This window comes from Variovorax sp. PEI5, from assembly GCF_056679935.1.
In genome coordinates, this window is sequence record NZ_JBWXPH010000002.1 from 337740 (window position 1) to 393223 (window position 55484).

General features: G+C 68.1%; 53 protein-coding genes and 2 pseudogenes (2 of these 55 cut by a window edge). 25 read left to right on the forward strand and 30 right to left on the reverse strand.

All coding sequences use genetic code 11. The features are described 5' to 3' along the window. On the forward strand, positions 1 to 700 hold the 3' portion of the coding sequence (locus tag AC1MLT_RS18020) for a Tn3 family transposase (protein ID WP_274923531.1). 2003 nt of this gene lie to the left of the window's left edge; the window shows 700 of its 2703 coding nt (coding positions 2004–2703); the start codon falls outside the window, past its left edge; the stop codon is at positions 698 to 700. 143 nt (positions 701 to 843) lie between these two features. Beyond that, positions 844 to 1083, forward strand: a pseudogene (locus AC1MLT_RS18025) (Tn3 family transposase); the annotation flags it as partial. A gap of 35 nt (positions 1084 to 1118) precedes the next feature. Here the strand turns inward: AC1MLT_RS18025 and AC1MLT_RS18030 are convergent. Beyond that, positions 1119 to 1307: pseudogene (locus tag AC1MLT_RS18030) on the reverse strand (MFS transporter); the annotation flags it as partial. Positions 1308 to 1383: 76 nt separating this feature from the next. Further along, positions 1384 to 2196 carry a class II aldolase/adducin family protein gene (locus AC1MLT_RS18035; protein ID WP_481035455.1) on the reverse strand — a complete coding sequence of 271 codons (813 nt, stop codon included), beginning with the start codon at positions 2194 to 2196 and terminating at the stop codon, positions 1384 to 1386. Between the two features lie 120 nt (positions 2197 to 2316). Here AC1MLT_RS18035 and AC1MLT_RS18040 point away from each other — a divergent pair, with 120 nt between their 5' ends. Further along, positions 2317 to 3210, forward strand: coding sequence for a LysR substrate-binding domain-containing protein (locus AC1MLT_RS18040; protein WP_481035456.1), 894 nt, complete (start codon positions 2317 to 2319; stop codon positions 3208 to 3210). Positions 3211 to 3383: 173 nt separating this feature from the next. Here AC1MLT_RS18040 and AC1MLT_RS18045 read toward each other — a convergent pair whose 3' ends face one another. Then, a complete protein-coding gene (locus tag AC1MLT_RS18045; RefSeq protein ID WP_481035458.1) occupies positions 3384 to 3866 on the reverse strand; it encodes a DUF1810 domain-containing protein in 483 nt (160 codons plus the stop codon). 81 nt (positions 3867 to 3947) lie between these two features. On the opposite strand from AC1MLT_RS18045, the gene AC1MLT_RS18050 reads away from it, so the two are divergent. Next, positions 3948 to 5177, forward strand: coding sequence for an ATP-binding protein (locus AC1MLT_RS18050; RefSeq protein ID WP_481035459.1), 1230 nt, complete (start codon positions 3948 to 3950; stop codon positions 5175 to 5177). An 18-nt stretch (positions 5178 to 5195) separates the two neighbouring features. On the opposite strand, the gene AC1MLT_RS18055 is transcribed toward AC1MLT_RS18050, so the two are convergent. From AC1MLT_RS18055 to AC1MLT_RS18095, 9 genes are all read right to left on the reverse strand, one after another. Next, positions 5196 to 6506, reverse strand: a complete 1311-nt coding sequence (locus AC1MLT_RS18055) for a M20/M25/M40 family metallo-hydrolase (RefSeq protein WP_481035846.1) — start codon at positions 6504 to 6506, stop codon at positions 5196 to 5198. A 187-nt stretch (positions 6507 to 6693) separates the two neighbouring features. Beyond that, a complete protein-coding gene (locus tag AC1MLT_RS18060; RefSeq protein ID WP_481035461.1) occupies positions 6694 to 8025 on the reverse strand; it encodes a CynX/NimT family MFS transporter in 1332 nt (443 codons plus the stop codon). A gap of 139 nt (positions 8026 to 8164) precedes the next feature. Continuing rightward, positions 8165 to 9112 (reverse strand): dihydrodipicolinate synthase family protein, encoded by a 948-nt coding sequence (locus AC1MLT_RS18065; RefSeq protein ID WP_481035463.1) that lies wholly within the window; start codon positions 9110 to 9112, stop codon positions 8165 to 8167. A gap of 72 nt (positions 9113 to 9184) precedes the next feature. Continuing rightward, positions 9185 to 9856, reverse strand: coding sequence for an amino acid ABC transporter permease (locus AC1MLT_RS18070; RefSeq protein WP_481035464.1), 672 nt, complete (start codon positions 9854 to 9856; stop codon positions 9185 to 9187). 3 nt (positions 9857 to 9859) lie between these two features. Further along, complete coding sequence (locus AC1MLT_RS18075) at positions 9860 to 10540, reverse strand: amino acid ABC transporter permease (protein WP_481035465.1); 681 nt, start codon at positions 10538 to 10540, stop codon at positions 9860 to 9862. Next, a complete protein-coding gene (locus AC1MLT_RS18080; RefSeq protein ID WP_481035467.1) occupies positions 10537 to 11277 on the reverse strand; it encodes an amino acid ABC transporter ATP-binding protein in 741 nt (246 codons plus the stop codon). Before AC1MLT_RS18080 ends, AC1MLT_RS18075 begins: the two co-directional genes overlap by 4 nt. 1 nt (position 11278) lies before the next feature. After that, positions 11279 to 12130 carry a transporter substrate-binding domain-containing protein gene (locus tag AC1MLT_RS18085; protein WP_481035468.1) on the reverse strand — a complete coding sequence of 284 codons (852 nt, stop codon included), beginning with the start codon at positions 12128 to 12130 and terminating at the stop codon, positions 11279 to 11281. A gap of 137 nt (positions 12131 to 12267) precedes the next feature. Beyond that, positions 12268 to 13743 carry a dihydropyrimidinase gene (hydA, locus tag AC1MLT_RS18090; RefSeq protein WP_481035470.1) on the reverse strand — a complete coding sequence of 492 codons (1476 nt, stop codon included), beginning with the start codon at positions 13741 to 13743 and terminating at the stop codon, positions 12268 to 12270. 67 nt (positions 13744 to 13810) lie between these two features. After that, on the reverse strand, positions 13811 to 14728 hold the full coding sequence (locus AC1MLT_RS18095; RefSeq protein WP_481035471.1) for a LysR family transcriptional regulator: 918 nt from the start codon (positions 14726 to 14728) through the stop codon (positions 13811 to 13813). 159 nt (positions 14729 to 14887) lie between these two features. Here AC1MLT_RS18095 and AC1MLT_RS18100 point away from each other — a divergent pair, with 159 nt between their 5' ends. From AC1MLT_RS18100 to AC1MLT_RS18110, 3 genes are all read left to right on the forward strand, one after another. Continuing rightward, positions 14888 to 15547, forward strand: a complete 660-nt coding sequence (locus AC1MLT_RS18100; protein ID WP_481035472.1) for an aspartate/glutamate racemase family protein — start codon at positions 14888 to 14890, stop codon at positions 15545 to 15547. Between the two features lie 68 nt (positions 15548 to 15615). Next, positions 15616 to 17031, forward strand: a complete 1416-nt coding sequence (locus tag AC1MLT_RS18105) for an FAD-binding oxidoreductase (RefSeq protein ID WP_481035474.1) — start codon at positions 15616 to 15618, stop codon at positions 17029 to 17031. Positions 17032 to 17054: 23 nt separating this feature from the next. After that, the gene (locus tag AC1MLT_RS18110) at positions 17055 to 17840 is read left to right on the forward strand and encodes an SDR family oxidoreductase (RefSeq protein WP_481035475.1); all 786 of its coding nucleotides are present in this window, start codon (positions 17055 to 17057) and stop codon (positions 17838 to 17840) included. A gap of 37 nt (positions 17841 to 17877) precedes the next feature. On the opposite strand, the gene AC1MLT_RS18115 is transcribed toward AC1MLT_RS18110, so the two are convergent. From AC1MLT_RS18115 to AC1MLT_RS18125, 3 genes are all read right to left on the reverse strand, one after another. Continuing rightward, positions 17878 to 18702 carry a MetQ/NlpA family ABC transporter substrate-binding protein gene (locus AC1MLT_RS18115; RefSeq protein ID WP_481035476.1) on the reverse strand — a complete coding sequence of 275 codons (825 nt, stop codon included), beginning with the start codon at positions 18700 to 18702 and terminating at the stop codon, positions 17878 to 17880. Positions 18703 to 18788: 86 nt separating this feature from the next. Then, positions 18789 to 19451, reverse strand: a complete 663-nt coding sequence (locus AC1MLT_RS18120) for a methionine ABC transporter permease (RefSeq protein ID WP_481035477.1) — start codon at positions 19449 to 19451, stop codon at positions 18789 to 18791. Then, positions 19444 to 20328: a methionine ABC transporter ATP-binding protein gene (locus AC1MLT_RS18125; protein ID WP_481035478.1), complete on the reverse strand. Its 885-nt coding sequence runs from the start codon at positions 20326 to 20328 to the stop codon at positions 19444 to 19446. Before AC1MLT_RS18125 ends, AC1MLT_RS18120 begins: the two co-directional genes overlap by 8 nt. Positions 20329 to 20553: 225 nt before the next feature. Between AC1MLT_RS18125 and AC1MLT_RS18130 the strand changes: the two genes are divergently transcribed. The 7 genes from AC1MLT_RS18130 (at position 20554) to AC1MLT_RS18160 (ending at position 27422) form a co-directional block, all read left to right on the forward strand. Further along, positions 20554 to 21708 carry an ATP-binding protein gene (locus AC1MLT_RS18130; protein WP_481035480.1) on the forward strand — a complete coding sequence of 385 codons (1155 nt, stop codon included), beginning with the start codon at positions 20554 to 20556 and terminating at the stop codon, positions 21706 to 21708. 99 nt (positions 21709 to 21807) lie between these two features. After that, positions 21808 to 22629 carry a MetQ/NlpA family ABC transporter substrate-binding protein gene (locus tag AC1MLT_RS18135; protein WP_481035481.1) on the forward strand — a complete coding sequence of 274 codons (822 nt, stop codon included), beginning with the start codon at positions 21808 to 21810 and terminating at the stop codon, positions 22627 to 22629. Positions 22630 to 22725: 96 nt separating this feature from the next. Further along, positions 22726 to 23133 (forward strand): RidA family protein, encoded by a 408-nt coding sequence (locus tag AC1MLT_RS18140; protein ID WP_481035483.1) that lies wholly within the window; start codon positions 22726 to 22728, stop codon positions 23131 to 23133. Positions 23134 to 23144: 11 nt separating this feature from the next. Continuing rightward, complete coding sequence (locus AC1MLT_RS18145; RefSeq protein ID WP_481035484.1) at positions 23145 to 24188, forward strand: threonine ammonia-lyase; 1044 nt, start codon at positions 23145 to 23147, stop codon at positions 24186 to 24188. A 117-nt stretch (positions 24189 to 24305) separates the two neighbouring features. Continuing rightward, complete coding sequence (locus tag AC1MLT_RS18150; RefSeq protein WP_481035485.1) at positions 24306 to 25295, forward strand: tripartite tricarboxylate transporter substrate-binding protein; 990 nt, start codon at positions 24306 to 24308, stop codon at positions 25293 to 25295. A 1-nt stretch (position 25296) separates the two neighbouring features. Then, positions 25297 to 26382, forward strand: a complete 1086-nt coding sequence (locus AC1MLT_RS18155; protein WP_481035486.1) for a DUF2817 domain-containing protein — start codon at positions 25297 to 25299, stop codon at positions 26380 to 26382. Between the two features lie 56 nt (positions 26383 to 26438). After that, positions 26439 to 27422 carry a helix-turn-helix transcriptional regulator gene (locus AC1MLT_RS18160; protein ID WP_481035488.1) on the forward strand — a complete coding sequence of 328 codons (984 nt, stop codon included), beginning with the start codon at positions 26439 to 26441 and terminating at the stop codon, positions 27420 to 27422. Positions 27423 to 27472: 50 nt separating this feature from the next. Here AC1MLT_RS18160 and AC1MLT_RS18165 read toward each other — a convergent pair whose 3' ends face one another. Together AC1MLT_RS18165 and AC1MLT_RS18170 are read right to left on the reverse strand one after the other, a co-directional pair. Next, positions 27473 to 28054, reverse strand: coding sequence for a hypothetical protein (locus tag AC1MLT_RS18165; RefSeq protein ID WP_481035489.1), 582 nt, complete (start codon positions 28052 to 28054; stop codon positions 27473 to 27475). After that, complete coding sequence (locus tag AC1MLT_RS18170) at positions 28051 to 28266, reverse strand: DUF3606 domain-containing protein (RefSeq protein ID WP_481035490.1); 216 nt, start codon at positions 28264 to 28266, stop codon at positions 28051 to 28053. Before AC1MLT_RS18170 ends, AC1MLT_RS18165 begins: the two co-directional genes overlap by 4 nt. A gap of 269 nt (positions 28267 to 28535) precedes the next feature. Here AC1MLT_RS18170 and AC1MLT_RS18175 point away from each other — a divergent pair, with 269 nt between their 5' ends. The 7 genes from AC1MLT_RS18175 to AC1MLT_RS18205 all read left to right on the forward strand — a co-directional run bounded on the left by AC1MLT_RS18175 (position 28536) and on the right by AC1MLT_RS18205 (position 34880). Next, positions 28536 to 29312: an amino acid ABC transporter ATP-binding protein gene (locus AC1MLT_RS18175; protein WP_481035491.1), complete on the forward strand. Its 777-nt coding sequence runs from the start codon at positions 28536 to 28538 to the stop codon at positions 29310 to 29312. Between the two features lie 22 nt (positions 29313 to 29334). Beyond that, positions 29335 to 30288: an aminotransferase class IV gene (locus AC1MLT_RS18180; protein WP_481035492.1), complete on the forward strand. Its 954-nt coding sequence runs from the start codon at positions 29335 to 29337 to the stop codon at positions 30286 to 30288. A 57-nt stretch (positions 30289 to 30345) separates the two neighbouring features. Next, positions 30346 to 31185 carry a transporter substrate-binding domain-containing protein gene (locus AC1MLT_RS18185; RefSeq protein WP_481035493.1) on the forward strand — a complete coding sequence of 280 codons (840 nt, stop codon included), beginning with the start codon at positions 30346 to 30348 and terminating at the stop codon, positions 31183 to 31185. Positions 31186 to 31192: 7 nt separating this feature from the next. Next, complete coding sequence (locus AC1MLT_RS18190; protein WP_481035494.1) at positions 31193 to 31873, forward strand: amino acid ABC transporter permease; 681 nt, start codon at positions 31193 to 31195, stop codon at positions 31871 to 31873. A 7-nt stretch (positions 31874 to 31880) separates the two neighbouring features. After that, a complete protein-coding gene (locus tag AC1MLT_RS18195) occupies positions 31881 to 32549 on the forward strand; it encodes an amino acid ABC transporter permease (protein WP_481035495.1) in 669 nt (222 codons plus the stop codon). Between the two features lie 35 nt (positions 32550 to 32584). Then, on the forward strand, positions 32585 to 33274 hold the full coding sequence (locus tag AC1MLT_RS18200; RefSeq protein WP_481035496.1) for a GntR family transcriptional regulator: 690 nt from the start codon (positions 32585 to 32587) through the stop codon (positions 33272 to 33274). Between the two features lie 232 nt (positions 33275 to 33506). After that, entirely contained in the window at positions 33507 to 34880 is a 1374-nt protein-coding gene (locus tag AC1MLT_RS18205; RefSeq protein ID WP_481035498.1) for an NAD(P)H-dependent oxidoreductase, read from the forward strand. Positions 34881 to 34953: 73 nt separating this feature from the next. On the opposite strand, the gene AC1MLT_RS18210 is transcribed toward AC1MLT_RS18205, so the two are convergent. Next, the gene (locus tag AC1MLT_RS18210) at positions 34954 to 35709 is read right to left on the reverse strand and encodes a Fic/DOC family protein (protein ID WP_481035499.1); all 756 of its coding nucleotides are present in this window, start codon (positions 35707 to 35709) and stop codon (positions 34954 to 34956) included. Continuing rightward, entirely contained in the window at positions 35687 to 36343 is a 657-nt protein-coding gene (locus tag AC1MLT_RS18215) for a hypothetical protein (RefSeq protein WP_481035501.1), read from the reverse strand. Before AC1MLT_RS18215 ends, AC1MLT_RS18210 begins: the two co-directional genes overlap by 23 nt. Positions 36344 to 36551: 208 nt before the next feature. Here AC1MLT_RS18215 and AC1MLT_RS18220 point away from each other — a divergent pair, with 208 nt between their 5' ends. Beyond that, the gene (locus AC1MLT_RS18220; RefSeq protein ID WP_481035502.1) at positions 36552 to 37343 is read left to right on the forward strand and encodes a DUF3750 domain-containing protein; all 792 of its coding nucleotides are present in this window, start codon (positions 36552 to 36554) and stop codon (positions 37341 to 37343) included. 2 nt (positions 37344 to 37345) lie between these two features. Here AC1MLT_RS18220 and AC1MLT_RS18225 read toward each other — a convergent pair whose 3' ends face one another. Together AC1MLT_RS18225 and AC1MLT_RS18230 are read right to left on the reverse strand one after the other, a co-directional pair. Continuing rightward, complete coding sequence (locus tag AC1MLT_RS18225; protein WP_481035504.1) at positions 37346 to 38932, reverse strand: gamma-glutamyltransferase family protein; 1587 nt, start codon at positions 38930 to 38932, stop codon at positions 37346 to 37348. A gap of 80 nt (positions 38933 to 39012) precedes the next feature. Then, the gene (locus tag AC1MLT_RS18230; RefSeq protein ID WP_481035505.1) at positions 39013 to 40035 is read right to left on the reverse strand and encodes a Bug family tripartite tricarboxylate transporter substrate binding protein; all 1023 of its coding nucleotides are present in this window, start codon (positions 40033 to 40035) and stop codon (positions 39013 to 39015) included. 134 nt (positions 40036 to 40169) lie between these two features. Here AC1MLT_RS18230 and AC1MLT_RS18235 point away from each other — a divergent pair, with 134 nt between their 5' ends. Continuing rightward, positions 40170 to 40673, forward strand: a complete 504-nt coding sequence (locus tag AC1MLT_RS18235; RefSeq protein ID WP_481035506.1) for a PH domain-containing protein — start codon at positions 40170 to 40172, stop codon at positions 40671 to 40673. Positions 40674 to 40741: 68 nt separating this feature from the next. Continuing rightward, positions 40742 to 41428 (forward strand): class I SAM-dependent methyltransferase, encoded by a 687-nt coding sequence (locus tag AC1MLT_RS18240; protein WP_481035508.1) that lies wholly within the window; start codon positions 40742 to 40744, stop codon positions 41426 to 41428. Positions 41429 to 42484: 1056 nt separating this feature from the next. Here AC1MLT_RS18240 and AC1MLT_RS18245 read toward each other — a convergent pair. After that, the gene (locus AC1MLT_RS18245; protein ID WP_481035509.1) at positions 42485 to 43207 is read right to left on the reverse strand and encodes a hypothetical protein; all 723 of its coding nucleotides are present in this window, start codon (positions 43205 to 43207) and stop codon (positions 42485 to 42487) included. Further along, entirely contained in the window at positions 43185 to 44537 is a 1353-nt protein-coding gene (locus tag AC1MLT_RS18250) for a hypothetical protein (RefSeq protein ID WP_481035511.1), read from the reverse strand. Before AC1MLT_RS18250 ends, AC1MLT_RS18245 begins: the two co-directional genes overlap by 23 nt. A 207-nt stretch (positions 44538 to 44744) precedes the next feature. On the opposite strand from AC1MLT_RS18250, the gene AC1MLT_RS18255 reads away from it, so the two are divergent. Further along, positions 44745 to 45988 (forward strand): IS3 family transposase gene (locus AC1MLT_RS18255; protein WP_481033218.1). Its coding sequence is split into 2 segments (ribosomal slippage): positions 44745 to 45042 and positions 45042 to 45988, totalling 1245 coding nucleotides; the frame shifts between segments, so codons are not numbered across the junction. On the opposite strand, the gene AC1MLT_RS18260 is transcribed toward AC1MLT_RS18255, so the two are convergent. The 7 genes from AC1MLT_RS18260 to AC1MLT_RS18290 form a co-directional block, all read right to left on the reverse strand. Beyond that, complete coding sequence (locus AC1MLT_RS18260) at positions 45958 to 47643, reverse strand: hypothetical protein (RefSeq protein WP_481035513.1); 1686 nt, start codon at positions 47641 to 47643, stop codon at positions 45958 to 45960. The genes AC1MLT_RS18255 and AC1MLT_RS18260 overlap by 31 nt on opposite strands. Positions 47644 to 47724: 81 nt before the next feature. Next, positions 47725 to 50802, reverse strand: coding sequence for an NACHT domain-containing protein (locus AC1MLT_RS18265; protein WP_481035514.1), 3078 nt, complete (start codon positions 50800 to 50802; stop codon positions 47725 to 47727). 456 nt (positions 50803 to 51258) lie between these two features. Further along, the gene (locus AC1MLT_RS18270; protein ID WP_481035515.1) at positions 51259 to 51441 is read right to left on the reverse strand and encodes a hypothetical protein; all 183 of its coding nucleotides are present in this window, start codon (positions 51439 to 51441) and stop codon (positions 51259 to 51261) included. A 66-nt stretch (positions 51442 to 51507) separates the two neighbouring features. Then, complete coding sequence (locus AC1MLT_RS18275; RefSeq protein ID WP_481035516.1) at positions 51508 to 52806, reverse strand: amidase; 1299 nt, start codon at positions 52804 to 52806, stop codon at positions 51508 to 51510. A 99-nt stretch (positions 52807 to 52905) separates the two neighbouring features. Then, the gene (locus AC1MLT_RS18280) at positions 52906 to 53613 is read right to left on the reverse strand and encodes a DUF1028 domain-containing protein (protein WP_481035518.1); all 708 of its coding nucleotides are present in this window, start codon (positions 53611 to 53613) and stop codon (positions 52906 to 52908) included. Then, complete coding sequence (locus AC1MLT_RS18285; RefSeq protein WP_481035520.1) at positions 53610 to 54311, reverse strand: ABC transporter ATP-binding protein; 702 nt, start codon at positions 54309 to 54311, stop codon at positions 53610 to 53612. Before AC1MLT_RS18285 ends, AC1MLT_RS18280 begins: the two co-directional genes overlap by 4 nt. Beyond that, positions 54308 to 55484, reverse strand: the 3' portion of a protein-coding gene (locus AC1MLT_RS18290) for a branched-chain amino acid ABC transporter ATP-binding protein/permease (RefSeq protein WP_481035521.1). 626 nt of this gene lie beyond the right edge of the window; 1177 of the gene's 1803 nt are visible here — the last part of the coding sequence; the start codon falls outside the window, past its right edge; the stop codon is at positions 54308 to 54310. Before AC1MLT_RS18290 ends, AC1MLT_RS18285 begins: the two co-directional genes overlap by 4 nt.

Here is a 55484-nt window from a genome sequence, read left to right on the forward strand (position 1 = left end):
CTTTGCCATGTCACATGCCCGTTTGCTTGGTTTTGATCTTTGCCCGCGGTTGAAGGAACTCAAACAGCGCCACCTCTTTGTGCCACGCGGCACCAAAGTGCCCGCAGAAATCGCTGCGGTGTGCGAAGCCAATGTCGACGTCGCTTTGATCGAAAAGCATTGGGATAGTCTGGTGCACCTGGCAGCCTCGGTCATGAGCGGACATGCCAGTGCGGTGGCAGCTCTTGCGCGGTTCGGTTCTGCCGCCCAGGGCGATCCAATCTATGAGGCTGGCGTGCAATTGGGGCGGTTGCTGCGTACGGCGTTTTTGGCTGACTACTTTGTCAAGGACGCTTTCAGGAACGAGTTGCGCCGGGTGCTCAATCGGGGCGAGGCTGTTAACGCCCTCAAGCGCGCCATTTATACCGGCCGGATCAGCCCGGCGCAGGCCAAACGTGTCGATGAAATGCAGGCTGTGGCCGATGCGTTGAGCCTGATGGCCAACATCGTGATGGCGTGGAATACCTCACAGATGCAGGCGGTCCTGGATCGCTGGTCGAACCGCCGCCAGGTCATTCCACCGGAACTGATCGGGAAGATTGCGCCCACCAGGCTGGAGAGCATCAACTTGCGGGGTGTGTTTCGCTTCCCGGTTGACCGCTATGCTGACCAAATCCTGCCTTCGCGGCCAAATGCATCGATAACTGGCACCAATGGATGAAACCGACCACGGTTTGACGCCACGAATCGCAGATTTGAAAGTGAACAGGAAAGTCAATGAAATCAACGATCTACCAACACCACCTCCGCGCCAGTGCTAGCTTTTCGTACCGTCACTTATTGCACTGAAAACGAGGAGACCCCTACCGGGCTAGCGGCCTCAATCTGGTAACGGCTGCCGTCGTGTTGTGGAACACGGTCTATCTGGAACGGGCTGCGCACGCGCTGCGTGGCAACGGCCATGCCGTTGATGACGCGCTGTTGCAGTACCTGTCGCCGCTCGGTTGGGAGCACATCAACCTCACCGGCGATTACCTCTGGCGCAGCAGCGCCAAGATCGGCGCGGGCAAGTTCAGGCCGCTACGACCGCTGCAACCGGCTTAGCGTGCTTTATTTTCCGTTTTCTGAGGCGACCCCTAGATGGCCTCGCTGAACTTCAGGTCGTTGAGCATCTGCAGCTTGGCGAAGCCGACGTTCACGCGGTCCAGGTAGGCGGCAACGTAGCAGATGAAGAGCAGCGGGATCAGGCGCCAGGTGACGCGGGCGTAGACCGCGTCCTCGGCGCGCGTCTCGACCGCCGCCCCGGGCGTCAGGGTGGTGGTGTTCATGGGGTTCGTCTCCGTCGTTATGAATGCGGTGCGGTGCGGTGCGGGGGGCATGGCGCGGCGGGCCGCGCCGCCCGCCTCACTCGAACATGTCGGGCTGGCTCTGGGCGAGCTGGCCGTAGATCGTCTGGAAGTGCAGCCAGCCGATGTACTCGCTGCCCACGTGCTCGCGGCTGTAGCGCGAGCGCTCCGGCGACACCAGGCGCGGCGTGATGCCGGTGGCATCGACCATCAACTGCTGCTGGCAGCAGCGTTCCAGCGCGATGAACCAGAAGGCCGCCGCCTCGATGCTGTGGCGGCTGGCCGTCAGCAGACCGTGGTTCTGGTGGATCGCCGCCTTCACCCCGGCGAACGCGTTGGCCACCTTGTTGCCGGCCTTGACCTCCACGGCCACCTGTCCGGCCTCGTCGCCGATGACGACGTGGTCCTCGAAGAAGGCGGCGGCGTCCTGGCTGATCGGCTCCAGCTTCTTGCCGAGCGCGGCGAAGGCGGTGCCATAGACCGTGTGCGCGTGGCACATGGCCAGGATGTCGGGATGCGCCTCGTGCACCGCCGCGTGCAGCACGAAGCCGGCCCGGTTGACGGCATGGTCGCCCTCCACCACCTTGCCATCGTGGTCGACCAGGATCAGGTTGGACATCTTCACCTGCGCGAAATGCACGCACATCGGGTTGGTCCAGTAGAGGTGCGGGCGCTCCGGGTCGCGGATGGTCAGGTGGCCCGCGAAGCCGTAGTCGAAGCCCTGCTGGGCGAAGGCGCGGCAGGCCGCGACCAGGCGCTCCTTGCGGTGCCGGCGCTCCTCGGCAGGGGTGGCGAAGGATGGCAGTTCGGGGAACTTGAGCCCGAGCTGTTCGGGCTGGTAGACGGAAATGCGCTTGGCGGTGTCGAGCATGGGAGGATCTCCTGGGAAAACAGTGGCGCCGATGATCCGGAGCCCGCGCCGCGTTGACAAACGACGACTTTTCATCGACAGGTGAAATAATTTCATCCATCGCATTCCAGGGTCGACTCCATGAGACAGCTTCCATCGTTCTCGGCGCTGCGCGCCTTCGAGGCCGCGGCGCGCCAGGGCGGCTTCACGCAGGCCGGCGAAGAACTCAGCCAGACGCCCTCGGCCATCAGCCACCAGGTCCGCGCGCTGGAGCAGTGGTTCGGCCGGCCGCTCTTCACGCGCCACGTGCGCCGCGTGGCACTGACCGACGACGGCCGACGGTTGCTGCAGGAACTCTCGATCGCCTTCGACCAGATCGAGGATGCCTGCGCGGCCTTGCGGCCGGCGGCGCAGCGCACCGAGCTGGCGGTCCACTGCGCGCCCAGCTTCGCCGCCAAGTGGCTCGGTCCGCGCCTGGCGCAGTTCATGCAGGCCCACCCCGCGATCACCATCGGCCTGACGTCGAGTGCCGAGCCGGCGCAACTCGAGCGCGGCGATGTCGACGTCGACATCGCCTATGGCGAGCCGGGCGCGCGCGCCGGCATCGCGGTCGAGGCGCTGGGCGCCGAGTCGACGCTGCCGATGTGCGCGCCCGCCCTCCTCGCCAGCGGCCCGCCGGTCGAACGGCCGGCCGATCTGGGACGCTTCACGCTGATCGAGTCGCGGCTCAATCCGGTGCGCTGGTCGGACTGGTGGCGGCTCAACGGGCTGAAGCTGCCCGGCCGCGCCCGGCCGTCGTTCGACCGGGGTTCGATGGCGCTGGCGGCGGCCGTCGATGGCCTGGGCATCGCGCTGGAGAGCACGCGTTTCGCCGAGGCCGAGCTCGCGCAGGGCCGGCTGGTGGTGATCGACGGCCCCGCATTCCGTCGCATCGAGCGCCAGACGCACTTCCTCTGCTACCGCAAGGCCGACCGCGCCAGCCCCCGGCTGCTGGCGTTCCGGCAGTGGCTGCTGGCGGAGCTGGCGGCCGGTTGATGGCGGACCGGAGCTCGTGACCGGGTGGCGATCGGGTGGCGGTGGCGGCTGGACGTGTCCGGTCCCCAACGCACCAACCTATGCCGATAGCAGCATTTCACCGAATCCGTGGAGGTCGTGAGTTGCCGATGCCGACGGGGATGGCGTCACGGCGTCGTCGGGGCGCCCTGCGCTCACGAGGCGGCCCGACCCTCCAGCAATGCCAGCGTCGCCGCGTCGCGGGTGCCGCCGTAGAAGCGCGTCAGCACCTGGCCGAACACCGGCTCCTCCGGCAGCGCGCGCTCGAACAGCGTCGCGCAGGAGCACAGCTTGAGATCGTCGGGCGAGCCGAGGATCGCGTGCGCGCTGCGCTGCGGATGGGCGAGGATCGCTTCGCAGCAGATTCGCAGGCGCGGCCCCAGCACCGGATGGGTGCCATACGCCCTCGCCTGCGCCAGGTCCGCCAGGCCATAGTGGCGCGCGATCGCGCTGCGCCCCAGGCCCGCGAGCTGCGGGAAGACGAACCACATCCAGTGGCTGCGCTTGTGGCCGGCGCGCAGTTCGTCCAGCACCTGCGCCAGGACGGGATCCTGGGCCTGCACGAAGCGTTCGAGGTCGAAGGCCGCGCCCTCTCCCCGGGCGGATGGCGGGCGGTCGGCGGCGGAATCGGAAGCCATCGGTCGATCTCCTGCTGTTGGTTTTATCGGATCTTACGGGATCTGGGGTAAATTATCGAATCCAAGATAAACAGGGATAAAGTGATCCATTTCCCCCGTCCCGCCCTGGCCCAGGACCTCGTCGCCGCCCTGCGCGGCGAGACCGTCTTCGGTGATGCCCACAACGGCCTGTTCCTGGCCGCCCCGCGCCGCACCGGCAAATCGACCTTCCTGCAGGGCGACCTGAAACCGGCGCTGGAGGCCGGCGGCGCGGTGGTCGCCTATGTCGACCTGTGGGCCGATCCCCGGCGCGATCCGGGCCTGCTGATCGCCGATGCCATCGCCCGCGCCCTGGCGCCCCGGCTGGGCGTGGTGAGCCGGGTCGCCAAGGCGGCCGGCCTGGAGAGCGTGACCGTCGCCGGCGCCCTCAAGCTCGACGTCGGCAAGGTCGGCCGCATCGACGGCATCACCCTGCCCGATGCCCTGCGCGTGCTGCACGAGACCGCCGGCGCCCCGGTGGCGCTGATCGTCGACGAGGCCCAGCACGCGCTCACCAGCGTGGCCGGCGAGGCCACGATGTCGGCGCTCAAGTCGGCCCGCGACCAGCTCAACCGGCCGGGCCAGGTCAACCTGATGCTGGTCATGTCGGGCTCGGACCGCGACAAGCTGCTGCGGCTGGTCAACACCAGCGGCGCTCCGTTCTATGGCTCGCAGATCTCGCGCATGCCGCCCTTGGGGCAGGATTTCATCGCCCACGTCGCGCGCCTGGTGACCACGCAGCGGCCCTCGCTGGCGCCCGTCGACACCACGGCGCTGTGGACGGCCTTCGAGCGTTTCGGCCATCGGCCGCAGTTCTTCATGGAAGCGCTGGGGCAGGCGCTCAGCCCGCTGTCCGACCTGGGCGAGGTGCGCTTCGAGCGTGCGGTGCAGGAGGCGGCGCTGCGACGCCAGCAGGACGACGAGGCGCAGATGGAGTCCGAGTACCTGGCGCTGCGCCCGCTGGAGCAGGCGGTGCTGTGGCGGCTGCTGGACCAGGGGCCGCGCTTCCGGCCCTACGACGGCGAGGCGCTGCGCTTCTATCGCGCGCAGGCCAGCGCCCGCGTCACGCCGCAGATGGCGCAGCGCGCGCTGGAATCGCTGCGCGAGCGCTCGCCCGCGCTGGTGTGGAAATCGGCGCGCGGCGAGTACGCGGTCGACGATGCCGCCATGCACCGCTGGTTCGGCCAGCGCTCGCAGGAGGGCCGCTGGCCGCCGGTCGATCCCCTGGGCCCGCAGCCGGAGGAGGACGACGACGGCGACGCACCCGGGGCGGCGCCGGCGCCGACGCCCTGACGCACCCGCCTCACCCCATCACTCCATGCCGGTGGCCGCCAGCACGATGCTCAGGCTGGTCGCCATGGCCTTCACCATGGGTTCCTTCTCGACGTCGAGCCATTCGTCGAGCGAGTGGATGCGGCCGCTCTTGTCGGGCGCGCCGCGGCCGATGGTGATGGCCGGGATGCCCAGGCTCATGGGCATGTTGGAGTCGGTCGAGCTCCAGCCATAGGCCACCTTGTAGCCGCCGGCCTCGATCGCCGCCTTGGCGAACTGCACCAGGTCGGACTTGACATCGGTGCTGCCGGCCGGTCGGTCACCGATCAGCTTGGCGTCGACCGTGATCCGGCCCTCCTTGGTCGAGCGGGCGAAGTTCTCGCCCTCGGCCGCCTCCTGGACGATCTTCAGCAGCCGGTCCTCGACGCGCTTGAGCTCGGTCACCGATTCGGAGCGCATGTCGACCTCCATCCAGCTCTCCAGCGGGATCGAGTTGACCGAGGTGCCACCGCCGATCAGGCCGATGCTGTAGGTGGTCTTGGGCGTGGCCGGCACCTGGATGCGCGAGAACGCGGCGGCGGCCTCGGCCTGCGCGAACATCGGATTGACGACGCCGAAGGCATTGAAGCTGTGGCCGCCGGGGCCGTTGAAGGTCACCCGGTAGCGCTTGGAGCCGACCCCGCCGTGCGTGATGCGGTTGACATCGCCCGACTCGACCGAGAAGAAGGCCTTGATGCGGTCCTTGTAGGGACCCTGGGTGAACAGGTGGCGCACCCCGCGCAGGTCGCCGGGGCCCTCCTCGCCCACCGTGCCGACGAACAGGATGTCGTCGCGGGTGCCGATGCCGGCGGCCTTCATGGCGCGCGCGAAGCCCAGCAGGACCGACATGCTCATGGTGTCGTCGCCGATGCCCGGGGCCGCCAGGCGCGTGCCCTGGCGCTTGACCTTGACATCGGTGCCGGCGGGGAACACGGTGTCCATGTGGGCCGAGATCACCACCACCTTGCCATCGCCGCGCGTGCCGCGGCGCAGGCCCGTCACGTTGCCCTCGGCGTCGATCCGCACGTCGGCCAGGCCCACGGCCTTGAGCATCTTCTCGAACTCCTGCGCGCGCGCCTTCTCGCCGAAGGGCGGCGACGGGATCTCGGTCAGCCGCACGCCGTCCTCGACGATGCGGCCATGCTCCTGGTCGAGCGTGGCGACGGCCTTGCCGAAGGCCGGACTGGCCAGGACGCGCCGGACCTCGGCGGCCGGATCGGTGGCCTGGGCCAGCGCCGAGGTGGCGGCCAGCAGCGCCGCGCCGGCCAGCAGGCCGGGGGCGAGAAGGAACGGACGCGCGGCGAGCGGCATCCGGGTGACGGAAGCGGGCACGGAAGCGGAAGCGGCGGAGGAAGCGAGGGAGCTGGATGTCATCGTCGTGAAGGAAGCGAGTGGGTGAACGGTTGAAGGAACGGGTGAGGAAACGCGTGAGGAAAGGGGTGGATGACGGCGGCCGGAGCGACACGCGCGCGAAAGCCGCAGCCGCCGTGGCGGCCGCCTAGCGCGCGCCGCGCGCCGGCTCCGGTGCCTGGCCGACGAAGCGGGCCCGCCCGGCGCCGAAGGCGGCCGCCACCAGGGCGATGCCGATGACGACGAACAGCACCGCCGAGGCATGGAAGCTGCCGGTCCAGGCCCGCAGCAGGCCCACCAGCAGGGGGCCGCAGGCCGCCGCCACCAGGTAGCCGACGCCCTGCGCCATGCCCGAGAGCTGCGCCGCCGTGCGCGCATCGGGCGAGCGCATGACGATCAGGGTCAGCCCCAGCGAGAAGGTCCCGCCCTGCGCGATGCCCAGCGCCACGGCCCAGACCCAGATGCCGCCGAGCGGCGCGAACATGCAGGCCAGCATCGCCGCCAGGGTCAGCACCGACAGGCCGACCGCGAGCGCGACCTGGTCGCGCCAGCGCGCCGCCAGCGCCGGCAGCACCAGGCAGATCGCGAGCTGCGTCAGCACCGACACCGACACCACGTAGCCCGCCGTGGCGGCGGCCAGGCCGCGCTCGCGCAGGATCGGCGCCATCCAGCCCATGACCGCATAGGCCAGCGCCGACTGCAGTCCCATGAACAGCGTCACCTGCCAGGCCAGCGGATCGCGCCACAGGCTGGGTGGCCGGGCCTGCGCGACGGCCCCGGCGGGCCCGCCGGCGGCCAGCGCCTGCGGCGCCCACAGCAGGGTGGCGACCAGCGCCGGCAGCGCCCACAGCGCCAGCGCGCCGGCCCATTGCGCGCCGATGGCATGCTGCAATGGCACCGTGAGCCCGGCGCCGCTGGCCGCGCCGCCGCACACCGCCATGGTGTAGAGCCCCATCATGAGCGAGCTGCGATGGGCGAAATCGCGCTTGACCAGGCCCGAGAGCAGCACGTTGCTGACCGCGATGCCCATGCCGGCGAGCGCCGAGGCGACGAACAGCAAGGGCACATGGCCGCTGCCGCGCAGGGCGGTGCCCAACGTGATCGCCACCATGCAGGCCAGCAGCGCGCGCTCCAGTCCCAGGCGCCGCCCCCAGGCCGGCGCCGGCATGGCGAACAGGCCCAGGCAGATCACCGGCAGGGTGGTCAAGGCGCTGGCGCCGGCGGCCGACAGGCCGGTGGCGGCCACGATGTCCGGCAGCACCACCGACAGGCTGGAGAACACCGGCCGCAGGTTGAAGGCGATCAGCACCACCGAGGCGCCCAGCAGCAGACGGCGGGCGCGCGAGCGGGCGGGCGCGGCGTCGGTGGTCGCCATGGAAGGCGGCTCGACCGGCACGGCCGGCAACGCGACGGGTTCGGGCACGACGATGGCGCCAGCGATCGCGCGATCGGCGCCGGGATGGGAGCGGGAAGGATTCATGGAGCGGGGGGCGCACGTGACGGCCCGCCGAGCGGACCGGTCCGTGGCGAAGCCGGAAGGGTCGAGCGATCCTAACGACTCCGGCCACCGGATGCTGTCGCCTCCGGCCGGGCGCCCATGCCACCGCCCACGCCACCGCTCAGGCCGCCAGGCCGCGCTCGCGCAACCGGTCCTCCAGCCGCTGGATCAGCCGGCCCAGTTCGGCCAGGTCGGTGGCGTCGAGCACGGGGCCCGGCCGCCGCACGTGGGCCGAGCGGATGGCGCCGCGCCGCTTCAGGGTCTCCTTGCGCAGCGCCAGGCCGATGCCGTACTGGAACTCGTGGCGCAGCAGCGGCAGGTAGACGTCGAACAGGTCCTCGGCCTCCTCGGCGCGGCCCTGGGCGAACAGGGCGCAGACCTGCACCAGCATCTCCGGATAGGCGAAGCCGGTCATGGCGCCATCGGCGCCGCGCAGCATCTCCTGCGGCAGGAACAGCCCGCCATTGCCCACCAGCACGCTGAGGCGGCGCCGGCCGGCGGCGGTGGCCTGCGCGCGCAGCTCGCTGAGCTTGCGCATGCCGGGGAAGTCCTCGTGCTTGAACATCACGACCTGCGAGAAATCGTCGATCAGCCGCTGCACCACCGCCACCGACATGTGCACGCCGGTGGCCTGCGGGAAGTCCTGCAGGCAGACCGGGACGCGCTCGCCGAGCAATCGCAGCACGCCGGCGTAGTAGTGGTAGACCTGGTCGTCGGTCTTCAGGTTGGCGACCGGCGCCAGCATGACGCCGGCCGCGCCCTGGTCCATGGCGGTCTTCGACAGGCGCTCGACATGGCGGTTGGAGGCGTGGCTCACGCCCACCACCACCGGCGCGCGGCCGGCCACGCGCCGCAGCACGCGGTCCATCACGCTCAGGGTCTCGGCCTCGGTCAGCTTGGGCGCCTCGCCCATCATCCCCAGGATGGTGAAGCCGGTCACGCCCTTGTCGAGGTAGAAGTCGGTCAGGCTGTCGGTGCTGGCGAGGTCGAGCTCGCCCTCGTCGGTGAACGGCGTGGCGGCGATGATGTAGACGCCCTTCGACGTCTCGCTGATCTTTTCGGGGGTCATCGGATTCCTTGGAACGGGGGAACGGGAGATGGGGAGGACGGGCGGGCGGGCGGATGGCGGGCGGCCGGCCGCCTAGGCGCGCGCGCGGCGGTGCTCGAGCCGGCCGAGCCAGCGCGTCAGCGGCCACAGCAGCGCCAGGTACATCAGCGCGGCCAGCATCACGGGCGAGGGGTTGTAGACCAGCGACTGGGCATCGCGCGCGTTGCGCAGCAGCTCCGGCATGGCGACCACGCTGGCGATGCTGGTGAGCTTCACGACCTCGATGCAGTTGCCCACCAGGTCGGGCAGCACGTTGCGCATCGCCTGCGGGATCACCACGTGGCGCAGCGCCTGGGCGCGCGTCAGGCCGGTGGAGCGCGCGGCCTCCATCTGGCCCCGGGCCACGCCCTCGAGCCCGGCGCGGAACACCTCGGCGAAGTAGCTGGCGTTGTTCAGCACGAAAGCCAGCGCCACCGCCGCGATCTTGTGGAGCTCCAGGCCCAGGAACGGACCGCCGAAATAGATCAGGATCAGCAGCACCAGCGGCGGAAAGGCGCGGAAGAAGTCGATGAAGCCGACGATCGACCAGCGCACCGCGCGGCGCTCGGACTGGGTCAGCCCCAGCGCCAGGGCCAGGCCGGCCACCGCGCCCAGCGGGATCACCAGCGCCGACAGCCACACCGTGGTCCACAGGCCGTTGAGCAGGTGCGGCAGCACCGCCGCGTAGACCTCGAGGTTGAAGAAGTTCTGGATCAGGCTGTCCATGGGCTATCTCCGTCCCCAGTGGCGTTCGAGCCAGCGCGAGGCCACCACCAGCGGCAGGAAGACCACCACGTAGGCCAGCGCGGCCATCATCAACGGCGTCGGGTTGCCGGCGTGGCTGCTGGCGCCCTGGGCGTTGTTGAGGATCTCGTTGAGCGCCACCACCGAGCCCAGCGCGGTGTTCTTGGTGATCGAGATGACCCGGTTGGTCAGTGGCGGCACCGCGCGGCGCAGGGCCTGCGGCAGCACGATCCAGCGCATCGCCCCCCACCAGCGCAGGCCGGTGGAGCGCGCGGCCTCGAGCTGGCCGGCCGGCACGGCGGAGATGCCGGCCCAGATGCTCTCCTCGGCATAGGCGGCCAGCACCAGCGACAGCGACAGCCAGGTCACGGCGAAGGCCGACAACGGCAGGCCCAGGGCCGGCAGCCCGAAGTACAGGACGATCAGCACCACCAGCGGCGGCAGCGACCGCATGATGTCCGCGAAGGCCACGATGGGCAGCGCCAGCGCGCGCGAGCCCAGCGCCCGTGCGACCGCCAGCACGAGGCCCAGCGCCGTGCCGGTCGCCACCACCGCCGCGCCCACGCCCACGGTCACCAGCGCGCCCGAGGCGATGACCGGCGCGTACTGCCGGGCCACCTCGGGATTGAAGAAGGTGAAGAGGAAGCCGCTGTCGACCGGCGTCATGGGCGTCGCGCTCCGTAGCGCGCCACGAAACCCTGGGTACGCGCCTCACGCGGGTGCTCGAAGACCTGGGCCGGCGTGCCCTGCTCGACCACCACGCCGCCATCCATGAAGACGACGCGGTCGGCCGCCGCGTGCGCGAAGGCCATCTCGTGCGTCACCACCAGCATGGTCATGCCGCGCTCGCGCAGGCCGCGCATGACGTTGAGCACGTCCTCCACCAGTTCCGGGTCGAGCGCGCTGGTGGGCTCGTCGAACAGGATCACCTGCGGCGCCAGGGCCACCGCGCGGGCGATGCCCACGCGCTGCTGCTGGCCGCCGGAGAGCTCGGACGGGAAGGCCTTGGTCTTGGCGCCCAGGCCGACCTGCTCCAGCGCCGCGCGGGCGCGCTCCTCGGCCTCGGCCCGGGGCCGGCGCTGCACCCGGCGCAGGGCCAGCGCGACGTTGTCCAGCGCGCTCAGGTGCGGATAGAGGTTGAACTGCTGGAACACCATGCCGACGTCCTGGCGCAGGCGGTTGATGTCGACCGTGGCCGAGGTCACCTCGTGGCCGTTGGCGACGATCAGGCCGCCGCTGGGTGTCTCCAGCAGGTTGCAGCAGCGCAGCATGGTGCTCTTGCCCGACCCCGACGGCCCGATGACGCACACCAGCTCGCCGGCCTCGACCCGCAGGTCGACGCCGCGCAGCACCTCGGTGGCGCCATACGACTTGCGCAGTCCGGCGATCTCCAGCATCGGCATGTCAGGCGCACTTGGGCGTGACGGGGGTCGGGTCGTAGCCCTCGGTGCCGGGAACGCCGGTGCCCGGGGCGATCTTCACGGCGGCATCGCCGGGCGCGGGCTGGAAGCCGAACCACTTCACCGCCAGCTTGGCGACCGTGCCGTCCTGCTTCATGCACTTGAGCGCGTTGGAGGCGGCATCGCGGCCGGCCTTGTCGTCCAGGCGGAAGGGCAGCGCCCACACCAGGCCGGTCTTGATGGTGTAGCTGGTCTTGAGCGCCGGGTTCTGCTTGGCGGCCCAGGCCACCACCGTGGTGCCGGCCAGGTTGTAGTCGGCGCGGCCGGACTGCACCGCCTGCACCGCGTCGGCATTGGCGCCATAGACGTCGTACTTGAAGCCGTACTTCTCGGCGTTGTCGCGCGCCCAGCCCTCGTAGTTGGAGCCCTTGTTGACCGCGACGGTCCTGCCCTTGAGGTCCTCGAGCTTGACGACGGGCGGCGCCGACTTGCCACCGAGGAAGGTGTAGTCGGTGTCCAGGTAGCCCTCGGTGAACAGCAGCGACTTGGCGCGCTCGGGCGTCACCGTGACCGGGGCGACCAGGAAGTCGTAGCGGCGGCTGTTGAGGCCGGGCACCAGGCCGGAGAACTCCGCGCCCTCGATCTCGATCCTGCGGCCCAGGCGCTTGGCCAGTTCCTCGCCCAGCTCGACGTTGAAGCCCTGCAGGCCGCCGCCGAGCTTGGTCATGGCGTGCGGCGCGAAGGTGGCGTCGACGGCGGTGCGCAGCGGCGCCTGGGCCAGGACCGCGCTGGCGCCGAGGCCCAGCAGCACGACCGGAACGGCGCGCAGGCACGAAGGAAGGATCGGGGACTTCATGGTTCAACTCCTGAGGGATGCGTCGGGAAGGGATGCGGATGCGGATGCGGATGCGGATTGCGGATGCGGATGCGGGTGCCGGGGCGCACGGCCGGCGCGTGCCGGTCCGGGGCCGGGAGGATCGGGAGGCCGGCGGCTCAGAGGCCGCGCCGCAGCCCGACCAGATCGCTGAAGCGCCCGCGCTCGGCCGAGGCGGCTGGCCGCTGCGCGAGCGGCTCGGGCCGGCCGCGCGCGATGTAGCGGCCGCTGCCGCGCTCGACCTGCAGCGCGCCGTCGCGCACCACGCAGCGGCCGCGGCTGAACACCTGCTCGGGCCAGCCCCGCAGCTCGCGGCCCTCGTAGGGCGTGTAGCCGGCGTTGTCGTGCAGCATCGACGCGCTCACGGTGACGCGGCGCTCGGGATTCCAGACCGCGAAGTCGGCATCGGCGCCGACCGCGATGGCGCCCTTGCGCGGCGCCATGCCGTACATGCGGGCATGGTGGGTCGAGGTCAGGGCGACGAATTCCTCGATGGAGATGCGGCCCTTCATCACGCCCTCGGAGAACAGCAGCGGCAGGCGCAACTCGATGCCCGGCACGCCGTTGGCCATCTCCTTGAAGGTGGTGGCGTCGCCCCGGGGCAGCTTGCCGGAGGCGTCGAAGCGATAGGGCGCGTGGTCCGACGAGAACACGCCCAGCGTGCCGTCCTTCAGCCCGGCCCACACGGCCTCCTGCGAATCGACGTCGCGCGGCGGCGGGCTGCAGCAGAACTTGGCGCCCTCCAGGCCCGGCAGGTCGCTGTCGGCGGCTTCCAGGAACAGGTACTGCGGGCAGGTCTCGGCATACACCGCCGCGCCCAGGCGCCGGGCATCGCGGATCACCTCGACCGCCTCGCGCCCGGCCACGTGCACGATCAGCACCGGCACGTCGGCCAGCCGCGCCAGGGCGATGGCGCGGTTCGTGGCCTCCGACTCGGCCAGCGCGTCGTGCGCCACGGCGTGGTACTTGGGCGCCACGTGGCCGCGCTGGAGCAGGCGATGCGCGATCCAGCGGATCATGTCGTGGTTCTCGGCGTGCATCATCACCAGCGCGCCCTCCTCCCCGGCCACCGACATCACCTCCAGCAGCTGGTAGTCGTCGAGCTTCAGCTTGTCGTAGGTCATGTAGACCTTGAGCGAGGTGATGCCGTCGCGGATGACCCGCGGCAGGTGCTCGCGCAGCGCGACCTCGTCGGGGTTGGTCAGGATCAGGTGGAAGCCATAGTCGATCACGGCCTTCTCGCGCGCCAGGGCGCCATAGGCCGCGACCACCTCGGGGATGCTGTCGGCGCGGTGCTGCGCCGCGAACGAGAGGATCGTCGTCGTGCCGCCGAAGGCCGCCGACACGGTGCCCGAATAGAAGTCGTCGGCGCACATCACGCCCATGCCGGAGCGCTGCTCGATGTGGCAATGGCTGTCGATGCCGCCGGGCAGCACCCAGCAGCCGGTGGCATCGACGTCGCTCGCGCCGGCCGGCAGGCCGGGCTCGATCGCGGTGATGACGCCGTCGCGCACGCCGATGTCTGCCTGCCGGGTGCCGTCGGCGTTGCCGATGCGGCCATGGCGGATCGTGAGGTCGAAGGAGGTGCCGGTCATGCAGCCATTATTCCGACGGGCCCCGGCGATGTCGTGTGACAGTTTGAGCACCGTCATTAACACCGTGTTAAGGCTCGGGCGTCGGACTGCGGAAACCCTCGCGCCGCATCACGCCCTGGAGCACCTCGACGAAGCCCTGCGCGAGCTGCGACATCGGTTCGGTGCGCAGGCGCACCAGGGTGGCCTCCAGCACCGGCGCGTTGAGCACCGGACGCACCACGAACTTGCTCTGCGCCCAGCTGCGCGAGGAGAACTCGTCGACCAGCGCGATGCCGGCGCCGGCCTGCACCAGGGCGCAGGCGTTCTGCGGCGAGCCGGCCTCGATGGCGGCGCGCACGGTCTCGCCGCTGGCCTCGAACAGCGCGCCGACCATGGCGCCGAAGGGCGACTCGCGGTCGTACGAGATCAGCGGGAACGGCAGCAGGTCGGCCACCGAGAGCGTGGCGCGCCGCGCCAACGGGTGGTTGTACGGGCAGATGCAGACCAGCCGGCCGCTGCCCAGCGGCTCCATCTCCAGGTTGGGATGGCTCACGGGCAGGATGGTCACGGCCAGGTCGGCCTGCCGGTTGACCAGCCGCTCGACCAGCGGCGCATGGCTCAGGTAGTGGAAGGTCAGCTTGACCTGGGGGTTGGTGTGGCGGTATTCGGCCATCGCCATCGGGATCAGGGCCTGGCCGACGCTGGGGCTGGCGACCAGGTTGAGGATGCCCTCCTGGTGGTCGTGGAGTTCGCGCGCCAGCTCGTTCACGCGCTTGACGCCGGCATACACCAGCTCGACCTCGTGGAACAGCTTCTTGGCCTCCGGCGTGGCGAAGAGCCGACCCCGGATGCGCTCGAACAGCGGGAAGCCGACCCGCGCCTCGGTGTGCGAGAGCAACCGGCTGACCGCCGGCTGCGAGACGAACAGCAGCTGCGAGGCGCCGCGGATGGAGCCGGTGATCATGACCGCGCGGAAGACCTCGATCTGGCGGAGATTGAAGGACATGGTGACGGGCTCCGGGTACGACCGGAGCGGTGAGCAGATAACAAGGTGTTAATGATGAGGCATGAATCGGCAAGTGCCAAAGCGCCTTCGCGCTCCTAGACTGCGAGCCCTCGGCGTCCACCGCCGGAACCCCCGCGAGACCCGACAGGAAGCCCGCCGATGCGCCCCACGCTCTACGTCATCAATCCCAACAGCAGCACGGCCGTCACCGCCGGCATCGATGCCGCCCTGGCGCCATTGCGCCGCGACGACGGCCCGCGCATCGAATGCGTGACCCTGGCCGACGGCCCGCCGGGCGTGCAGACGCAGCACGACGTCGACCGCGCCGCGCTGTCGGTGCGGGCCTTCGCCGAGGCGCACCGCGCCGATGCCGCCGGCTTCGTCACCGCCTGCTTCAGCGATCCGGGCCTGCACATGCTGCGCGAGCTCGGCGGCGTGCCGGCGCTCGGCATCAGCGAGGCCGCCGCATTGACCGCCATGACGCTGGGCCAGCGCTTCGGCGTCGTCGCCATCCTGCAGGGCTCGATCGCGCGGCACTGGCGCGCCTGGGGCGCCATGGGCATCACGCAGCGGGTCGCCGGCGAGGTGGCCATCGGCCGCACGGTGAGCGAGCTGGCCGATGCCGAGGCCACGCTCGCCGCCATGGTCGAGGCCGGGCGGCGCCTGCGCGACGCGCATGGCGCCGACGTGCTGGTGATGGGCTGCGCCGGCATGGCCGCCTTTCGCGCCCCGCTGCAGGAGGCCACCGGGCTGCCGGTGGTCGAGCCGACGCAGGCCGCCGTCTCCATGATCCTCGGCCGCATCCGGCTGGGCTGGTGAGCCCGGCGGACGCGTCGACCGGATCGACACCAAGCGAACCCAGCGAACGAAGCGAACGAACACGAGCCATGAGCAACCTGCACCCCGAACTCCTCCAGCGCCTGCATGCCGCCGTCGGCGACGCCGGCCTCGTCACCGACGACGAGGCCAAGGCGCCCTACGAGACCGACTGGCTGAAGAAATGGACCGGCCGCAGCAGCGTCGTCGTGCGCCCGGCCGACACCGCGCAGACCGCCGCCGTGATGCGCATCTGCCACGAGACCCTGACCCCGGTCGTCACGCAGGGCGGCAACACCGGCATGAGCGGCGGCGCCACGCCCGATGGCAGCGGCGCGCAGGTGATCCTGAGCACGGTGCGCATGAACGCCATCCGGGCGGTCGATCCGCTCAACAACACCCTGACCTGCGAAGCCGGCGTGCTGCTGGCCCACATCCAGGCGGCGGCGCAGGCGGCCGACCGCTTCTTCCCGCTCAGCCTGGGCGCCGAGGGCAGCTGCACCATCGGCGGCAACCTGGCGACCAACGCCGGCGGCATCGCCGTGCTGCGCTATGGCAACACCCGCGAGCTGGCACTGGGCCTGGAGGTGGTGCTGCCCGACGGCCGCGTCTGGAACGGCCTGCGCGCCCTGCGCAAGGACAACACCGGCTACGACCTGCGCGACCTGTTCATCGGCTCCGAGGGCACGCTGGGCATCATCACCGCCGCCGTGCTCAAGCTGCATCCGCGCCCGGTGGCGCGCGCCACCGCCTGGGTCGGCGCGCGCGACATCGACGCCCTGGTGCGCCTGCTGGCGCAGCTGCGCGCGGCCTGCGGCGAGCGCCTGGTGGCCTTCGAGATGATGTCGGCCGAGGCCCTGGCGCTGATCCTGGAACACGTGGCCGACGTGCGCGCGCCGCTGGCCGGCGAGCATGCCTTCCATGGCCTGATCGAACTCGCCGACACCCAGGGCGAGGGCCTGGCCGACCTGCTGGAGGCCGGGCTGGGCGAGGCGCTGGAGGGCGACACGGTGCAGGACGTGGCGGTGAGCGTGAACGGCGCCCAGACGCAGTCGTTCTGGCGGATCCGCGAGGGCATCTCGCAGGCCCAGGTGCGCGCGGGCAAGACCGTGAAGCACGACATCGCGCTGCCGATCTCGGCCATCGCCGCCTTCGCCCACGCCGCCGATGCCGCGCTGCGCGACGCCCAGGGCGATGTGCGCATCATCAATTTCGGCCACCTGGGCGATGGCAACCTGCACTACAACGTGCTGCTGCCCAAGGACACCGCGCCCGACGCGGTGGCCGCCACCACGGCGCGCTTCAACCGCATCGTCCACGACCTCGTCGCCGCCGCGAACGGCAGCATCAGCGCCGAGCACGGGGTCGGCCAGCTGCGGCGCGACGAACTGCGGCACTACAAGTCGGAGGTCGAGTTCGATCTGATGATGCGCATCAAGCAGTCGCTCGACCCCAACCAGATCATGAATCCGGGCAAGCTCGTTTAACCCACAGGAAGGACACACACACCATGGATCTGGGACTCACCGGGCGCACCGCGCTGGTACTGGGCGCCGGCGGCGGCCTCGGCGGCGCCATCGCGCGCACATTGGCACGCGAGGGCGCGCGGGTCGCGCTGGCCGACATCGACGGCGCGGCGGCCGAACGCGTGGCCGCCGAGATCGGCGCGGCCGGTGGCCGGGCCCTGGCGCTGACCTGGGACCTGGCCGACCTCGATGCGATCGACGCCCACGTCGCGCACGTCGAGCGCGAGCTCGGAGCCATCGACGTGCTGGTCAACAACACCGGCGGACCGCCACCGACGCCGGTCTCCGGCCAGAGCGCCGAGCTGTGGAACAAGCACTTCCAGGCCATGGTGCTGTCGGTGGTCGCCATCACCGACCGCGTGCTGCCGGGCATGCGCGAGCGCCACTTCGGCCGCATCGTCACCAGCACCTCGTCGGGCGTGGTGGCGCCGATCCCCAACCTGGGCCTGTCCAACGCCCTGCGCCTGTCGCTGGTGGGCTGGTCCAAGACACTGGCGCGCGAGGTCGGCCGCGACGGCATCACCTGCAACGTGGTGCTGCCGGGCCGCGTGGCGACCGGCCGCATCCGGTTCCTCGACGAGCAGAAGGCGCAGCGCGAGGGTCGTCCGGTGGCCGACGTGACGGCCGAGAGCACCGCCAGCATCCCGGTCGGGCGCTATGGCGATCCGCAGGAGTACGCCGACGTGGTGGCCTTCCTGGCCAGCCGCAACGCCGCCTACGTGACCGGCTCGGTCGTGCGGGTGGACGGCGGGCTGCTGGCCAACATCTGAGCGGCCCGGGGGCGGCCCGGGCCCGGCCGGGCCCGACTCAGCGCAGGAAGGCCGGCTTGGCGTAGCCCGGGAACCGGCTGTCCACCACGGCCCGGAACTCGGGCGAGCGATAGGCCTCGGCGATGTCCTTCGCCCACGGCGCGTCCTGGTCGGCGCGCTTCACGGCCACCACGTTCAGGTAGTGGTCGGGCGTCTTCTCCAGCACCACCGCCTCGGTCAGCTTGAGGCCCGAGGACATCGCGAAGTTGCCATTGATGATGGCGTACTCGGTGTCGCCCAGCGAGCGCGGCAGCTGCGCCGCCTCCAGCGGGATGAACTTCAGCTTGCGCGGGTTCTGCTCGACGTCCTTCTCCGAGACGCGGATCGGATCGGTGCCGGCCTTGAGCGTGATGAGCTGGTTCTGCTGCAGCAGCAGCAGGGCGCGCGCCAGGTTGCTGGGGTCGTTGGGCAGGGTGAAGCGATCGCCCTCCTTCGCTTCGGCCAGGGTCTTGCGCTTGGTCGAGTAGACGCCCATCGGCGCGATCGGACCCTGCACCAGCTCGACGAGGTCGAGCTTCTGGTCGGCCGCGAACTTGGTCAGGTAGACGCGATGCTGGAAGAAGTTGGCGTCGAGCGAACCCTGCGCCAGCGCCAGGTTGGGCTGCACGTAGTCGTTGAACTCGACCAGCTTCACCTTGTAGCCCTTCTTCTCCAGGATCGGCACGATGCCCCACTTGAGCTGGTCGAAATTGGAGCCGGCGGTGCCGCCGATGACCAGGTCCTTCCTGGGCGCCTGCGCGGCGGCATGCATCGGCAGGGTGCCGAGGGCGAGGGTGGCGATCGACAAGGCGAGGAGGGAACGGCGCAGGGACGAGGTTTTCATGAGCGGGAACCGGAACGGGACGGAAGCGGAGGAAGGAGGAATGGAAAGAGGAAGGATGCGGTGCGGCGGGACGGCTCGGCGCTTGCTCAGCGCTTGTCGAGCCGGCGCGCCATCGTGTTGCCCACCAGCTGGATCAGCTGCACCAGCACCACCAGCACGGCCACGGTCAGCACCATGACATCGGTCTGGAAGCGGTAGTAGCCATAGCGGATGGCGAGGTCGCCGATGCCGCCGCCGCCCACCACCCCGGCGATGGCCGAGTACGACAGGAAGCTCACCGCGAGCACCGTGAACGCCAGCACCAGCCCCGAGCGGGCCTCAACGATCAGCACGCGCCAGATGATCTGCAGCTCGCTCGCGCCCATCGCGTGCGCGGCCTCGATGACGCCGCGCGGCACCTCGCGCAGGCACTGGTCGACCAGCCGCGCCAAGTAGGGAATGGCCGCCACCGACAACGGCACCGACGCGGCCAGCGGGCCGATCGAGGTGCCCGCCACGATGCGCGTGAAGGGCACCAGCGCGACCAGCAGGATGATGAAGGGGAACGAGCGCACGGTGTTCACGAGCCAGTTCAGGATCAGGAACGCCGGGCGGTTGGCCAGCGACTGGCCGGGCCCGAGCAGGAACAGCAGGATGCCCAGCGGGCCGCCGATCAGCAATGCGGCACTCAGGCCGATGGCCAGCATCATGAAGGTCTGGCCGATGGCCACGCCGAGTTCCGGCAGGATGGCGACGATGTTCTCAGGCATGGACCGCTCCCCGCACGTCGAGGTGGCGCACGTCGATGGCATCGCGGGATCCCTCCGCCAGGGCCTCGCGCGCATCGCGCTCGCGCCGGCGCACCAGGGCGTCGATCTCGCGGCCGAGCACGGTCCGCCGGTCGGCGGCCGGCGCATCGACGGCGAACTGCTCGATCAGCTCGCCGCCTTCCAGGATCGCCACGTGGCGGCACAGCGCCTCCACCACCGACAGCTCGTGCGTGACGATGACGATGGTCACGCCCACCGTGCGATGGATGTCGCGCAGGGTCTGCAGCAGCTCGCGCGTGGTCTCGCTGTCGAGCGCGGAGGTCGGCTCGTCGCACAGCAGCACCGCCGGCCGGGGCGCCAGGGCGCGGGCGATCGCCACGCGCTGCTTCTGGCCGCCGGACAGGCGGGCCGGATAGGCGCCCGCCTTGTCCTCCAGCCCGACCAGGCGCAGGCATTCGCGCACCCGCTCGGCGATCTCGGCGCGCGAGTGGCGGCCGTGGATCTTCAGCGGGAAGGCCACGTTGTCGGCCACGGTGGCGTTCTGGATCAGGTTGAACTGCTGGAAGATCATGCCCAGCGTCTGGCGCGTCTCGCGCAGCTCGCGCCGCGACAGGGTCATCAGGTCGCGCCCGCCGACGATGACCTGGCCGGCATCCGGGCGCTCCAGCAGGTTGATCAGGCGCAGCAGGGTCGACTTGCCCGCGCCGCTCTTGCCGATCAGGCCGAAGATGTCGCCGGCGGCGATGTCCAGGGACAGCGAGCGCACGGCGTCGAAGGTGCTGCCGTCGGGCAGCGCGAAGGACTTGCGCACGTCGCGCAGGCGGATCACGGGCGCGGCATCGCCGGTCGTGGGGGAGGGGGAAGGTACGGCGGTCATGGAAGCGGACGGGCGGCGGGCCGTGGCCGGCAAAGCCTGCGAGTATGCGAAAAAATCGGCGCCGGGCGAACGATGGATGCGCTACGTCCTTATGCCCGGCATGAATAAGGAGCGGCCCGGCAAGGCTCCAGAAGTGCGAGAAATAATCAACTATAGTCGACTATAGTCCGCTATAGAGCCCCGTCCGCGAGCGTGGCCGGCGCGCTCGACCACGAGATACACACGATGTCGACGAAGTTCTTTGCACGGCCGGATCTCGCCCGGCGCATGGTGGCGGCCCTCATGAGCCAGGCCGTAGGCTCGGCGGCATCCTCGGGCTTGTTCCTGTCGGCACCGCGGCGCACCGGCAAGTCGACCTTCGTGCGCGAGGATCTTCGCCCCGCCCTCCAGGCCACCGGCGCCACCGTGATGTACGTCGACCTCTGGGCCAACCGCAAGGCCGACCCCGGCGCGGTCATCGTCGAGGCCGTGCGTACCGAACTCGCCCGGCATGAAGGCCTGGTGAAGCGCCTGGCCAAGTCCGCGGGAATGGACAAGGTGAGCGTGGGTGGCCTGTCCTTTTCCCTCGACCGTGTCGGCCTCGGCCAGCAGATCTCCCTGAGCGCGGCGCTGGCCGCCCTGTCCGACGAGACCGGCACGATGACCGTGCTGCTGATCGACGAGGCGCAGCACGCCATCACCACCGACAACGGCTACGACGCCCTGTTCGCCCTCAAGGCGGCGCGCGACGAGCTCAACAGCTCCCGCCACCACGGACTGCGCATCGTCGCCACCGGCTCGAACCGCGACAAGCTGGCGATGCTGCGCAACAGCCGCGACCAGGCCTTCTTCGGCGCGCCGCTGGTGGAGTTCCCCCGGCTCGGCCCCGACTACATCGAGTGGTTCTGCCGGGGCGTCGACCTGCCGGCGCCGCTCGCGCCGGAGCGCGTGATGCAGCTCTTCGAGGAAGCCAACCATCGACCCGAAATCCTCGGCGCCGCCGCCGACGCGCTGCGTCTGGACTTCGAGTTGACCGCGCAGGGCACTCCCATGGCCTTCGAGGAGGCGGTCCGCGCGCAGATCCGCGAGGCCGATGCGCAGACGCTGCGCATCATCCAGTCGCTGACGCCGCTGCAGTCGGCCGTGCTGCGGGTGCTGGCGGCGCAGGGCGCCGACTACGCGCCCTTCGATGCCCGGACCATGGAGAGCTATCGACGCGTCCTGCGCGACATCGCGCCCGACGAGGAAGTCCGTCCCGAGACCTCGAATGTCCAGCAGACCCTGGCCGCGCTGCAGGACAAGGCGCTGATCTGGAAGGAGAAACGCGGCGTCTATGCATTGGAGGAAGCCGCCACCGCCCACGTGATGCGGCGCGCGGGCCTGCTCGAGGCGCCGGCATGAGCTTCTGACCAACGTGTCGTTGGATCGCGGTGCCCGAGCGGCTACAGTCGCACCCCTTTTCCCAATGATCCAGCGATCCACGTGATCCGACCCGCCACCATGCCGATTCCCGCTCCCCGCCGCGCCGCCCTGCTCGCCGCGCTCTCCCTGGCCTCCGCCGCCCTGTTCGCCCCCGCCCTCGCGCAGGCCCAGGACAAGAAGACCGTCAAGGTCGGCATCGTCGTCGGCAGCCAGGAGGAGATCTTCAAGGTCGTCAAGCAGGTCGCGGCGCGCGACGGCCTGACGCTCGACATCACCGTCTTCAACGACTACCAGCTGCCCAACGCGGCCGTGGCCGCCGGCGACCTGGATGCCAACGCCTTCCAGCACCAGCCCTTCCTGGACAACCAGAACAAGGCGCGCGGCTTCGACGTCGTGTCCGCCGGCCTGACCTTCACCGCGCCGATGGGCTACTACTCGCGCAAGCTCAAGTCGATCGCCGACCTGCCCGACGGCGCCACCGTCGGCGTGCAGAACGATCCCTCCAACGGCAACCGCGCGCTGCTGCTGCTGCAGGACGCCAAGCTGGTCACGCTCAAGCCCGAGGCGGTGAAGAACAACACCGCGACGCCGCTGGACGTGGTGGCCAATCCGAAGAAGCTCAAGCTGGTGCCGCTCGACGCCGCCCAGCTGCCGCGCTCGCTCGACGACCTGACGATCGCCGCCATCAACAACGACTTCGCCGAGAAGGCCGGCCTCTCGCTGGCCAAGGATGCCGTGATCAAGGAATCGCCCAAGGGCCCCTACGCCAACATCATCGCCGTGCGCCGCGCCGACAAGGACAAGCCCTGGGTCGCTCGGCTGGTGAAGGCCTACCAGTCGCCCGAGGTCCGGAATTTCATCGAGACCAAGTTCAAGGGCGCGCTGGTACCGGCGTTCTGAGGCCGCGCCGGAACCGCGCGCGGTCGCGCCGGTTCCGCAAAGGTTTTTGACCGGCGCGCAAAGGACGCGCCGGCGCGGCGCTCCTAGACTGGCCGCATGCCGCCCGTCCCGACCGCTTCCGCCGCTCCCGCCGCTCCCGCCGCCCCGTTCTTCTCGCCATCGCGCCAAGAGGGCGAACTCGTCTTCGTCAGCGGCCAGATGGCCTTCGACGCCGATGGCCGCATCGCTGGCGACGACGTCGACCACCAGACCGGCCATTGCCTGGCGCGCATCGACGCCATCCTGCGGGCCCGGGGCCTGGGACTGGCCGATGTCGTCAAGGCCACCGTGTGGCTGACGCGGGTCGACGACTTCGCGGCCTTCAACCGCAGCTATGCCGCCACGTTCTCCGCCCTGGCCTGCCCGGCCCCGGCGCGCTCGACCGTGCGGGCCGACCTGATGGTGCCCGGCGCCCTGGTCGAGATCGAAGCCATCGCCCGCTGCCATCGCAGCATCTCCTCCTGAGATCCGCCGCCATGAACCCGAACTCCTCCTCCCCGGCCACCACCGGCACCGGCACCGATGCCGACCTGCCCGACCTCGACATCGAGGCCATCCGCGAGACCGCGCACGCGCTGGCGCCGGCCTTGCTGCGCACGCCCACCGCGCCGCTGCACGGCCCCACGATCGAGCGGCTGCTCGGCCACGCCGATGTCCGCCTGAAGCTGGAACTGTTCCAGCGCACCGGCACTTTCAAGGCGCGCGGTGCGCTCAACGTGGTGCGCGGATTGACGCCCGAGCAGAAGGCGCGCGGCATCACGGCCATGAGCGCCGGCAACCACGCCGTGGCGGCGGCCTTCGTGGCGCGCGAGGCCGGGGTCTCGGCGCGCATCGTGGTCCAGGCCTCGGCCAACCCGGCGCGCGTGGCGATGGCCCGGGCCTATGGCGCCGAATTGCTGATCGCGCCCGATGGCGCCAGCGGCTTCGCCATGGCCGAGGCGCTGGTGCGCGACGAGGGCCGCACCTTCATCCATCCGTTCGAGGGCATCGCCACCTCGCTGGGCACCGCCACCGTGGGCCTGGAGTTCGCCGCGCAGGAGCCCGGCCTGGACGTCGTGCTGGTGGCCGTGGGCGGCGGCGGACTGGGCGGTGGCGTGGCGGCGGCGCTGCGCAAGCTGCTGCCGGCCTGCCGCGTCATCGGCATCGAGCCCGAGGGCGCCGATGTCATGCGGCGCAGCTTCGAGGCCGGCTCGCCGCAGCGCATGCAGCAGCTCTCCACCATCGCCGACAGCCTGGCGCCGCCGATGACCACGCCGACCGCCTATGGCCTGTGCCGGCGCCACATGGAGCGCATCGTCACGGTCGACGACGACGCCATCTGCCGCGCCATGGCGGTGCTGTTCCGCGATGCCAAGCTGGCGGTGGAGCCGGCCGGCGCGGCGGCGCTGGCGGCCCTGCTCGGTCCGTTGCGCGACGAATTGCGGGGCCTGCGCACCGGGCTGGTGGTCTGCGGCGCGAACCTCGACGCCGAGACCTACATGCGCCAGCTGGCGCGCGGCGAGGCCCTGCTGGCCGGCTGACCCCGCCACCCGGCAGGCGCCGGGGCCGGCATCCCTCTGCTCGTCTTCCCGCTCGCGGGCGCCGTGGCGCGCCCGCCGCGATCGGCTTTCCTGTCCCGCAACCCCGGAGTGCATTCGATGAAGCGACGCGCCTTTCTCCCCCTGCTGCCGGCCGGCCTGCTGTCCGCCGCCGCCCTGCCCCGCCTGGCCGCGGCCCAGCCGGCCGCGCCGGCGTCGGCCCGCACGATCCGGCTGGTGGTGGGCTATCCGGCCGGCGGCACCGCCGATGCCGTGGCCCGCATCTATGCCGAGGAGCTGCAGAAGCGCCTGGGCGCCACCGTGGTGGTCGACAACCGCCCCGGCGCCGGCGGCCAGATCGCGGCCGAGCAGTTCCGCGCGCTGCCGCCCGATGGCAGCGCGCTGCTGCTGGGCAACAGCCACATGTTCTCGACCCTGCCGCTGACCTCGCGCTCGGTCAAGTACGACCCGGTCAAGGACTTCGCGCCGGTGGCGCGGCTGGCCACCTTCGAGGTCGCGCTCGCGGTCGGCGCGGCGCAGCCGGTGCGCACGCTCCAGGAGTACCTGGCGCTGGCCCGCGCCAATCCGGACGCGCGCAGCTTCGGCATCCCGGCGGCCGGCAGCTCGCCGCATTTCGTCGGCTACGTGATGGGCCGCAAGGAGGGCATCGAGCTGATGCCGGTGCCCTACAAGGGTGGCGCGCCCCTGCTGGCCGACCTGATGGGCAACCAGATCCCGGCGGCGATCGACGCGCTCGGCGGCTTCCTGGGTGCGCAGCGCGCCGGCCGCATCCGCGTGCTGGCGGTCACCGGCCCGAGCCGCGTGGCGAGCATGCCGGACGTGCCGACCTTCGGCGAGCAGGGCTTCACCGCGCTCGGGAGTTCGAGCTGGGTCGGCCTGTTCGCGCCGCCGGGCACCTCGGCGGCGCTGATCGAGCGCATCGGCGCCGGCGTGAGCGAGGCCGCAGCCCTGCCCGCGACCCGCACCAACCTGCTGGCGGTGGGCTTCGAACCGGCGCCCGGCGGACCGCAGGCGCTGCGCGACGCGGTGCGCGACGAACTCGCCCTGTGGCGTCCCATCATCCGGGAATCCGGCTTCCAGATCGACTGAGATGATCGCCACCGACACCCTGTTCTGCGCCGACTACGCCACCGCGCGCGCCAAGTTCCTGGCCACCTGCACGCTGCGCGGCCTCGCGCCCGAGACCCATCTCCATCCGCTCGCGGGCGCCCAGGGGGAGGTGCTGGCGACCGACGTGGTGCGCATCGGCCCGCCCGACGCCCGGCGCGTGCTGGTGCTGACCTCGGGCATCCACGGCGTCGAGCTGTTCGCCGGCGCCGGCTGCCAGCTCGACTGGCTGCTGCGCCAGGACCCGCGCGCCCTGCCCGCCGACACCGCCGTGGTCGTGGTGCACGCCATCAATCCGTGGGGCGCCTCCTGGCTGCGCCGCTACACCGAGGACAACGTCGACCTGTGCCGCAACTTCGTCGACCACGCGCGCGCGCCCGACTCGGGCAAGTACGCGCCGCTGCGCGACACCATCGAGCTCGACCCCGACGACGCCGGCCGCGTGAGCGCCGCCGACGAGACGCTGGCGGCGTATGCCCGCACGCAGGGCGACGAGGCGCTCTACAACGCGTTGATGGCCGGGCAGTACGCCTTCCCGCTCGGCATGGGCTTCGGCGGCCAGGCGCCGACCTGGTCGCGCCGGACCATCGAGGACGTGCTGCGGCGCCACTGCGCGGCGGCCACCGAGGTCTGCCTGGTCGACTACCACACCGGCCTGGGCCCCTATGGCTACGGCACGCTGGTGGCGCTGCAGCGCGGCGCCGACCTGGCGCGCATGCGCGCGGCCTTCGGCGCCTGGGTCGTCGCCGTGCACGAGACCGACGCGCCGGAGGACTTCGCGCCGGTCACCGGCCACAGCACGCCGGGCTACGAGCAGGCCCTGCCGCACGCGTGCGTCACGGCGGCGGTGCTGGAGTTCGGCACCGGCCGGCCCCGGCGCATGCTGGAACTGCTGGTGCGCGACCAGCGCGAGTGGGCGGCCGGCCAGGGCCGCGACACGCTGTCGCCGACCCGGCGCGAGCTGCTCGCGTTCTTCCATCCCGGCGAGCCGACCTGGCAGCGCAGCCTGGTCGACCAGTCGACCCAGGTCATCGAGCAGGCCCTGCGTCACCTGGCGCGCAGCGGCTGAAGCGCTCACGTCTTATGCTCGGACTCCCGTTCTCCACCCGGAACCCGAGCCCGCGCATGGACACGCCGTTCAGCCTGCCTTCCACCTACCGACTCGCCGCCTCGCGCAACTGGGGCCGCACCCAGGGCATCACCGTGACGCCGACCGGCGCGGCCGAGGGCCGGCGCGAGTTCCTGTGCTTCCAGCCCGGCTTCTATCTCTCGCTCGGCCACGTGACGCACCATGGCGCCGGCCGGGAGATCTATGGCGGCGGCGACTTCATCAAGCTGCACTTCCGGCTCGAGGGCGAGAGCCATGTCGGCCAGCATGGCGCGCTGGCGGCGCAGGTGGTCGGCGGCATGAGCGTGAGCACGCTGCTGCAGCCGCCGGGCGCGGCCAAGGAGGAGATCTTCGCCAGCCCGGTGCGGGAGCGCTCCGTCACGCTGTGCTGCTCGCGCGCCTTCCTGGCCGAGCGGCTGGGCCCGGTACAGGACGATGGCTCGCTCGGCGGCCCCTTCGCCGCCTTCATGCGGGCGCCGCCCCGGCGCTTCGAGCTCAGCCGGTTCCCGCTCGATGCGGCGCAGCACGCCATCGCCACGGCGCTTCTCGACGACAGCGGGCCGGACGATGCCTTCCGCGCGCTCTATGCCGAGGCCAAGGCCTTCGAGCTGCTGCACGGTTTCCTGGCGGGCCGGCACGAGACCGCGATCGGCGCCACGCGCGCCGACGTCCTGCGCGAGCGCCTGGCGCCCGTGCGGCACTACATCGACGCCCACCTGGGCGATCCGCTGGAGATGCGCGACCTGGCGCGGCGCTTCGGTGCCAGCCCCAGCCGCCTGGCGCGCGGCTTCCGCCAGGTCTTTGGCCAGCCGATCTTCGAGTACGTCGCGGAGGCCCGGCTGGCGCGGGCGCGTCTGCTGCTGGCGCAGGGCCGTCTGAGCGTGACGCAGATCGCGCTGGACGTGGGGTATGCGCACGCGGCCAACTTCAGCACCGCCTTCAAGCGCCGCTTCGGCATGTCGCCGAGCGCGGCTGGCAGGGAAGCCGCGCGGCCGCACTGAGCCCCGATCGCGCGCTGGCGCCGGGCACGCGCAAGTACCTCGGCAACCCTCTAGTTGTCGCTGGCGTCGTCCTGCGGCGCGGCGCGCGGCGTCCAGCCCAGGCGCTTCTCGATGCCCTGGCGATACGCCGTCGCCAGCGAGGGCGGGATCTGGCGGATGTAGTCCTCGGCGTGTTCGCGAGTCTCGCCCTCGAGCTGGTCGAGGTAGCGGATCGCCTCGTCCAGGCTGGGCACGCGTCCCTCGATGTCCAGGTGCCTCGGCGGCAGTGCGGTCCAGACCACGGCATCGATGCATGGCTGGCGCTCCAGCCAGCGCGCGATCTCGCTCGCGCAGGGATGGGCGTCGTCGGCGACGGCCGGCAGGCTGCCGACCCATTCGGGATGCTTGGGGTCGATCGCCTCGCGCAGGCGCAGCGACTCGCGGGCGACGGCCAGGTCCTCGTCCTGCAGCAGCGCCCACCAGGTCTTCTGCGGCGCGGCGCCTTCCAGCACCACGGTCGACAGCTCGCCCTTGTCGCCGACGCGCGCCAGCTCGATCGGCAGCACCGGGCCGTCGTCCTTCCAGCCCGATGCCAGGCGCAGCGGACCGGTCTTCCAGAGCAGTGAGCCCCAGGCCAGGCAGGCGATCCTCATCGCAGGTCGTCCTGCTTGACCTGGGCGCCACCGGACTTCAGGTGGCGCTCGACGTCGGCCACGCGATCGCCCACCGCCGTGACGGCGTCGATGAGCTCGCCCTCGCTGACGTGGAGCTTCTCGGCCCACTCGGTGACGGAGGCGCTGGTGTGGGGATCGATGCGATGGGCGGGATCGATGATGGTGCCGGGGGCGGAGTCGAGATCGGACATGGGCGGCTCGGAGGACATCGTGGAAGTCGTTGAAGTGGTGGGGGTGGCGGGGGTGGCGGAGTCGTTGGCTTGCATGCGCCCACGCTAGTGGCTGCGGCGCGGCGGGCCTGTAGGTGCGGGGCGATGCGCGGGCTCGTCCGGATGGCTGTGGCGCGGCGCACGACGACGGCCCCGATGCGTCCAGGCCCGCGTCGCCGGATCGCGCCGGATCGCCATCGCGTATTTGCTGATTGTCGATTGTTCGACAATCGATATGATCCGGTCAGCCCATGACCTCTCCCATCCTCCAGATCCAGGCCCTGCAGAAGCGATTCGGCGACCACGCCGTGCTGCATGGCATCGACCTCGACGTCCAGCCCGGCGACCGCATCGCCATCATCGGATCGAGCGGCTCGGGCAAGAGCACCCTGCTGCGCTGCCTGAACTTCATGGAGATGCCCTCGGCCGGCCGCGTGGTGCTCAAGGGCCGCGCCATCGGCACCGGGCCCGGCGCCGATGGCGCCATGCGCTATGGCCAGGCCGAGCTGAGCGAGGTGCGCCGGCAGGTCGGCATGGTGTTCCAGCAGTTCAACCTGTTCCCGCACATGACGGTGCTGCAGAACGTCATGGAGGGCCTGGTCACGGTCAAGCGCCTGCCGGCCGCCGAGGCCCGCGAACGCGCGGCCCGCGAGCTGGCCAAGGTCGGCCTGGCCGAGAAGGCCGATGCCTATCCCGGCCACCTCTCCGGCGGCCAGCAGCAGCGCGTGGCCATCGCGCGGGCCCTGGCGATGGAGCCGGAGGTGCTGCTGTTCGACGAACCGACGTCCTCGCTCGACCCCGAGCTGGTGGGCGAGGTGCTCTCGACCATCCTGGCGCTGGCCGACGAGGGCCGCACCATGCTGCTGGTGACCCACGAGCTGGGCTTCGCCTATCACTTCGCCACCAAGGTGGTGTTCCTCGCCGATGGCCGGCTGCACGAGACCGGCACGCCCGACGAGGTGCTCAAGCATCCGAGGCAGGAGCGCACGAAGCGCTTCCTCGAACGCTTCACGGCCTTCAATTTCTGACCCATCCGGACCCCGACGCCCCATGCCCGCCGACAGCACCCTCTCCAAGACCAGCTCCCAGGCCTACGCGCCGGACGACCGCAACGAGGCGGTGCTCGTCCACGTCAACGGCGCCTTCGTGCCACGCCACCAGGCCACCGTGTCGGTGTTCGACGCCGGCTACGTGTGCGGCGACGGCGTGTGGGAAGGCGTGCGGCTGGTCGACGGCCGCATCGTCTCCTTCGACGCCCACATCGACCGCCTGTGGGAGGGCGCGCGCTCGATCTCGCTGGACATCGGCCTGAGCAAGGACGGGATCAAGCGGGTCGTCGTCGACACCTTCCTGCGCAACGGCATGCGCGATGGCGCCCACGCCCGGCTGATGGTGACGCGCGGCGTCAAGAAGACGCCCAACCAGGACCCGCGCTTCATCATCGGCGGCGCCACCATCGTCTGCGTGGCCGAGCACAAGGTCGTCACGCCCGAGGCCAAGCAGAACGGCCTGAAGCTCTTCACCTCCACCTACCGCTGCAGCGGGCCCGACGTGTTCGACCTGCGGCTGAACTCGCACAGCCGCCTGAACCTGATCCAGGCATTGATCCAGGCGATCCAGGCCGGCGCCGACGAGGCCCTGATGCTCGATCCGCAGGGCTTCGTCTCCAGCTGCAATTCGACCAATTTCTTCATCGTGCGCGGCGGTGCGCTGTGGACCTCGTCGGGCCGCTACTGCTTCAACGGCATCACGCGCGCCACCATCGCGCGGCTGGCGCGCGAGGCCGGCATCCCGGTGTTCGAGGGCGACTTCACGCTGGCCGAGGTGTATGCCGCCGACGAGGCCTTCGTCACCGGCACGCTGGCCGGCATCACGCCGGTGCAGTCGGTCGACGGCCGCGCCCTGGTGCCGGGCGGCGCGGTCACGCGACGGCTCGACGCGCTCTATCGCGCCTACCTCGCCAGCCCGGATGCCGGCCACGCCGCATTGCCGGCGAGCATCTGATCCCCGTCTGTCCATCCTCCCTCCGTCCCACCCGCCAACCCCGACCCCGGAAACCCCATGAACGTCCACTTCCCGTTCCTGCGCCGCACCCTCTCCGCCACGCTCGTCGCCACCCTGGCGCTGGGCAGCCTCGCCGCCTCGGCGCAGACCCTGCAGAAGGTCAAGTCGGCCGGCGAGCTGCGCATCGGCGTCGCGCCGGGCGATCCCTGGTATTTCCGCGATCCGGCCTCGGACAAGTGGACCGGCCTGGGCGTGCTGCTCGGCGAGCAGGTCGCCAAGGAGATGGGCGTGAAGATGACGCCGGTCGAGACCACCTGGGGCAACAGCGTGGCGGCCCTGCAGGCCGGCCAGATCGATGCCATGTTCGTGCTCGACGCCACCGAGGAGCGCAAGAAGGCGCTCGACTTCCCGGCCAGCCCGCTGCTCTGGTACGCGCAGGGCGTGCTGACCAAGGACGGCCTGGTGGCGAAGACCTGGGCCGACCTCGACAGGCCCGAGGTCCGCATCGGCGTCGCCCTGGGCACCGCCACCGACCGCGACCTGACCGTGCGCCTGCCCAAGGCGAAGATCGAGCGCTTCACCAACACCGACGAGACCGTGGCCGCCTTCATGTCCGGCCGCGTCGACGCCATCGGCTTCTACCACCCGGCCCTGGTCATCGCCTACTCGAAGATCCGCAAGGGCAAGGTGCAGGTGCCGCAGCCGGTGGTCGCGCTGCCGACCAGCGTGGGCATCCGCCGCGAGGCCGATGGCGCCTTCCGCGACCAGCTCGACGCCATCATCGGCAAGCTCTACGCATCGGGCCGCACGCAGGCGCTGTACGCGCAATACCTCAAGACCAAGAACATCGACGCCGCCACCGTGCCGGGCGTCATGAAGGAAACGCTCGGCCAGTGAGCGCGGCATGAACTACGAGTGGGACTTCGGCGGCATCTGGTCGCATCGCGACATGCTGCTGGCCGGCTTCGTCGGCACGCTCAGGATCGCGGCCGTCGCGATCGCGCTGGGCGTGGTGCTGGGCGTCGCCCTGGCGGCCATGCGGCTGTCGGGTCGGCGCTGGCTGGCCTGGCCGGCCCTGTGGTTCATCGAGTTCTACCGCAACACGCCGCCGCTGGTGCACTTCTTCTGGGCGTTCTATGCCCTGCCGGTGCTCATCGGCGTCAGCCTCGACCCCTACATGGCGGCCGTCATCGCGTTGTCGACGCAGTCCGGCGCGTTCTTCGCCGAGGTGTTCCGCGGCGGCGTGGTGTCGGTCGAGCGCGGCCAGTGGGAAGGCGCCCGCGCCATCGGCATGACGGCGCCACAGGCGCTGCGCCGCGTGGTGCTGCCGCAGGCCATGGCGCGCATGGTGCCGCCCTTCATCGAGCGCGCCTTCGAGCTCATCAAGACGACGGCACTGGCTTCCACGCTGGCCTATTCCGACCTCCTCTACCAGGCCATGCAGGTCAACTCCATCACCTTCCGCCCCTTGGAGGTCTACACCGTGGTCGCGGCGATCTTCTTCCTCACCCTGCTGACGCTGAGCATCGGCGCGCGGGCGCTCGAACACCGCCTGGGCGTCGCCAGCCGGCCGCAGGGAGCCTGAGACCGCCATGGACTTCACCTGGGACTTCTCGGCCGTGCTGCAGAACTGGCCCGTGCTGCTGCGCGGCGTGGGCGTCACGGCCGGCCTGTGGGCGGTGGCCTTTCCGGCGGCCATGGCACTGGGCGTGCTGATCGCGCTGGCGGCGCGCTCGCCGCGCCGGCTGCTCGGCGCGGTCGCGCGCGGCTACATGGAGCTGTTCCGCAACGTCCCCATCCTGATCCAGCTGGTGTGGTTCTTCTATGCCTTCCCGATCGTCACCGGCCTGCAGCTGAGCCCCTACGTGGCGGCCCTGCTGGCGTTGACGCTCAATGCCTCGGCCTACTGCTCGGAGATCTTCCGCGGCGGCCTGGCCTCGCTGCCCAAGGGCCAGTGGGAAGGCGCATCGGCCATCGGCATGACGCGCGCGCAGGTGCTGCGCCGCGTGGTGCTGCCGCAGGTGCTCAAGCGCATGCTGCCGGCGTTCACCAATCGCGGCATCGAGCTGGCCAAGAACACCTCGATCGCCTCGGTCATCGCCGTGCACGAGCTGATGTACCAGGGCCGCGCCTTGAGCGCCGTCTCGTATCGCCCCCTGGAGATGCTCACCGCCGTCGCCGTGATCTACTTCGTGCTCATCTATCCCGGCGCCTACGCCGCCGGCCGGCTTGAGAAGCGCCTGGCCCTGCGGGGCGCCTGAGCGCATCCGCGCGACCGCAACCCCGAGCTCCCGCGATGGCGACCCGCACCCTCCCCGACTTCGAACCCGCGCCATCCGCCACCCGGCGCGACTACGTGGCGCAGACCTTGCGCACGGCCATCCTGGCCGGCCGCATCGCACCCGGCACGCAATTGGTCGAGACCCATTTCGCGACCCAGTTCGGCGTCAGCCGGGGCCTGCTGCGCGAAGCCATCCGCGAGCTCATCGAGACCGGCCTGGTGGTCAACCGGCCCTATGCCGGCACCTATGTGGCCGACATCGACGAGCAGACCCTGAGCGATGTCTACGAGGTGCGGCGCATCATGGAGAAGCAGGCCTTCATCCGCGTCTGGCCGCAGCGCGACGCCGCCTTCCGCACCGAGATGAAGGCGCGTTACGAGGCCCTGGCCGAAGCCGTCGCCAGCCGCGAGCTCAGCCGCGAGAGCGCCGCCGAGGCGCACTTCCATGGCCTGGTCTACGAGCGCTGCGGCAACCACCTGCTGCTCGACGTCTGGCGCCAGATGACGCAGAAGATCCAGCTCGGCTTCGCGGTCTGCCGGCTCACGCACATCCCCAAGCCCGACTACGCCGAGAACCACGAGCTCTTCATGAAGCTGGCGATCGGCGACGACCTGAACGCCATGCTCGACGAGCTGGACGCGCACCTGCTGCGCGGGCTCTCGACCATCCGCGCGGCGCTGCGCCGGACGGCACCGCGCGACTGAGCGGGCGCGCGGACGCGCCCCGGGCGCATCGCGCATGGCGGGCATGCCGCGCGCCGCCGCCCTGTCACCGATCGCGTCGCCTGTGTCGCCTGTGTCGCAAGCGGCACTGGCGCGGCGCATGCCTTTTGGGCAGAGTGACGAAGAGAACCACGCGGCCCCGCCTGCGGAGCCCGGCGGCCCCGGAGACCCACAAGACCCATAAAACCCAGAGACGAAGAGAGACAACGCCGCCATGTCCCATCTGTTCCCCCAACTCCAGGCGCTGGCCCAGGCCGGCACACCCATCCGCGTCGGCCTCATCGGCGCCGGCAAGTTCGGCTCGATGTTCCTGTCGCAGGTGCCGCGCACGCCGGGCCTGCATCTGCTGGGCATCGCCGACCTCTCGCCCGCGCGGGCGCAGGCGTCGCTGCGGCGCGTCGGCTGGAGCGAGATGCAGTCCGGCGCCCGGTCCTGGGCCGAGGCCCTGCGCGACGGCTCCACCTTCGTGCAGGACGATGCCGAGGCGCTGATCTCGCAGCCCGCGCTCGACATCGTCATCGACGCCACCGGCAGCCCCGCGGCCGGCATCCGCCACGCCCTGCTGTGCTGCGCCCATCGCAAGCACATCGTCATGGTCAACGTCGAGGCCGACACCCTGGCCGGCCCGCTGCTGGCGCGCCGCGCCAGGGAGGCCGGCATCCTCTATTCCATGGCCTATGGCGACCAGCCGGCGCTGATCGCCGAACTGGTCGACTGGGCCCGCACCGCCGGCCTGGAGGTGGTGTGCGCCGGCAAGGGCACCAAGTACCTGCCGGTCTACCACCAGTCCACGCCCGACACGGTCTGGGGCCACTACGGCTTCAGCGAGGAGCAGGTGGCCGGCGGCGACTTCAACGCGCAGATGTTCAATTCCTTCCTCGACGGCACCAAGTCGGCGCTGGAGATGGCGGCGGTGGCCAACGGCACCGGCCTGCGCCCGGCCACCGACGGGCTGGCCTTTCCGCCCTGCGGCGTCGACGACCTGCCGGCCCTGCTCAAGCCCGCGAGCGACGGCGGCATCCTGGCGCACGGCGGCACGGTGGAAGTGGTGTCGTCCCTGGAGCGCGACGGCCGGCCGGTCTTCCGCGACCTGCGCTGGGGCGTGTACGTCACCTTCCGGGCATCGACCGACTACGTGCGCGACTGCTTCGCGCAATACGGCCTGAAGACCGATGCCAGCGGCCGCTATGCCGCCATGTACAAGCCCTACCACCTGATCGGGCTGGAGCTGGGCATCTCGGTGGCCAATGTCGCCCTGCGCGGCGAGGCCACCGGCGCGACCGGCGACTTCATCGGCGACGTGGCGGCCACGGCCAAGCGGGATCTCGAGGTCGGCGAGAAGCTCGATGGCGAGGGCGGCCACAGGGTCTACGGCCGGCTGATGCCGGCGGCGGACTCGCTGCGCCATGGCGCGCTGCCGATCGGCCTGGCGCACGGGATCGTGCTCAAGCGCGCGGTGGCGGCCGGGCAGGTGGTGCGCTGGGACGACGTTGCGTTCGACGCCGGCAACCAGGCGGTGGCGTTCAGGCGGGAGATGGAGGGCGTGTTCCGGGGCGAGATGGGGATGGGAACGGGCGTCGTGACGTGAGTCGCCATGCCGACGAGTCACCGGAATCGCTCATGGCCCGGCGATCCAGGCTGGTTGAACCTTGCATGCACGCTCAGGTCTCGCCGGTCGTGTCTTGCACCTCACCTCTGATGCGTTTCGTCTCCAGATACGACGTCATCGCCTTCTCGTCGCTCGTGTCGTAGTCGATGTCGTCCACGCTGGTCGCGTCCAGCCCGTCCAACCCCGGCAGAGCGAGAAGTTGCGTGAGCGAGTCATCGGTTCGGTCCGACTCTCGCAAGAACGGCGCGAGATAGGCGTCCAGATGTCTGGCACGAGGGTCCTTCAATTCAGCGGTCAGGGCCGCCAGATAGGCCGTCTTGCTCGTCGAGGGCCAGTCGACCAGGATCCTGGCGCGGCGGCAGAGTTCGGTGTGGACCAGGATCATGGTCCGGCCATTACCGTCCAGAAAAGGATGCGCCCATGCGAAGGCGCCCATGACCGCGCCAGGCTGCTGGCGCATGCGCTTTGCGTCGTTGCCCATGTCCAAGCCCCACTGCACTGCCTTGCCGATGAGAGCAGCCTGCTCGAAGTCGACGATGCCTCCCTTGCTGACCTGGGTCGCGACGCCCAGTTGACAGCGGTCCTGCCCGGCCCACGGATAGAACTCCCTGAAAAGAATCGCGTGAACTTCGCAAAAATGTGCATAGGTCACGGGGCCGCGAGCCTCGCCGAGGAATGCCAACGCCTCGTCGAGATGAGCCTCGAAAAAAACCTTCTCCTGTGCCTTCACCACCTCTAGATCCCGCTCAGCCTCGATATTCCTGAGGTAGCCGGCCGTATGGAAGTCATCGAACGGATCGAACGGCATTTCTCTGCTCTCTCATGTGGTTCGACATCAGACGCGCCAGCTGCGGTCCGTTGATGACGGACTTCCTGCGCAGGGACGCGAGCAGCTTGCCCGTGGCGTCCAGCCGCTCATCATCGCCAGCCAGGCGAGTGACTGCTTCCGCGAAGTCGTCCAGCCGGGTTCGTTTGAATACGACGCCATGCATCGCCGCCAGATTCGCGACGTAACTGGCCACATCCTTGATCGGGAACTGGGCAACTTCCTCTGGAAGCTCGACTGTTGTCGACCGTCGCTTGGACCGAAGCGCTGCCAGACCTGCGACAGTGGTCACCGGCGCGCTACCGAACCTGGCTTCGAACTTGGACCGCCCCTCACCGGCTTCCACCCGACAAATGACGACGGGACGACCCGTTTTCAGGAGAACTTCATCGGCGATGACTTCAAGCGGCGCTGCGAGCTCCTGGCCGTCCCTGGAACTTTGGCTGGTCTTGGCATACACGCCTGGCGCCAGGCGCACCATTCGGCCTTGTGCGATGAGACGCTTGATCGCTTCCGTGAGTTGACTCTTGCTGCCAAGCCGAGCGAGTTCACGACGCAGCACGACATGGTCGGCACGCTTGCTCAAAGAAACCTGTAGTTTGCTCTCGAGTTTCATGTGGCCTCCGGACGTAGAACCACCAACCGGCTCTACCTCGTTCATTGTAGCTTTGCCAATTTATTCTTTCACATCAATGGTTTATGTCATTATCAAAGACCGGCTCTCCGTCCTTGATCACTGGGCCTGACCACGTGCGAGATGCTGCAGCCAGACACCAGGCCAACCCGCGACCGAGCGCCATCGCCTCCGACGGCATACTGGCGCGATGCCCGATCTCTCATCTTCGCCGCCGGTGCAGAAGCGCACGACGCGCTGGACACGCTGGCCGTTGCGCTTCCTGGTCCTGATCGCATTGCTGCTGCTGGGCCCGATCGGCGTGCTGGCCTTCGGCGACCTGGATCTGGACACGCCCTGGTACCGGACGAGGCAGGAGAGCACGGGGCAGGCGCCCGACCCCGCCGTCGATCGCGGAGCGGTCGTACAGGTCTATGGCGCGCGCATCGTGCGCTGGCGCGGCGCCTTCGGCATCCACCCGTGGATCGCGGTCAAGCGCGCCGGCGCGGACCGCTACACCACCTATCACATCATCGGCTGGCGGGCCCGCCGGGGCGGCGACGCCATGGTCACCAACGACGTCGAGGCGCCCGACATGCTCTGGTATGGCGCCTATCCGCAGCTGCTCGCGGACCACCGGGGCGCGGAGGCGGAAGCCATGATCGACCAGATCGAGACCGCCGTGGCGGCCTACCCCTGGCGCGAGTCCTACCGCCTCTGGCCCGGTCCCAACAGCAACACCTTCGTGGCCTGGGTCGCCCGGCAGGTGCCCGCGCTGCGCCTGGACCTGCCTCCCACGGCGATCGGCAAGGACTACCTGGGCGCGACCACCTTCATCGACCATGCGCCCAGCGGCACGGGCTGGCAGCTGTCGCTGCTGGGGCTGGCGGGGGTGACGGTGGCGCGGGACGAGGGCCTGGAAATGAACGTGCTGGGGCTCGGCTTTGGAGTCGACGTGGACGACTTGGCGCTGCGGTTGCCGGGGTTCGGGCGCCTGCCCTGAGGTCAGCAGCCGACGGCTTGCCCGTCCCGGCGATGGTCCGATCCGGCCGCGTAGGCCACGTCGGAGCCATCGAGCCGGCGGATGAGTTGCGCGCTGCCGAAATCCAGGCTGTCGGCCGGCGCGACCTCGGGCTCATGACCCATCCGCCGCAGTCCCTCGACCACGTCGGCCGGCACGGTGTGCTCCACCGTCAGCACGCCGTCGTCGTTGATGCGCCAGCGCGGCGCATCGGAGCAGGCCTGCGGATTGAGCCCCTCGACCGCCTCGCGCAGCGTCATCTGGAGGTGCCCCTGCGCCTGCATGTTGCCGCCCATCACGCCGAAGGCCATGTGCGGACGACCGTCGCGCATCATGAACGCCGGGATGATGCTGTGCATCGGCCGCTTGCCGCCGGCCACCTGGTTTGGATGCCCCGCCGTGGTGACGAATCCCATGCCCCGGTTGTGGAGCGCGATGCCGGTACCCGGCACCACGACCCCCGAGCCGAAGCCCTTGAAGTTGCTCTGGATGAACGACACCATGCGGCCCTGCGCATCGGCGGCGCACAGGTAGACCGTCCCGCCACTGGCCGGCTGGCCGGCCGGATGCGTCCCGGCCCGGGTGGGATCGATGCAGCGTGCCCGACGACGCAGATAGGCCGGATCGAGCAGCTGGGCCGCGGTGACGCGCATGTGATCGGGATCGGCCACGTGCGCATACAGGTCCGCGAACGCCAGGCGCATGGCCTCGACTTCCAGGTGCATGCGCGCCGCCGACCCCGGCAGGGTCTTCGCGTAGGGCACGTGCTCGAGCAGGCCGATGGCGATCAGCGCGGCGATGCCCTGGCCGTTGGGCGGTATCTCGTGCACCGTGCGATCGCCGAAAGCCGTCGACACGGGCTCGACCCACTCGACCGCATGGGCCGCCAGGTCCTCCAGGGCCAGACCGGCTCCATGCGCACGCGCGAACGCGGCCATGGTCTGGGCCAGCCGGCCTTGATAGAACGATGCGGTGCGACTGCGGGCAATCTCCTCCAGCGTGTCGGCCTGGGCCGCGAAACTCCAGATCTCGCCCGCTTCGGGGGCCCTCCCCTCGATGGTGAATTCGTCGAAGCCGGGCTGGTGACCCAGGTCGTTCACCGCCTGCTTCCACTGCCGGGCGATCACGGGACTGACCGGGAAGCCGTCGCGCGCATGGCGGACGGCGTCCTTGAACAGGTCCTCGAAGGGCAGCGCGCCGAAGCGCTCCGACAGCGCCGCCCATGCCGCGACGCCGCCCGGGACGGTGACCGTGTCCCAGCCATTGCGCGGCATCTGGTCCAGATGCGCGAATCGCTCGGCGCTCCAGGCCCGGGGCGCGCGACCCGACGCATTCAGGCCGTGCAGCCGATCGCCATCCCACACCAGCGCGAACGCATCGCCGCCGATGCCATTCATGGTCGGCTCGACCACCGTCAGGCAGATGGCGGCGGCCAGCGCCGCATCGATGGCGTTGCCGCCTCGGGCGAAGGCCGCGGCGCCGGCCTGCGCTGCCAGGGGCTGGGACGTGGCGACCACGTTGCGACCCAGGACCGGCTGCCGGCCGGCGGGATAGGGATAGAGAGCGTTCATGGGAGGACTGCGCTTGCGCGGCGATGACGGAGGGTGGAAATCTCGACCAGACGATCTGGCGACCGGATGCCGAGTCTCGCTCAGAGCACCACGCCGACCGAGCGGATGACCTTTTCCCAGCGCACGTGGTCGAGTGCGCCCATGGCCGCCAGGCGCGTGCCATCGCCCGGCGTGACGATGTAGCCCTTCTGCACCAGGCTGGCGATGGTGTCGGGATCCCGCGTCACCTCGGCCACGGCCTGGGCCAGGGCGGCAACGGCGGTGGCCGGCGTTCCCTTGGGGACATAGAGACCGAACCAGTTGTCCGCATCGAAGCCCGCGATGCCGGCTTGCGACACCGTGGGCAGGTCGGGCATGGCCGGCACCCGGTTCGACGAGGCGACGGCCAACGCGCGCACCTTGCCGGCGCGCACCAGCGGCATGGCGGCGGCCACGCTGTCGAACATGAAGGACACCGTTCCCGCCAGCAGATCGCCGACCGCCAGCGAACTGCCCTTGTAGGCCACGTGGACGGCCTTCGCGCCGATCTGCTGGCACAACAACTCCGACTCCAGGTGCGACAACGTGCCGGTGCCTTGCGAAGCGAAGTTGACGTCGCCGTTCCTGGACTTGATCCAGCGCACGAACTCGGGGACCGTCCTGGCCGGCACGTCGGCATTGACGATCAGCATGTGCGGCGCGTTGGCGATCAGGCTGACGGGAACGAAATCGCGCGCGAGATCGGCCTTGGTGTTGGGGTAGAGGTAGCTGGCGATGGCCTGCGTGGTCACGGCGCTCAGGAAGAGGTTGTGGCCGTCGGCGGGCAGGCGCGCCGCGATGTCCATGCCCAGGGTACTGCCGGCGCCGGGCCGGTTGTCGATCACCACGCTCTGCGCGAGCTTGTCGCCCAGTTTCTGGCCGATCAGCCGCGCCAGGATGTCGGTGGCGCCGGCGGGCGGATAGGCGACCAGCATCTTCAAGGGACGTTCCGGATAGCCTTGCGCCGCTGCGCTGGTGCTCGCGGATGCGAGGCCCAAGGTGGCGAGGGAGGCGCCGAACGCGCAGAGGGCATCGCGGCGCGTGATGGGGCGGAAAGCGGTGCGGGTGGCGTCGAGTTGGGGCATGCGGGCAGTCGATGGGGTCAAAGGGGATCGAGGCGCAAGAAGCATGCCGCTCGCCGGGTCCGCCCTGCGCCTGCCCATTCATCCATCGCTTCGTGTTCTGCCATCAATGCATGGAGTGCGTGCGATCCTCGTGCATGCACGCGGTGGAAGTTGTCGCATTGGAGAATCAATCTGTGAATAAAACAGCCTTCGAAACCTCGAACTCGACGGACGATCGCTCGACGACGAATGACAGCGTCTTTCCGACGCGGATCGATGCCTGGTTGGTGATCCTCGTCGGAGTAGCGTTCGCACTGTGCTTGCGTCAGGCGTGGAGCCTGCGTGGTGCTTCTTTTGGGGGCGGCATGATCGCCCTGGCGATTGGCATCGCGAGTGTCATCACGGTTCTTGCGCTGACCTTGCCATGCCGGTACACGCTGAAGGACGATCACCTGTTCATCCATTGCGGGATGATCAAGAAGCGCATTCGCTATGCCGAGATCCATCGGGTCGAGTCGAGCTCGAATCCGCTCTCGGCCCCGGCGTTGTCCCTGCGTCGCGTGAGGATCGACCATGGTCGATCGTTCACGCTGGTGTCACCTCTGGAGCGCGGCCGTTTCATCGAGGAACTCTTGAGACGCTGCGGCTTGACCTCGTGAGGACGACGACACTCTCATCCTGACCCCTTGGCTCGGACTGGCCTGAGCACGACTCGAACCACGTCGATATGACTGAACCCACGCACCTCCCCTTCGCCAACGCCGAGGCAGTCGCCACCTATGCGGAAGGCCCGCCCCGGATGGTGCCGGGCTGGGCGGACATGGTGCGCATGACCGACATCCTGCTCGCTGAACGCGTGCCACGGGATGGGCGGGTTCTCGTCGTGGGGGCGGGCGGAGGTCTCGAACTCCAGCGATTCGCACAGGCGCATTCCGAGTGGTCATTCGAAGGCGTCGATCCCTCGCGGCCGATGCTGGATCTCGCCAGCGCAACGCTCGGCCAACTGGGCGCCCGGGTGCATCTGCAGGAGGGCCACGTCGACGATGCCAGCGCCGGACCCTTCGACGGCGCCACGTGCCTCTTGACCCTGCATTTCGTCGAGGTCGAGGAGCGCCGTCGCATGCTGGCCCAGATCCGGCGCCGATTGAGGCCTGGCGCACCATTCGTCTTGGTCCACCTCAGCGTTTCAGACGTCCCGAGCGAGAGACAGGTTTGGCTGAATCGCTACGCAGCGTTCGCGGTGTCGTCCGGCATCGAGCCGTCCAAGGCGGAGGCGGCGGCGAAAGCGGTCAATGAAAGGCTTTCAATTGTCTCGCCGCAGCGCGATGAGGAGATGCTTCGCGAAGCTGGCTTTGCCGATGTCGCGTGCTTCTATGTGGGGATGGCGTTTCGGGGCTGGGTCGCACTGGCTTAATGACCGTGACCGAAGAAGTGGAGACACTCGGCGTGCTTTGGTTGCGGTGCTCATCTGCAGGTACATGACGGTCGCTGGGGAACCTAGCCAGCAGCAATGATCGAGTGGATTGAGTCAGCCGTAGTGGCCTAACCTGGCGCAAGTCCCACCGCTTCTGACCCGCTTTCAACAGCAACACCTTCTTCGCTTAGGTCGCCCGGCAGTTGTCCGCGCTGATCCTGAACCTGCCTCCATGGCGATCGGCAAGGACTACCTGTAAACGATCACCCTTGTCTATCACGCGCCCAGCGGCACGGGGTGGCAGCTGTCAGTCTTGGCGCTAGAGGGGATGGCAGTGGCTCGGAACGAAGGAGTGGAGATGAACCTGCTGAGGCTTGAATTTGGAAGTAGACGCGGACGATCTGGTGTTGAGGCTGCTGAGGTTTAGGCGGCTGCCGTAATGGTGCTCAACAACAATAGTTGTTGAACATGTTCTAGTGCTCGACTTTAATAGAACCGCCAACTGAGGTCTGACGGAGAACATTAGGCATTCGAGTGCAGCGCTAAATGTCCGCTTTAGCAACGCCGCTGCCTCTGCTTTAGGTGCGCAGACGAAAAGTTTTTGGGTGCAATCTAACAGGCTGCTCAGAGCCCAAAGCGGGCTTTTTCAGTCACACGACGACCCTTCCTATCTGTTAATAAATCACAGATCGTGACCGCTATCGGCCACAAGCGAACGCTCAAGCTTTTCTTGATTTCGCCCGTCACTAGCACTCTTCGAGTGCAGCGCTTCGACGAAAATTTGAGCTAGACCACTACCTGCACCATTCCAACTTCAGCGAATTTCGGTCCTGCTGCGGCGAGCCTGCGTTCAAGACTTCCACTAGCGCCCAAGTCCGTCGCCTTGGTAGCGGTCATGAATCGCGCCTTGTCGTTCCAGGGAATCAAGATTGGTGGGTGGGCCCGATCCTGCGCGGCCGCGCTGCCAATCTTAAGATGGTTCGCCGGGCGCACTCCAGACGCCCTCACCGCCCCTCGCAGCACCCTATAGATGCTTTGCCCAAGGGGCCCTAAGACCTACTCAGTATCAGACGGCGTCGCCTGAGCCTCGTCTTTATCAGTTGCGGCTGACCCGCCCAACGTTGCCCGTAGGACGGCTGAAGCGTCCATGGCAAGTTGAGCGAAGCGCTCTAGACGCTCTATTCTTTTAATGGTTGCTTTCTCCTCGGCAGCCTTGAATCTTGAGTCGACGGAAGAGTTGTCGTCCTGCAGAATGAATTGCACGATTGGCAGTTCAAAATCCACGTTGACTTCGCCTTGAAGCGCTCTGTCTAGCGTTGACTGGAACTCAGCACTTGCCAATGGCTGCTGGGCGCCCTTTCGAAGTGCGAACCCGATTAGCTCCCGTGCCGCGTAGTCAAGTTGTATCGCAAGCATCAACCAATCATTTTCATTCCGAATGTTCTCCGCGTTTGCGAGCGCCATTACCGGTGGGTAGAACCGATTGAAGGCGTTGGCCGGGTCTAGCGAAGCCAACGTGCGCGCCACCGACTCGATATCCCCAAGGGGGTTAGCGCAGTTGGGGGCTGCGAATCGGTGAGACCACAGACGTAATATTTCGCGAATGCATGCCTCCTCTGCTGCTTCCTTATCTTCGGGCAGTGCCATCTCGATAGCGTGCATCCGCTCCGATATGAGATGTGCCATCCATTCGGCTGTCAGGTCCTCATCTTTGGCCATTGATGAGGCCAGTCGCTTACCCAATTCGATGATTGACTTAGAGCGTCTTAGGGATTCCATCGCGGTCCAGTAAGTAAATTCTTCGATAGTCCCAGGGATAGGGCTCCCATCCCTCTCGCAAAGCCACACCTTCGTCCAGGCGTCGTTCGACCTCGATGCTCACTATGAGGCATTTGTCTGGGAAAGCCGAGAGCAGAGACTTGATGAAGGCGCCATCTGCCGCCAAGCGAGTGCCCGAGTACACGGCCTCGTCGCGGCCCAATCCTGTAACCCTCGTCCAACTCTCCGAGCGCAATGTCCCACCTTGTCTTGCTGTCCAACGGCGACCATCTGAGGAGGCCGTAAGATGCGCCACGCCTTGTGCGTATGCGCTTGGGGACGGCGGAGGAAATGCGAGGCTTGCTCCCCACGAGTCGCGCTCATCGAGACTATGCACATTCGACGGAATATCTACCCATGCTTCGAGGGGCGAGGCCTCTTCGTTCGCTGACCAGCCTCGGTCGGTAGACGGTAGAAAGAATGTGTCGGTCGATGCAGTTTGCAGCGCGGCTACGAGCGCCGGGGCGGTATCTCGCGCAGCAAGAGCACTACGAACACTAATCGTTTCTCTTTCGCTTGCTTCCCCGTAACTCCAGTAACCCCAAAGCACTTGAAGTCCGTCGTCCGTCGCTAGGTGGCTATCGATGTAGTCTACTGAAACGTTCCAGGACCAATTCGGTTCAAGATGGTGGTCTGGCGTGGGTGCGGCCAATACCAGCGACGGGTCGCGACGGTCGACCAACCAAAGCCCGTTTGAGTGCGAAAGCATCTCGCCGTCGAGCCATTCCTGGAAAAGGTCCAAATTGTCTTCGCGCGACCGCCTTGGGGGCCTCTCCTTGAGGAGGTCGGCTGCCACAAGCATCATGGCGTGATAGCAGCGATACGCCTTAGCATCGTCGGTCTTCGGCATCGTCCCATGCGAGTGTTGAGTCTCCATCCGATGCGAGTCAAAGATTCCCCGCAAATGACGCGCATCCTCTTTCCAGTTCATCCCATGGGAAGGAAACGATGCTCTCAGTACGGAGCGAACCCTCCTCTCAACGGCATTTTCCACGAGTCCGAATGTGCGCCCTAAAGGAGCGAACCAGTACGGCCCAATGTCGATTCCGAAGTAGTAGTGGTCGTCTTCATTGGGGGTTTCATCCGTCGTTTCATCGACAAGTGCCTCGTCGTACTCAGCATTCACTTTTGGGGTCAACGCGGACGAATTTACAGAGGAAAGCGCAGTGGAGTCGCCGATACCGCAAGCGAGTAACGCTTTGGCGGCAAATCCTCGAATCAGAACGTGGCTTGACTCTAATTCTCGAACCAAATGATTGATGCACTCTTTCGGCAAGTAGGGTTGAGTCAATGCGCCTCGTGCCAAGCCAATCACTAACCACTGTCTAGCATGCCAGGTATAGAACTCTAGCCGTCGGTCCGCGAACGCGCCGCCTTCGCCCATGCTCGCGTTGAGCTGGCCCCTTGAATGACAGGACACGGTCTGTCGCTTATCTTTCAGGATAGGAGTAGGACTGTGAATACGACTAGGAATACGGATACCACCGTCGAGGTGATCATGAGGGACCAGCGCCGCAGGCGCTGGTCCCTCGCAGAGAAGGCCGCGCTGGTTCGACGCAGCTACGAGCCGGGCATGAGCGTATCGCTCGTTGCTCGCCAAGAGGGTGTGTCGGCCAGTCTGCTGTTCCAGTGGCGCAAGCTCGAGCGCCAAGGCGCGTTGACTGCGGTGTCCGCCGGCGAGGCCGTGGTGCCGGCCTCCGAGCTCGCCGCGGCCCGGGCCGAGATTGCCAAGCTCCAGCGTGTGCTGGGCAAGAAGACGCTGGAGAACGAGATCCTCAAGGAGGCCGTGGGCTATGCCGCCGAAAAAAAGTGGATTGCGCGCTCACCCTGGCTGGACGGGGATGGCCTGTGAAGGCCGCCTGCGAGGCCCTGGGGTTGGCGCGCTCGAACGTTCAGCGGCTGCGCGCACGCAGCGACGACTGGATAGACGCCCGGACCTGCCGTACCGCGCGGGCTGATGATGCCGTGCTACTCGACGAGATCAGGGCGCAGATCACCGAGCTGCCGACCTACGGCTACCGCCGTGCCTGCGCGCTGGTGAACCGCCAGCGGGCCGACGCCGGCGCGCCGCGAGTCAACGCCAAGCGGGTCTACCGCGTGATGGCCGGTCATGCACTGCTGCTTCCCAAAGCACCCCGACGACGCCAGTCCAGTCGGCCTCATGAAGGGAAAGTGGCAGTTGCGCACAGCGACGTGCGCTGGTGCTCGGACGGCTTCGAGATCAGGTGCGACTCGGGTCAGACCGTGACGGCGACCTTCACGAAAGACTGCTGCGATCGGGAGATCCTGGCCTACCGGGCCTGGGAAGGCAAAGGTCTGCCGGGCGAGCCGGTGCGCGAGATGCTCATCGAGGCGGTGGAAAAACGCTTCGGCAATGTAGAAGGCATTCCCAAGGGGCACGCTCTGGAGTTCCTCTCGGACAACGGCGGTGCCTACATTGCCGCCGAGACGCGGCAGATCGCCAGGCAGTTGGGCCTGCGGCCGGTCAACACGCCCGTGTGCAGCCCGCAAAGCAATGGCATGGCCGAGAGCTTCGTCAACACCTTCAAGCGCGACTACGTCAGCCGCATGGACCTGGTCGATGCAAGGACGGTAATGGCGCAGATGGCCACGGCCTTCGAGCACTTCAACGAAGTCCATCCGCACTCGGCGCTGAAGATGAGATCACCCAGGGAGTTCAGGCAGCATCGTGCTGCCCAACAGTGTTCTGCTCAAGTCGAGCAGACGCTACATTGCGAATAGACCGTGTCCTGAAATACGGGGGCAAGATCAGCGTAGGCGACAAGTTCTATGAGGAAGTCGTCCCAACCGATTTCCACGGCGTTCCTCACTGCGTGCGCAAATTCCCAGCGTTCAGTCCCAACAGGCGAGCCAAGTCCAGACCAGATGTACCCGGCAAGAGCGACGGTCGTTGATGCTGGGGGATGCAGTGAATCACGCCAAGCACCATCCCCCCGTTCCTCCTCGAGGGCTTCGCCCAGCAATTCGATTCCATAGTCAAGAGCCTCGGCCGCTTCCGAGCTTCGGAGGAGCGACGAGAGCGGGTCGAGCAGATGAAAAAGGGCCGACGCGTCCATCCCGTCCAGCTTCGCGGCATAGCCCTCGACGAGCGAATGCACTACATCTGCATCAGACACGATTCCGTTGTCGTTCCAAGACTCAAAAGGCAGGAGGGCCCAGTAGCCTCGCCGAAAAACCCGACTTGGCTCCTTCCGACATGCGTCCAAGATTGCGGTGCGCAGCGCCTTTTTTACTGACAGCAACTGAAGATAGCTGGGGGGGAGAGCTTTTGCCAAGGACCGCAGTTCGTAGAGCCCAAAATCTGACCACGAAGACACCGCCGCAATGAGGCCTGGTGCTTTTCCTGCTCCAGCGCGGGCCACGGCCTCCCGAAGGAAGCCCTCAGTTGGACACGTAGTGCCCAATGCCCGACATCCCATGAGTGCAGCTTTCAATGCGAGCGGTTCGTCCAATGATATGCCCTGAAACACCTGGTTCCATTCGGGGGGGCCTCTATCGGACGTCGATGCCGAAAAGGGAAGCTCCTTTGGGGCGCTGGACGTCTGACCTGCGGGGGCCTGCTCCGCAGCACGACGCAAGCGGTCGATGTCCAAAAGTTGGACTCCGAGTCGATTTCCAAGTTCTTCGACGCGTTGCCAAGTGTCGAGCCCATCGGGAAGAAGGCGCAGATATCGATATCCCGCTAGTAGGATGGCTCGCTTTCGATGAACGTCTGATTCGGCTTCTGCAGCGCGAACAAGTTCATCGGCGCGGTTCCATTCAGCATCGATACCCGCGAGGACAACGGGCGTATGCGGCGGCAATCCTCCCAAGCGATGCACGAGTGCTTCTATGGTGACTGGTAGCAGGCGCGAGTACCTTCCGAATCTCCTGTCTCGCCATCTCGCAGAGATGGCCAGTGAGGACGGGCCACAGAGCATCGCTAAGACTTTGGCCGTTCCTTCCCAGTCAAAATGCTTGTCCCTAGCCACATATGCATAGGTCAACTCTGCAGCTCGTGAGAGTTTGTACGCGAGCTGCGGTCGACCAGCGGGACTGGCTCCAGCAGCCTTGCCAAGGTTCAGCAACGCTTCCCAGCGACTAACGTTCTCTTCGCCAATGCGGCTGGCAATCGTAATTGCTCGCTCAAAATAGGCGCCCGCCTCCGCCTGACTCAATGGCAGGACTGCCCTGGCGAGCAACTGAAAGTTGTCGGCTCGGGATTCGGCATCCTCATTTTCCAATGCTTCAACTCTTTGAAGCGCGTACGGCGCGAGTTCGAGTGCGAACCTCGAAAATCCCGGTGTCCGTGCTGCTGACTTACAAATGGAGATCAGAGTGAGAGGCCAAAGGGCAGCCTTCTCGTTCTCGAACCAAGAAAAGAAGCGGTTCGTCAAAAGATCGTCAGCGGGCGAATCTGTAAGCGTTCCAAACCATTGCTCCGCAGTGACCTGTGTGAGTGCCTTGTGGTTAAACTGTTAATAGGTCTCCGCATGGGAGAGGTTCTTTAATAGCTCGCTGATTGTTACTGAGGCATCTTCTGGATTTCGACCACAGAGCCTCTCAGCGCGCAGTTCGAACCATCCGAGGACCGCTCTTAGGTCTCGCTGATATGTGCTGATTTCGCCATCGTGGATCCGCCCGGTCGCTTCTGCCTCACGAACTGCATCCCGCTTGGAAGAATGAGCCAGGGCCACGGGATCCAGCTTCCTTCCGGTCATTGCGGCATGCAGGGAATATGCTCGAAGCGTGGATTGTTGAACACCAAACCTATCCACCAGCCCCAAGGGTGGGTCTACGGGCAAGTAACGCTCCAACAAGTGCTGCCAAGCGTGAAGATTCGTTGGCAACGACTTTATGGCAAGGGAGATAGCTCCGGTGACAGCCTCAAGAAGCCCGCCTCTGTCATTCCAGTGCTCGTCTGTCGTGAGAACAACGCGCCGGTCGCATAGAACGCGAAGCAGTCGTTGAAGCGGCTCTGATGGCGGATTGTGACTAGTCGAGTCTGCTGCTGAAGCAAGTGCCAATAGGAGCCAGGGGTCGCGACTCGCTGCTATGAACAAGGTATCGAACAGGGCTACATGGCCCAAATCAAGCAGACGCGCCCCCACCAATCGTCCAGTGTCGAACGCAACTGTTCGAGAGTTCCAGCCACGTAGAAAGCGTGCCACATGCTCTGCACCGTTCACGCGCAACATGGCGAATGCGAGTTCCGCGATGTCGGCGCCTTTGACACGCTCGCCGCGTCGTTCATCATCGGGTAGTCGGCTCCAGGCCCTGAGCCAGTCGAGCGCGATGCGCAATCGGCTTGCTGCTTCGGCGTGCAACTCCGTGCGGCCAGAAAGTAGGCCGGCGTAGTACGCCTGAGCCGACCCCATCCATGACGAAGTAAACGTGCGACGGGATACCAACTCTTCGATACGGTCAACGGACAAGAGCTGGCCAGCGAGGTCTGTGTTCTGCTGAACTAACTTGTTTTGCCTCGCCTCGGCAGCCAATTCCCCGCCCGCGCGCATGCAAAGCTTGCTGGCAGGCAAGTAACGGCCCGCACCCAAGCACGCCTTCAGCGCGAACATTAGTCGCCGAAGCTCTACATCCCGACGTTCTAAGGGGTTGTCCGCTGGAAGGCCTGAATCTGAAAGCGCGAGCTCAACGACTTCGTCGAGTCTTCCCGCAGCAAGAAGCAACTCGGGAAGCATCGCTGCCGCGTAGGAGCTGTGACTCGCCAACGGCCTCAACCGTTGTAGTAGGAGCCGCATCGCCCCTTCGTCGGGCTGAAACTGCTCGCGAAACCAAGTTTCTGCTGGCTCGTCTAGGAAGTGCAGACTGTTGCCTTTGACGAACAGGGGCCTGCCAAGGTCGATGGCAAAGCTCCGAACGGCGCCCTCAGATGTGCCAGAGATTTCGGCAAGAACGGATATCGGGACCAGTGGACGGAGGACCGCCAAACATTGGCAGATGAGGTCGATGCTTCGAGCCTCAATTGAACCGTCACGCTCCTTGAGCCGAGCAACTGCCTTCGACAGCAAGTCGCCGATGGCGCGACTTACAGTAGTAGGCGTCGGACCAAGGGAGCGCAATATGTCCTCCAAGGAGGACTTTTGAGAGAGCGCGAGGGCTTGAACGCGAGGGTTGCCACTTGTCAGAGTTGCAAACTCTCGAACTTGGTCTGGCGGTGCCGATGGGAAGAATCGCAGCAGATGCTGTGCCGACTCCTCTTCGTCGAAGGGTTTGAGTTGGAACTCTATTGCCTCTGGGGTCGCATCAAGAAGCTCGCGACGATGGGAGCGAGACGTCAATGCGAGATGGACGCCTTGGGGAAGAGGTAGGCGGAGCAGGTCGGGAACGAAGCATCTATCGCCTCTATCGCTCGCAGCCATGCAGGCGTTGTCAGCTGCGTCGATGATGATGAAGAGGCTGGCATTTGCGCGGCGCCCACGAAGAATCGATATTGCTTGCCTAACCCTGAAGGCGAAAGCCCGCAACAACTGCTTGGCGTCGGCGTATGGTGTCGGTATCAGCGGGTGGCAGAGGCCTTTTGCAGCGAGTTCGTTGGAAATTTGGACAAGCGCGTCACTGTGGCGGTGTCGCACGTGCAGCGCGGTGCGATATAAACCGTCGCCAAAGCAGTCATACAGGATTGCTACTGTGCCATTGGGGATGGGTGCAGCAAGGTGTGCGGCCAGCATCGATTTGCCAACCCCGCCATCTGCGTGAATCAGAACTGGATGCTGAGATGCAGCCAGCAGCGCACGTGCTTCTTCGTACTGGCGCCTTGGCACCTCGACTTCTGGGCGATGAACTTGAGAAGGGGATGGGAAAAGCTCTTCCGGCGAAACCTTTAACGCGTGAAGCACATCGTGCTTGCGAACTGTTCGGTCGGAGTCTGTCAGAACTTTGCGAGTTACAAGCTCTTTAAGTTGGGCAGGGGCGTCGAAGTCCGCATCGGCTAGATAGGCGGCAGCATCACTACTGAGAAGGTTCCTCTGGGACCAGAGGTCGGGCTCATCGGCATCGACTCGGAACAGTTCAAAAAACTCTGCGACGGCTGGGCCGGTGAGTCCGGAATACTTGATAAGCAAATCTGCTTGCTCAGGTCGACGAGGTTCAACGTCATTGGCCAGGTCTGACAGCGTTTCCAATACATCCGAGGCAACGGGGCGGTTCGTCAAGAACGTGAACTGCAGGCTGCTCTCTACCTCTCCTGCGCCAAGCTCGTCTTGGATTTTGCTGAATCTGCTTGCGAATCCCGCGACCGTCCGTTTGAGGCCACTGGCGGTCCAGGCTTTGCCCTTGCTCTTTGTTGAGTGTTTCAGCTGAAAGTACTGGACCAGCGATGCGTGGGCCAAGGATTCCGCGCCGAAGTAGAGAGCGACGTCGATTACCTCGAACCCTTCATCAATCTCTTCCTCGCTAGTTTCACAAGAGGACGGACCTTCAATCGTCACCGCTGCGAGCTCGCCATCGTCGAGAAGCCGTAGACACTGGCGCGCCGCCCAAAGGTAGTGAAACTGGTCCCCTTCGCGGCTGGGACCTACCGAGTCAAATCTCGCCATCGTTTTGATTCTTTTACAAGAGTTGTTCTCGGAAGTTTGCCACCTTAAGAACGGTTCCCGCGACAAATAATTGACGCGACCTCGGTCGCTTACTGAGCTGCCTCGAGGCTAGCGATATATGGCAATACAGCGGGATGCGCGTCTACCCATTCCCAACCTAGAAACGTCTTCACCGACCCCGGTCCGATGACGCTTGCCAGCGATCGCTCCTTGGACGCCACCTGCAGTAACGCATGTGCCGAGTGCATGACCGCCTCACTCCGAACGGCCCAAGATTGCCCAACTTCGTCTCCCCATTCCTTTTGGATGGCAGCTGTGAGCTTGCGTGCTGCGGCTTCAAGAGGAGTGCGAGGGCGCGGGCATCAAGTAGTGTGGCGAGTGGCTGCTTCTGGCCGATTGCGTACTTCCCGCAGCTGCCCACCGTTGAAAAGCCAGTAGGCGACAACTCCAGCGGCCCTACTTCCACTCATACAACCACCAAGCCAACAGACAAGCCCCAAAACCAACACCCATCAAGATCAGCGAAGCCACCGTATCAGCCCGCCGAGGCGTCCACACGAAGCACCGCTGCAAGACCTTGGCAATAACCAATGCCGGCAACTCCGTCAGCACATAGATCACCGCATTCTCAATCGCCATCTCGGTCTCCTCTGCGCAATGCAATGAGCAACGAACAGGGAATGGATGCGACAACTCCCGCCAGCCTCACCCCACCCGATCGCCCAACAGCCCCTGCAACCAAGCCCCCGCCCGCAACACCTTCGCATCGTCGCCCATCGCCCCCACCACCTGCAAGCCAATCGGCAGTCCGGTAGCGCCCACACCCAGCGGCAGATGCAGGCAAGGCAACCCCAGCAGCGTCCACGCCCGTCCGAACAAGGGATCGCCAGTCCCCTCCTCCCACAACCCCGCCTCCCCAGCCGCGCTGGGCGCGAGCAGCACGTCGTGGTGCTCGAACAGCGTCTCCGCCCGCCGCCGTGCGATCCGCGTCGCCTCGATGTTCCGCCGATGCGCCCCGCCGTCGATGGCGGCTCCGGTGTCCAGCAATGCACGCATCCGGTCACTCAGTTGCGCCGACCGATTCGCGTGCTCCCAAGCCAGACTGCGCGCGGCCTCGTGCTGCATGACGTCGATCTGCAAGGCGGTCAGGGGCGCGAACCACTCGGGCGACGCAATCTCGCGGCCCACGCGGCGCGCGACGCCCTCCCACAGCGCCCGCACGTCGTCGCCCACCACGTCCCAGTGCGGGCCCCTGAACAGCCCGACGCGCGCGCCGGAAGCATCGGTGGCGCCAGCGGTAGCAGTGCCAAAGCCAGCGCCCTCGCCCAGCCGCAGCCCCTCGTCCCCCGTCAGCACGGCCGCCAGCAAGGCCACGTCCTCCACCGTCCGCGCGAAGCCGCCGACAGTGTCGAGCGTGTCGCTCATCAGCTTGACGCCGGCACGGCCGATGAGACCCGCGCTGGGCTTGAAGCCGACGATGCCGCAGTACGCCGCCGGCCGCACGATGGAGGCGGCGGTCTGCGTGCCCAGCGCCAGCGGCAGCAGGCCGGCCGCCACCGCCGCGGCCGAGCCGCTGGACGAGCCGCCCGGCGTGTGGCCGGCGTGGTGCGGGTTGCGGGTCGGGCCGGCCGTGAAGGCGGCGAATTCGGTGGTGACGGTCTTGCCGGGGATCAGGGCGCCGGCGGCACGGCAGGCCGCGACCACGCCGGCATCGGCGCGTGGGCGGTGGCCGTGCCAGATCGCCGAGCCATACGCGGTAGGCAGGTCGGCGGTGTCGAACAGGTCCTTGACGCCCAATGGCAGGCCGTGCAGCGGCCCGGTCACGGCGCCGGCGTCGAGCTGGCGCGCGCGGGCCAGTGCCGGGGCGGGGTCGAGGTGGGCGAAGGCGCGCAGCTCGGGCTCGCGCTGCTCGATGCGCTCCAGGCAGTCGCGCAGCACCTGCTCGGCGCTCAGTTCGCGGCGGGACAGCGCGGCGGCGAGCGCGGTGGCGGTCATTGGAGTCATGAATGGCCTTCTGAATCAACTACTCGAGATCGGTCGGATGCGCGATGCGCGGCACGACCGCAGCACTCGCGCGATCGCGCGACCGACATCATCGTCGCCTCAGCCGCGCTCGGGCGGGGGCTTCAGCAGCATCGCCGCCACGTCGGCCGGCAAGGCGCGGCCGGGCCTGTCGCGCCGGGGCATCCCCTGCACGAAGGGCAGCAGCTGCCGCCGCGCGATGCCCAGCACGCGCCGCAGCTCGGCCACCGGCGCCACGTGCTCGTCGACCCGCAGGTCCAGCGCGGCATAGGCCTCGGTGCCGACGATCCGCAGGGCCGCCGACTGCCGGCCGCGAAAGTCGCCGCCGGCGGCATCGCCGGCCTCCAGCGCCCGCATCAGCCGCTCGGCCAGGTCGGCCGATGGATCGGCCAGCCAAGCTTCGCGCATCGATGTCAGCGTGGCCTCGCCGACCAGCATGTTGCCCTGGATCGCGAAGTCGTCGCCGGTGAACTGGCCGCACCAGGGCGTGCAGTCGGCGCCGGTGAAGGCCAGGCCGGGCCCGGTCGCGCCGATGAGTCCGATCTGCCGGCCGGCCGAGGCCGCGTCCGCCGCCAGCGCGGCGGCCAGCGCGTCCACGGCCGGGTCGCCCGCGCGCATCGCCGCCAGGGCATCGATCGCCAGGTACGGGTTGACCCACGACTGCGTCGATGCCGCACCGACGCTGGCCTCGAGGTACGGGCACATCGATCCGACCGCCGGCACCGCCGTCGCCACGGCTACGCCCAGCTCGCCGGTGCGGGCGCAGCACGCCACGATGGAGAAGGTCATACGCCCAGCCTCGCGAGGATCATGGCCTGCGCACCGGGCGCGTCGGCGCGGCCCTGCTCGCCGAGCTCGCCCCGGTCCAGGATGGCGAAGCGGTCGGCCGTCTTCAGCGCGAAGGCGACGTTCTGCTCGACGATCAGCATGGCGATGTTCGAGGCCTTGCGCTCGGCCTGCAGCACGCCGGCGATGCGTTCGATGACCGAGGGCTGCAGGCCCTCGGTGATCTCGTCGACCAGCATCAGCTTTGGCTCGGCCATCAGCGCGCGGCCGAGGATCAGCATCTTCTGCTCCCCACCCGAGAGCGTGCCGGCCTTCTGCCGCAACCGTTGCGGAATGAAGGGGAAGTAGCCGCCGATGCGCTCCAGCCCGCGCTTCAGACGCGCCTTGTCGGGCACCGCCACGCTCAGGTTCTCGGCCACCGTCAGGTCCTGGAACACCGACTTCTCCTGCTGCGCATAGGCGATGCCCCGCGCGGCCAGCAGGTGCGGCACGCCCCAGGGCAGGGGCGCGCCGTCGAAGCGCACGCCGCCGGCCATCGGCGGCAGGAAGCCCATGATGCCCTTGAGCAGGGTGCTCTTGCCCATGCCGTTCTTGCCCAGCAGGGCCAGGGCCTCGCCGGCGCGGATCTCCAGGCCGACATCGCGGATCACCCGCGCCTGGCCATAGCCGCAGCCGAAGCCTTCGAGCGCCAGCATCGTCATGACGCCAGCTCCGGGGGCAGCGCGGCGGCGCCGGAATAGATGTCGCGCACCAGCTCGCTCTCCACCACGTCCCGCACCGAGCCATCCAGCACGATCTGGCCCTGGTGCAGCACGATCACGCGCGAACTGATGTCGCAGACGAAGTCCAGGTCGTGCTCGATCAGCACCACGCACATCTGGTGCTCCGCCGCCAGCATCTGCAGGGTCTCGCCGATCTGCGTGCGCTCCGGCTTGGTGAGGCCGGCCGTGGGCTCGTCGAGCAGCACGATGTTGGGGTCCAGCGCCAGCACCATCGCCAGCTCCAGTGCCTGCTTCTGCCCGTGCGAGAGCAGCCGGCACGGCGTCTCCAGCACCTGGTCCAGCCCGGTGGTGCGCACGATCGCCAGCGAGGCGCGGGGCAATGCCACGGTGGTGGTGCGCGACCACAGCCGGGGCCGGGCCAGGCGCGTGCGGGCCACCGCCAGGGCGTCCAGCACGCTGAGCTCGTCGAACACGTTGGCGGTCTGGAACTTGCGCCCGATGCCCAGGCGCACGCACTCGAAGGGCGGCAGCCGGCCGATGTCGTGGTCGTTGAGTTCGATGCGGCCGGCGCTGCGCTCGCCGCCGTCGCTGATGCAGCGCATCAGCGTCGTCTTGCCGGCGCCGTTGGGCCCGACCAGCGACAGCAGCTCGCCATGGCGGGCATCGAAGCTGACATCGCGCAGCACCGTCAGGCTGCCGAAATGCCGCGCCACCCCCTCCACCTTCAGGGCCAGCCGGCCCCGGCTGTCCAGGCCGGCCAGTGGCTGGTCGGGCGCCGGCGCCAGCGTGCCGGGCACCGGCGCGGGCGGCGTGCGCCGCAGCCGCCGCACCAGCGCCGGCAGCAGGCCCTTGGGCATGACCACGATCACGAAGACGAAGGCCACGCCCAGCAGCAGCTTCCACACGAAAGGCAGGTCGCCGCTCAGGTAGGCCGAGCCGACGTCGATCACCAGCGCGCCGAAGACCGGCCCCAGCACCGTGCCGCGCCCGCCGAGCGCGACCCAGATGATCAGCTCGGTGCCGAACTGGAAGCCTGCCATCTCGGGCGCCACCACCATGCCATAGCAGGCATAGACGAAACCGGCCAGCGCGCAGACGCCGGCCAGTGCCACCATCAGCAGGGTCTTCACGCGCGAGGTGTTGACGCCCAGG

Excerpts from the sequence above, each read along its gene's own strand:
- AC1MLT_RS18035 (WP_481035455.1), bottom strand. The coding sequence starts at position 2,196 with ATGCTCGACACCGCCAAGCGCATTTCCGTCTACCAGCCCGAACAGCTC.
- AC1MLT_RS18040 (WP_481035456.1), top strand. The coding sequence starts at position 2,317 with ATGAGACAGCTTCCATCGTTCTCGGCGCTGCGCGCCTTCGAGGCCGCG.
- AC1MLT_RS18045 (WP_481035458.1), bottom strand. The coding sequence starts at position 3,866 with ATGGCTTCCGATTCCGCCGCCGACCGCCCGCCATCCGCCCGGGGAGAG.
- AC1MLT_RS18055 (WP_481035846.1), bottom strand. The coding sequence starts at position 6,506 with ATGCCGCTCGCCGCGCGTCCGTTCCTTCTCGCCCCCGGCCTGCTGGCC.
- AC1MLT_RS18060 (WP_481035461.1), bottom strand. The coding sequence starts at position 8,025 with ATGAATCCTTCCCGCTCCCATCCCGGCGCCGATCGCGCGATCGCTGGC.
- AC1MLT_RS18065 (WP_481035463.1), bottom strand. The coding sequence starts at position 9,112 with ATGACCCCCGAAAAGATCAGCGAGACGTCGAAGGGCGTCTACATCATC.
- AC1MLT_RS18070 (WP_481035464.1), bottom strand. The coding sequence starts at position 9,856 with ATGGACAGCCTGATCCAGAACTTCTTCAACCTCGAGGTCTACGCGGCG.
- AC1MLT_RS18075 (WP_481035465.1), bottom strand. The coding sequence starts at position 10,540 with ATGACGCCGGTCGACAGCGGCTTCCTCTTCACCTTCTTCAATCCCGAG.
- AC1MLT_RS18080 (WP_481035467.1), bottom strand. The coding sequence starts at position 11,277 with ATGCCGATGCTGGAGATCGCCGGACTGCGCAAGTCGTATGGCGCCACC.
- AC1MLT_RS18085 (WP_481035468.1), bottom strand. The coding sequence starts at position 12,130 with ATGAAGTCCCCGATCCTTCCTTCGTGCCTGCGCGCCGTTCCGGTCGTG.
- hydA (WP_481035470.1), bottom strand. The coding sequence starts at position 13,743 with ATGACCGGCACCTCCTTCGACCTCACGATCCGCCATGGCCGCATCGGC.
- AC1MLT_RS18095 (WP_481035471.1), bottom strand. The coding sequence starts at position 14,728 with ATGTCCTTCAATCTCCGCCAGATCGAGGTCTTCCGCGCGGTCATGATC.
- AC1MLT_RS18100 (WP_481035472.1), top strand. The coding sequence starts at position 14,888 with ATGCGCCCCACGCTCTACGTCATCAATCCCAACAGCAGCACGGCCGTC.
- AC1MLT_RS18105 (WP_481035474.1), top strand. The coding sequence starts at position 15,616 with ATGAGCAACCTGCACCCCGAACTCCTCCAGCGCCTGCATGCCGCCGTC.
- AC1MLT_RS18110 (WP_481035475.1), top strand. The coding sequence starts at position 17,055 with ATGGATCTGGGACTCACCGGGCGCACCGCGCTGGTACTGGGCGCCGGC.
- AC1MLT_RS18115 (WP_481035476.1), bottom strand. The coding sequence starts at position 18,702 with ATGAAAACCTCGTCCCTGCGCCGTTCCCTCCTCGCCTTGTCGATCGCC.
- AC1MLT_RS18120 (WP_481035477.1), bottom strand. The coding sequence starts at position 19,451 with ATGCCTGAGAACATCGTCGCCATCCTGCCGGAACTCGGCGTGGCCATC.
- AC1MLT_RS18125 (WP_481035478.1), bottom strand. The coding sequence starts at position 20,328 with ATGACCGCCGTACCTTCCCCCTCCCCCACGACCGGCGATGCCGCGCCC.
- AC1MLT_RS18130 (WP_481035480.1), top strand. The coding sequence starts at position 20,554 with ATGTCGACGAAGTTCTTTGCACGGCCGGATCTCGCCCGGCGCATGGTG.
- AC1MLT_RS18135 (WP_481035481.1), top strand. The coding sequence starts at position 21,808 with ATGCCGATTCCCGCTCCCCGCCGCGCCGCCCTGCTCGCCGCGCTCTCC.
- AC1MLT_RS18140 (WP_481035483.1), top strand. The coding sequence starts at position 22,726 with ATGCCGCCCGTCCCGACCGCTTCCGCCGCTCCCGCCGCTCCCGCCGCC.
- AC1MLT_RS18145 (WP_481035484.1), top strand. The coding sequence starts at position 23,145 with ATGAACCCGAACTCCTCCTCCCCGGCCACCACCGGCACCGGCACCGAT.
- AC1MLT_RS18150 (WP_481035485.1), top strand. The coding sequence starts at position 24,306 with ATGAAGCGACGCGCCTTTCTCCCCCTGCTGCCGGCCGGCCTGCTGTCC.
- AC1MLT_RS18155 (WP_481035486.1), top strand. The coding sequence starts at position 25,297 with ATGATCGCCACCGACACCCTGTTCTGCGCCGACTACGCCACCGCGCGC.
- AC1MLT_RS18160 (WP_481035488.1), top strand. The coding sequence starts at position 26,439 with ATGGACACGCCGTTCAGCCTGCCTTCCACCTACCGACTCGCCGCCTCG.
- AC1MLT_RS18165 (WP_481035489.1), bottom strand. The coding sequence starts at position 28,054 with ATGAGGATCGCCTGCCTGGCCTGGGGCTCACTGCTCTGGAAGACCGGT.
- AC1MLT_RS18170 (WP_481035490.1), bottom strand. The coding sequence starts at position 28,266 with ATGTCCGATCTCGACTCCGCCCCCGGCACCATCATCGATCCCGCCCAT.
- AC1MLT_RS18175 (WP_481035491.1), top strand. The coding sequence starts at position 28,536 with ATGACCTCTCCCATCCTCCAGATCCAGGCCCTGCAGAAGCGATTCGGC.
- AC1MLT_RS18180 (WP_481035492.1), top strand. The coding sequence starts at position 29,335 with ATGCCCGCCGACAGCACCCTCTCCAAGACCAGCTCCCAGGCCTACGCG.
- AC1MLT_RS18185 (WP_481035493.1), top strand. The coding sequence starts at position 30,346 with ATGAACGTCCACTTCCCGTTCCTGCGCCGCACCCTCTCCGCCACGCTC.
- AC1MLT_RS18190 (WP_481035494.1), top strand. The coding sequence starts at position 31,193 with ATGAACTACGAGTGGGACTTCGGCGGCATCTGGTCGCATCGCGACATG.
- AC1MLT_RS18195 (WP_481035495.1), top strand. The coding sequence starts at position 31,881 with ATGGACTTCACCTGGGACTTCTCGGCCGTGCTGCAGAACTGGCCCGTG.
- AC1MLT_RS18200 (WP_481035496.1), top strand. The coding sequence starts at position 32,585 with ATGGCGACCCGCACCCTCCCCGACTTCGAACCCGCGCCATCCGCCACC.
- AC1MLT_RS18205 (WP_481035498.1), top strand. The coding sequence starts at position 33,507 with ATGTCCCATCTGTTCCCCCAACTCCAGGCGCTGGCCCAGGCCGGCACA.
- AC1MLT_RS18210 (WP_481035499.1), bottom strand. The coding sequence starts at position 35,709 with ATGCCGTTCGATCCGTTCGATGACTTCCATACGGCCGGCTACCTCAGG.
- AC1MLT_RS18215 (WP_481035501.1), bottom strand. The coding sequence starts at position 36,343 with ATGAAACTCGAGAGCAAACTACAGGTTTCTTTGAGCAAGCGTGCCGAC.
- AC1MLT_RS18220 (WP_481035502.1), top strand. The coding sequence starts at position 36,552 with ATGCCCGATCTCTCATCTTCGCCGCCGGTGCAGAAGCGCACGACGCGC.
- AC1MLT_RS18225 (WP_481035504.1), bottom strand. The coding sequence starts at position 38,932 with ATGAACGCTCTCTATCCCTATCCCGCCGGCCGGCAGCCGGTCCTGGGT.
- AC1MLT_RS18230 (WP_481035505.1), bottom strand. The coding sequence starts at position 40,035 with ATGCCCCAACTCGACGCCACCCGCACCGCTTTCCGCCCCATCACGCGC.
- AC1MLT_RS18235 (WP_481035506.1), top strand. The coding sequence starts at position 40,170 with ATGCACGCGGTGGAAGTTGTCGCATTGGAGAATCAATCTGTGAATAAA.
- AC1MLT_RS18240 (WP_481035508.1), top strand. The coding sequence starts at position 40,742 with ATGACTGAACCCACGCACCTCCCCTTCGCCAACGCCGAGGCAGTCGCC.
- AC1MLT_RS18245 (WP_481035509.1), bottom strand. The coding sequence starts at position 43,207 with ATGGAATCCCTAAGACGCTCTAAGTCAATCATCGAATTGGGTAAGCGA.
- AC1MLT_RS18265 (WP_481035514.1), bottom strand. The coding sequence starts at position 50,802 with ATGGCGAGATTTGACTCGGTAGGTCCCAGCCGCGAAGGGGACCAGTTT.
- AC1MLT_RS18270 (WP_481035515.1), bottom strand. The coding sequence starts at position 51,441 with ATGGCGATTGAGAATGCGGTGATCTATGTGCTGACGGAGTTGCCGGCA.
- AC1MLT_RS18275 (WP_481035516.1), bottom strand. The coding sequence starts at position 52,806 with ATGACTCCAATGACCGCCACCGCGCTCGCCGCCGCGCTGTCCCGCCGC.
- AC1MLT_RS18280 (WP_481035518.1), bottom strand. The coding sequence starts at position 53,613 with ATGACCTTCTCCATCGTGGCGTGCTGCGCCCGCACCGGCGAGCTGGGC.
- AC1MLT_RS18285 (WP_481035520.1), bottom strand. The coding sequence starts at position 54,311 with ATGACGATGCTGGCGCTCGAAGGCTTCGGCTGCGGCTATGGCCAGGCG.